Genomic DNA, 57671 nt, shown 5'->3' with positions numbered 1-57671 from the left:
AAGGGTTTTCATAATTTTATGATGGGTTTTATAGTTGAGTTTTGTTTTGAAATTGATTGTTACAGGGTTTTGACAGTCTCCCCGCATTTAAGCATTTCATCGCCGTAATACGGGTTTTCGATCTCTTTGCTGTCGCTAATCCAGTTGCTGCCGCCATCGTACATCGGGCAGTATTGCTTATATAATTCTCCGTCGTAGCCTTCTTCTTCCACGCGTGTAACCAACATTTCGGAGATCACTTTGAATTCTTCACGCAGCTCATCTATACTGCTGAAATCTTCCTCAGAAAACAGGTCCATATACTGCCGGGCCATCTCGAAATCATCATTTGCCAACGCTTCGCGGAGTTCTAAATAATTGGGAACGAGAGCTTCGAGATCTTCTTCCATGAGTACTTCACTATGAGATTCATGGCCTTCCTCTTCCTGCTCATGGCCGGAATGATCGTCCGTATCCTGCTCCATCTCCTGATCATCCATTTCCATACCTCCGTGATCATGGCCGGTTCTTGCCCCGCTTCCCGGCTCGCGGTTCATCATGCTGAATTTGTCGGCCAGCTGAAATTCGCTGTCGATCCGGAAGTTGCCGTGGAAAACCACCTGCTCACCCTCTTCCAGTCCGCTTTCAATCACATAATAATCTCCGGTTTTAGGACCAAGTTCGACTTCACGAACCTCAAACCGCGGCACATCTGCTGAAGTATCCTGCACATATACCAGCGAACGGGGACCGGTCCAAAGTACGGATGAAGCGGGAACCAGAAGTTTTTCATCCTGCATCCGGCTGTTTAACTGTGCCCGCACCAGCATATCCGGTTTGAGTTGGTCATCGCTGTTGTTCAAATCAGCACGCACCCGAACAGTTCGGCTGCGGCTGTCAACAACCGGATCAATGAAAGAGACGGTTGCTTCAAGATTCTGCCCCGGGTTGGCTCGTGTATGAAAATCGAATGTGTCTCCAACAGAAATCCATTCCAGGTCTTCTTCGTACGCTTCGAGGACGATCCATACCCGGTCAAGATTTGCGACTTCAAAAATGACCGTTCCCTCCGCCACATGCTGTTCTTCAGCTACATTCCGGCTCATCACAAATCCGTTTGCAGGTGAAAGAATTTCGAGTTCATTTTGGACGCTGCCTCTCTCTTCTATTTCATTGATCTGCTCTTCAGTAAACTCCCAAAGGCGGAATTTCTGCCGGGCCGATTCATAGAGACGCGGGTTGCGCTCTTTTTGCCGGGCCGCCTCCAGTAACTCTCGTTGCGCAGCGATCAGTTCGGGAGAGTAGATCGTTGCCATTACTTCATCTTTTCGGATAGGAGCACCTGTAAAATCAATTTTCAGGTCACGGATACGCCCCGAAAAGTGGGTGGTGACGTTGGTCAGCCGTCGTTCATCCACCTGAATACGCCCGGGCAGATCCAGGACTTTTTCAGGAGCTCTTCGCTCCACCGGTGCAGTCTGAATATCAGCCAAACTTGCGGCAGAAGCGGTCATAACCATGGAATAGTCGTCCTCGCTTGCTTCAGCATTCTGAGATCCGGCAGGGATGAGTTCCATTCCGCAGATCGGGCAGTTGCCCGGCTCGTTTTGACGAACGGACGGGTGCATGGAGCAGGTGTAGATGATCTCGCCATCTTCATCGGTATGCTCATCCGTGACATGCTGATCCATTTCGGCCTCAGTGAGCTGCTCGTGATCGACATGATCGTTTGATCCGCCAAAAATCAGCCAGCCCAGGATCAGCCCGGTAAAGAGGATGGCGGTGTATGTGAGTATTTGAGTTTTTGTGATGTTCATGAGTTTGTATGTTTGGACTCACCCCCTGCCCCCCTCTCTATTTTGATAGAGAGGGGGAACCTCGGAAAAAGTTCAGGAGGTATGTTTTTGAATTATCATTCTGTTAAAGTTTCGTACTTAAAAGTCCCCTCTCGAGAGGGGAAAAGCGAAACCGAAAGCGCAAAGCGCGATTCGGTAAGCGAGGGGTGTGTTTGATCAAGGCACAATTCCGGCTATCGAAACACACCCCTGATGAAATCGCTGAACGCTCTTCCATCTGTCCCCTCTCGAGAGGGGATGTCATATGCTTCTTGCTGATTTCAATTATTTCATTTTTCATCTCCACCTTGATAGGCTCCAACATCTCCCACAAGAGCTTCAATATTAATTATGGCTTTATACTGCTCAATAATGGCTTCAATCTGCTCCAGCTCCAGGTCGAGCAGTTGTCGCTGAACCTGCAGTACTTCATCAAACCGGGTGTTTCCGGCCGCATATTCCTCGCTGAGAATTGATAGTGCCTGTTCGGCCCTTGGAATCAATTCATCAGTCAGAAGTACAATATTTCGCTCTGATTCCCGGTACTGTTCAAGAGCCTGTTCCAGTTCTGTATTCAGCCGGTTGCCGGTTTGAATTCTGCTGTAATCAACAGACCGCAACTGCTCGGAAGCCTGACGGTATTGAGCACTGTATTTTGATCTCCATAAAGGCACACGGATTGTAGCCATTGCAGCGTACATCTCCTTTGAGTCGGGGAACATCGACATGGGACCGAAATTGCGGCCCATCACTTCAATACCCAGACCGAACGTTGGCCGGCCATTCAATCGGGCAAGATCCCGCTGTTCATTCAGCATCTGCTCCCGTGCGTCCAGTTCACTGAATTCGGGATTTTGTTCTCGAATGTTAGCCCTGAGCTGCTCTTCGTCAATGTAGAAATCCCGCTGTTCGATTTGACCGGATGTTTCCACGTCTGATTCAGGGTCTCTGTTCAGATAGGCGTTAAACCGGATTCGGATCGGATTAACCTTATCCTGCAGGTTTTCAATCAGAGTATGCAGCCGCTGTTCTTCCATCTGAATGCGCAACAGATCTGCCTGACCGGCACGTCCGGTTTCATATCGGACTTCAACCAGTGCTTCCAGATCTCTCAACAGTTCTACTGTTTCTTGCGCTATGGAAATCTTTTGGTTCAATTCTGACAGGTCAAACCACGTAGTTTGAATGTTGCGAAAAAGTTCAAGCTGTCGCGAATTCAAACGTTCATATCCGGCTTCGGCCGTTGCCCGCTGCATATCTCGCTTGGTTTGCAGTGTTCCGAACCATGGAAACATCTGCATGGCCGATGCTGAAAATTGTCCCAAAACCGATTCTGACATCATCGGGTTGAGCGTGTAGCCAATATTTATTTCCGGATCGGGAAGCGTCCCAACCTGCGGAACGACCTCGAGATCTGACCGGTATCTATGCCAGAGCGCTCTAAGTTCGGGATTCTCCTCTGCCGCAATTCGGAGGTACTCTTCGAGCTGCGGATGCTGAGCAGAGACAGGCTCGGTATTTTGAGCTTGTATAGACTGAGAGAAGATGGTCAGCATTCCTATCGTGAAAATAAAGGCTGAAATGAATCCCCTCCCCGAAAAAATCGGGACCAAGTGTGGCTTGAGAGGGGAAAAGCGCAGAGGCAACAGCGTAGCTGGTTGCCACAAGCGAGGGGTGTGTTCCGCGGTGGTAAGGGGCATTGAACGAGTTGGGATCCATTTCAACGCTCCGTCAACACACCCCTCGATTGCGATCCCGACCGCTGTCGGGATCCGCAATCTGTCCCCTCTCGAGAGGGGATTGATTCAGTTTCCAGCCCTCAACTGGGATTCACTTCTCCTACGGGTCATCGCTGCTTAATCCTGCTTGATAGGAGGGACTGTTCCGTGCGTGCTTTTCGCAGTCCCGAACCTTCGGGAACTTTTCACTTTCTTGTCCTCCGAAGCTTTAGAGAAGGCGGAGGCCTTCTCAAGACTCAAGACTAACTTCTCACGACTATTCATTTCAATCCTCCAAAACTTTATTCTTTGATAAACCAAATTCCTTCCACATTGCATACAGCAGCGGCACCAGTAGCAAACTCAATACCTGAACCAGCATCCCACCAAATATGGGTATGGACATCGGGATCATGATTTCTGATCCTTTGCCCGGCGCGGTCAGAATGGGCAGCAGGGCGAGCAGAGTGGTGGCCGTGGTCATCAGACAGGGACGAACACGCCGCATTCCGGCCTCGATGGCTGTTTTGTAGATCGACTCTTTGCCTTGCGGTTTGTTTTTCTCGAAGAGCTGCTCCAGGTAGGTGGCCATCACCACGCCGTTGTCCACGGCAATTCCGAACAGGGCCAGGAATCCGACCCAGACGGCCACACTCAGATTTACGGCTCCCATCTGAAAGAACTCCCTCAGATCGGTACCAAACAGGCTGAAGTTCATGAACCAATCCTGTCCGTACAGCCAGAGCAGCGTAAATCCGCCGCCCCAAACCAGCACCACGCCGGAAAACACGATCAGCGAAACCTGAGTGGAACGGAACTGGAAATAGATAATCAGGAAGATGATCAGCAGGGTAATGGGCAGAACCACGGATAACCGTTCGGCCGCCCGCTGCTGATTTTCAAATTCGCCTTCAAAGGTGTAGCTGACGCCATTTGGAACCTCAAGCATCCCGTTATTAATCTGTTCATCCAGGTATTCACGCACCCGGTTGATGACATCCACGGAAGCTTCACCGGGCGTGCGGTCGAATGTGACGTAAGAACTCAGGAAGCTGTTTTCACTTTTGATGCTCATCGGGCCCCGCTCAAAGCGAAGTTCGGCCAACTGTCCCAAGGGAATTTGGGCACCGGATTTGGCGGGAACCAGAATCCGTTCCATCATCTCGGGGGTATTGCGGTATTCCCGTGCGTATCGAACTCGAATGGGGTATCGCTCGCGTCCTTCCACGGTCATCCCCAGCATTTGCCCGCCAATGGCAGTGGTGATGACCGACTGCACATCTGCAATGGTTAGTCCGTGCCGGGCAATTTCCTGCCGGTTGATGTCGATCTCGAGATAGGGCTTGCCCACCACCCGATCGGCATATACCGAAGCGGGACGAACACCTTCCACCTGACGAATCAGCGGTTCCAGTTCGGCGCCAAATTCATTGATGCTTTCCAGGTCCGGTCCGCTGATGCGGATCCCAAGATTCGCCCGCATGCCCGTTTGCAGCATGATCAACCGCGTTTCGATGGGCTGAAGCCGGGGCGCAGAGGTAATGCCCGGAATATCGGCCGCATTCAGAATTTCACTCCATATGTCATCTTCACTTTGAATGTGATCGCGCCACTGACGGTAATAGCGGCCGCTTCGGTCGGGGATCAGGTCGCCGTTTTCATCCCGAACAAAATCACCATCCTCGTATTGATACCGGACCCTGCGTCCGCGCTCATCGGTTTTATATTCCGTTTTATAGCTGATGATATTTTCGAACATCGAAAGCGGGGCAGGATCGAGAGCTGTTTGGGCTCGACCCGCTTTTCCGACCACAGATTCCACTTCTGGAATGGATGCCACACGCATGTCAATTTCGCGCATCATTTGGATAGTCTCTTCGGAGCCGGCGTGAGGCATTGCGGTTGGCATCAGCAGGAAAGAGCCTTCATCGAGCGTAGGCATAAATTCCTGACCCAGGCCCGGGAAGCGTTCGTCGATAGATGTCCAGAGCGCGGTTTCCTCGATTTCGATTCCCACGGCATTAAATCCATCGGCCACATAGCGGAAGGTGGTATCGAATCCGCGCCAGCTTATGATGCCGATCAGGAAGATCAAAATCGGCAGGGAGATGAAGAGTCCTTTGTGGCGCAGTGCCCAGTCCAGAATCTGCCGGTAATAATGCATGAAGAGCCAGAACGAGCCGAAGATCAACCCCACCAATAAGATGATGAAGATAAGGCTGAGGAGTATGGAACTGTCCGGGCCGAGCGGAAGCCAGATTCCCGCCAGCAGCCACGCCACAGCAAACAAAATGATGACGTTATTGACCCAACCCGACCACCGGGCATAATCTTCCCGGTACAGCGCAGTGATGTTGCTGATACCCAAAGCCATCAACGTTAAACCGGCCCAGCCGAGATAGCCAATGGCAATGACAAGTCCGGTTGCGATCATCACTCCATTCCAGAATAGCTTCCACTTTTTGGATGCTATTTTTCGGGAAAAGAGCCAGTGGGAGAATACGGGGATCAGGGTGATCACAATGACCAGTGCGGCGATGAGAATAAAGGTTTTAGTCCAGGCAAGGGGTCCGAACAACCGGCCTTCCTGAGCTTCAAGCATAAACACGGGCAGAAAGCTGACGATGGTGGTCAGCAGCGCGGTAATAACGGCCGGCGCCACTTCCGCGGTGGCACGGTAAATAGTTTCCAACAGCGGCTCGTCCGGATTTTTTTCCTCGATATGCCTCAGCATGTTTTCGGTGAGAATAATCCCCATATCCACCACCACCCCGATGGAAATAGCGATTCCTGCCAAAGCTACGACGTTGGCATCCACGCCCGCGTATTTCATCATAATAAAACTCATCAGCACGGCCAGCGGCAGCAATGCTGAAATGACGATCGATGTACGCAAGTGCATCACCATGATGATAATGACGATGATGGTGATCAGGATCTGCAGGGTGAGAGCTTCCTCGAGCGTCCCGAGGGTTTCATAGATCAGTCCGGTTCGGTCGTAAAATGGCACGATCTTAACCTGTGATTCGGTCCCGTTCTCCAGAATTTTGGTGGGCAGGCCGGGTGAGATCCTTTCAATTTCATCTTTTACGTTTTGAATCACTTCCAGCGGATTTTCACCGTGCCTTGCAACGATCACCCCGCCTACCGCTTCAGCGCCGGCTTTATCGAGTGCGCCACGCCGTTGTGCCGGACCCATTTGAACATGGGCCACATCCTTGATCCGGATGGGAGTGTTATTCCGCACATCCACCACGCTTTCCTCCAGATCTTCCAGAGATTCAATGTAACCCAATCCGCGAACCACATATTCCGCCCGGTTCAGTTCAATGGTTCGGGCGCCGGTTTCCTGGTTGCTGTTGCGTACGGCGTTGGCGATATCCGTCACCGAAACATCTGCCTCGCGCATGGCAACCGGATCGATGTCCACCTGATACTCCTTCACATACCCGCCGATGCTGGCTACTTCCGAAACACCCTCAGCAGCCGAAAGAGCATATTTTACCTGGAAATCCTGAATGGACCGAAGCTCCTGCGGATCCCATCCACCGGCCGGATTTCCTTCTTTATCATATCCTTCCAAAGTGTACCAGAAAATTTGTCCCAAAGCGGTGGCGTCGGGACCCAGTGCGGGCTGAACACCTTCGGGAAGCGTTCCGGACGGCAGGGCATTTAGTTTTTCAAGGATGCGCGATCGGCTCCAGTAAAATTCAATGTCATCTTCAAAAATGATGTTGATGGAGGAAAATCCGAACATGGAATTACTGCGCACGGTTTTCACGCCCGGCAATGCCAGGAGCTGCGTGGTCAGCGGATAGGTGATCTGATCTTCGATGGTTTGGGGTGATCGGCCCGGCCACTCGGTGAATACGATCTGCTGGTTATCGCCGATATCAGGGATGGCGTCCACGGGAACGGGATCGCGGGGAATCAGGTCGATATCCCAGTCGAAAGGAGCTGTGGCAATTCCCCAGCCTGCCAGCGTCAGAAATAGCAGCAGGGCTATGAGTTTGTTTTCGAGAAAAAAGCGTATGAGTTTGTTAGTCATGCTGAGCGTTTTTCGAAGTCCCGATACTTCGGGAAGTTGTTAGTCTTGAGTCGTGAGGGACTCACCCTCTGTCTCCCTTCCGCCGGCTGGCGGATAGAGAGGGAGGACTTTGTAAAGGGTTTATTAGTTTGTTTTTTGGTATTGAGGAGTTGGGAAGAGAATTTTCCCCTCTTGAGAGGGGAAAAGTGAAATGAAAACAGCGCAGCTGATTTTCATGAGCGAGGGGTGTGTTCGCGGGAGCTGTGAGCTTGAAAAGAACTCTAAGTTATATCAGCGCACCGTCAACACACCCCTGATTTTCAAAAGCATCGCATTGCGATCTTTCTCAAATCGGTCCCCTCTCAAGAGGGGAAATTTCATCCTTCCCAATAAAAGAGATGTGTTTACAGCAATAGAGTATCGTACACAAGCCAGATGGGCGGGCTGTGTTCGTGCTGGTTTCTTTTTTGATCCTGATGAATGGATTCATCAGAGGATGTGAAAGGTGTTAAATCAATTTGTTTGGGCAGATAGGCGGTAAACTCGTTCGATACCAGAATCCAATCCGTGACTTCGAAATAGCTGTGGTCGAGTTCGCAGGCGCAGATCTGTATGTCATCACAGTTATCGTGGCCTTTGTTTTGGTGGCTGTCGTGTTGAGACGGTACCTCTTCGGTACAGCAACTGTGATCATCAACCATCTCCATACCGTCATGATGGTGCATTTCCATCTTACAGAAATCGACAAGCTGTTTGGCCTGAAGAGTTGACGGAATGAGAAAAGCGATCAGCAGAAGGAGTGCTGTTGCATTTGTGAAGCGCTGATATGTGGTTGTAGAAATTTTCACAAATTAAGAATAGCGTTTGTGGAGCAAAACTCCATATGAAACAAAAATATTACACATTTGTTCGGATATATTACAAAACAGCAGTAGTTAACCGGCAGACGTGATTTTACTGCGGTCGGAGAATCAGCTCATTTAAATAAAAACAGACCGAATTCCACGGTTCCAAGTGTCCCTTTAAGGACAGAATATGGGTAGAAAACAATGTATCGGACATATAATCATTGTGCCGTTAGGTACGGAAAATAACTCTTTTGATTCATCTACACCGAATGCTCACCCGATTATATGGCATACCTACGGCACGCTATGTGAGTGATTGCTCTTTTATTTCTACCAATATATTGTCCCTCACGGGACAAGGGTTAAATGTTATAGGATGATGATCTAAGTATTTACAATTATCTGCCTTCAACATTGCATCTACTCTATGGATCGAACTCAGGTTAAGAAAGTTGACGGGAGTCTTAAAGCCGATGTTAATATGAATTGGGAGACAATAGGATTCTAAGAAATCACCCCGCTATTCAGTTGAAAAACGGGATGATTAAAGCATCATTGAGTTTATTTCACATACTGCCCAAACCAGTCAATCATTCGTCCCATAAAATCGAGCTGATGGGCACGTTCCGTTAAACCATGCGGCTCGCGTGGATAGAGAACCAGTCCGGTTGGAATCTCCTTCATCTTCAGAAATTGGTGCAGTTGAATGGACTGCTCGGGATGAACTCGGTCATCGGCCAGTCCGTGAGCTACCATCATCGGAGTGTCGGCATGGTTGAGCCAGGCTACCGGCGAGCGCTCCCAGTTCTGACCGGGATTGTTGAACCAGTAGAGATCCCAGTGAACTACGCTCATCTCATGAGGAATATCGGTGGTTCCCATAAATGAGATCCAGTTAGACAGGCCGGCAAAGGTAATGGTTGCGGCAAATCGGTCGCTGTAACGGGTAGCAGCCCAAGCAGAGAAGTATCCGCCATAGGAGGTTCCGGACATCCCCACTTTTTCAGGATCGATCAGGCCCATTTCATCCAGGTGATCAATTCCAAGCAGTACATCGTCAAACTCTTTACCGCCCAGATCACGATGGTTGGCTGAAGCAAACGCAGTTCCGCGTCCGCCGCTACCCCGATAGTTGGGTTCAAAAACAACATAGCCTTCATTTGCCAACACTTGTGCAGGATAGAGCGCCCGTGTGTTCCATCCGTTCAGGCTGACTCCCTCGGGTCCGCCGTGCGGAAGAATGATCATAGGGTATCTAGTTCCTTCTTCATAATTGACCGGTTTCACTAAAATACCTTCAATTTCCATATCATCAGCTCCTGCCCATGTGATGGAAGTTTGTTCACCGAACTGCATTTCGTTCAGCCACTCATTGTGCCGGGTAATTCGCTCCAGGTTTGGTCGTCTCAAATTACTCACCACGTAAACTTCGTTGGGATGCAGTTTTGTATTAACTGAAGCCGCGAATGCGTTTTTGCGCTCATTCAGACTGATTCCCCTGAATATTTCATCTCCTCCGCCAAGAATACGGGTGATACCTTCCCGGTCAATTCGCATCGAGTTCAGTGTAGTAACGGAACGTTCAACAGCGGTAAAGAAGATTGTGCGATTGTCCTGCCATCCGGCCCAGTCAATGCTTCCTTCCCAATTGTCAGGAGTCAGATCGCGATTTCCGCTGCCGTCTGCATTCAGAACCCATAGCCGTTGAGGAAGCGGATCACTGTAGACTTTTCCTGCAAGTACGGCCAGTTTCGATCCGTCGGGCGACCAGCTCATGGCGCCTTTCTTCATCGGCTGATCCATCAGATCTCTCATGCCTGATCCGTCGCGGTTGATCACAGAATAGCGGGTATACATCTGATCAGCATCGGCCCCGGTTTTTTCACTGACCCGAACGGCCAGCTGCTCTCCATTTGGAGCCCATGAGAAATCGTAAACATATAATCCATCAGGAGTAATTCGGGTTGCATCACCATCTCTTGGCTGAACCCAAAGTCTCATGTACCGTGTGTTTTCACCGGACACAATCATGTCGAAACCTTTCTCTTCCATCTCCTTTCTTTCATCAGAAACGGGATCGAGAGATGTGTAGGCAATCGTTGAACCGTCCTGTGTCCATTGATAGGAGGAGACACCATTCTCTGCATCCGTATGTTTTTGCAGGTCATCACCTGATTGATTTACGGAATAAACCTGGGTTTGATCGTGGTGATCAGTAATCCGCGACGTAAAGTAGAGACGGCCATCAGGTCCCCAGTTCGGAGAACCTGCACCGTTTGGTTTTTCGATCACGTTGATTGCCTCTCCGCCATCAGCCGGAATGATGTAGAGTTCGGAAAAATTTCGGCCTATATCGTCATCCTCTGTTCGTGGAACGCTGAGTGTGTAAGCCACATGTTCACCGTTCGGGCTCATCGCTACCGAGCCGACGTTTTCCAGTTTTACAACATCCTCAGCCGTCAGACCCTGTGCATAAATTTGTACTGAGCTGAGCGCTGTAAAAAGAGCGGCAACCAGCAATAGATACGTTACTTTTCTCATTTTCATAAGCTTGATGATTTAGTTGTCAGATTCACTCAATATAAATGAAAATGCGAACTATTTAACGTGAGTCCGAGATAAGAATTCGTAAAAATGTTACAATGAATATCGAGGTACAAATGTTTTCCTTATTACTTTTGGGCCGCCAAAAGTAATCATCCCGAGGTGTCGGGACCCGGGCGGTGATTGCTTCCGGGCCTGGTTTGCCCGCGCGGTTACACAACATCAATTGCTCCCGGGCGAGCAGATGTTGTGATGTCTCCCGCGCTTTGATGCAAACCATGCTAATCCTCCACCAATCAAGGCCGGTGAGTTCATTCGTTTGTTAAACTAATGTATGTTTTAATATTGAGTTTCGGTTCTTATACATTACAAAAAACGAATACCTTAATTGATTGAATTCAATACAATTACATCACTAAAGCTGTGTTTACATGATTAATGTCAACCTAAATCTTCTCCTTGAAAGTGAGATGGCTTCTCACTTTGCCAAATTCAATAAATTTATACCGAATTCACGTTATTTAGCTAATTTCACTCCAATAGTAAGCGCAAGAATTCCAAGAAAAAGCTGACTGAAAATGTAGGCTGAAAAAATGATGGGAGATTGTCCGAACAGCGCCATCGCTTCCAGTCCAAATCCTGAATAGGTGGTAAAACTTCCCAATAGTCCGGTCAGCAAAAACAGCCGTTTTTCTTTGGATTGATTTTTAGTAGCAATGCGGGTGATGAAGTATCCCATCAAAAAGCTGCCCAGTATATTCACGAAGGATGTGGCGGTGAAAAGCTCAGTGTTGGGCAGCAGAGCATTAAAGCCGAGATCGGCAATATGTCGGAGTACGGCACCCGTGGCTCCTCCAAGCGCAACCCACACCAGTGATTTTAATTCCGGCCGGATCAAGCTGCACCTCCCATCCAGTGCAGGGTAAATGAGTAACCGGCAAAAACAAGCCCGATGGCTACAACCAGCTGCATAAACAGATAGGAAAGGATTTCCGGAAGAGGTTGATCCAGTCGCTGAAATACCTCAAGTGAAAAGGTCGAAAACGTGGTGTATGAGCTAAGAACTCCGATTGAGAGCATCGTTGTAATCTCATCACTGAACGGATTGGATACAGAAATCGCTGCTGTAAATGCACCGGCAATCAGGCAGCCAAATGAGTTGGCAAAAACGGTTCCGGTAAGAAATGGAATGCGTTTGTTAATGGGTATCGTAGCGATTGATGTCAGGTATCGAAGGGTTGCCCCAATGGCGCCGCCCACAGCTATTAAAAAAAAGTCTAACAAAGTGCTGAAGATTCTATTTGTACGTTTGGGATCAAACTACCGTTTTCTATTTTAAGATTGAATTAAAACCCGGTTACCGATATAGATGATGTTGTATAGAGTATTCGCAGTGATTTTCTGCTTTTTGTTTATTGGGACTTACGAGACGGATGCTCGTCAGTCTGATGACACATTTAAAATAGCCCGGGTTCAATATCAGGGCGGGGGTGACTGGTACAATTCTCCAACGGCCCTGACCAATCTGATCGATTTTGCCAATCAGAATCTACCAATCCGTATATCCAAGAAATACGATGATGTGCAGATCGGCAGCCGGGATATTTTTGACTACCCATTCCTGTTTGCAACCGGTCACGGAAATATTTCGCTGAATAACTCCGAAATGGAAAACCTCCGGCGCTACCTGGAAAATGGAGGCTTTTTGATGGTGGATGATGACTATGGAATGGACGAATATGTAAGGCCGCTGCTGAATAGAATTTTTCCCGATGAAGAGCTGGTAGAGCTGCCTGCAAACCATCCGGTCTACTCCATTGTCTATCCTTTTTCTGATGGGCGTCCGCCTAAGGTTCACGAGCACGACGGGAAACCGCCACAGGCTTTTGCTCTGTTTAAAAATGGACGAATGATTGTTCTCTACACGTACGAGTCGAATCCAAGCGATGGCTGGGCCTATGATGAACACGACAATCCCGAGGAAGTTAACCGAAAAGCACTTCAGTTCGGTGCGAACGTGCTGACGTATGTGTTTATGAATCCTTGATTTTCAGATGTGAGTCTTGAGATCTGAGTATTGAGTCGTGAGTAGTAGCTATCGAGTTTAGTAATAAAACGAGGCTCTATTGCTTTAAATGGGTGTGGATAATTCTCAATCAAGCTCCGAAGGAGCGACCGATAATAACCCCGGGCGGGAGCCCGGGGTAATAATGCGGAAAAGAAAATTCGCCGAATAGAGGGCTTGAATTGAAGCTCAAAACGTGCAGAGGCGATAATTCTCCGTGTTTGATTTCAAATAACTCTGCGTATCTCACCTAAATAATCTGCGAAAAACCCATTTATGGGTTTAAAATACGAGCGCGGGATTTATCCCCGCGCAAACACGAAATACCCGTCTGACCGCGGAGGGCGGTCTGACGGGGAATCTGTTTAAACCTTCGAAAAATAGGCCGGAACGGGAACGTCGAGCATGGTTTTGAGTCCCGGGGTGGATCCCATAACCGACCGAACGGCATTCACGGTTATGGCGCATGTAGCTACATCACCGTTCAGTCCGCCATCAATTTCGGTAGTGATGTTTGGCAAACCATTAATCGTGATTCGGTCGAATGACTTCTCTTCACCGACAGCCGCACGGAAAACCAGTTTGATCTTCTCTTCACCGTTTACAATCCCTGATCCAACCTGCTCAACTCCGGCCGGATTCCCTTTCTCAATCGGCTTGTAACCGTTTGTGATCTTCTCTTTTGCTATCACCGGTTCGAGAGTTTCCCGGTTATCATCCAGCTCCCAGCCCATCGCGTGAGCAATCAGGTCAACGGATTCAGGCAGTCCGACATGACGCAGGCTTCCATTCTCTTTTTTGGCTTGAAATTCATCGTGAGTCAGAGCCGCGCCAATCTTCTGCTGGAATGGAATTCTGCGAACGGATGCATCCTGAACCCGCTCAACAGTGACGGAATCCACACGCTGGCAGACAGAGGTGAAAGCCGACGGCAGGTAGTCCATCAAAAAGCCGGGGTTTACTCCGGTTCCAAGGCAGGTTACACCATTCTCTTTACACAAAGAGTCAATTTTTTCTGCAGCTTCGGGATGCTGCTTCCATGGGAAGATTAGTTCTTCGCATGTGGATACGATATGAAGACCGGCTTTGGCAGCATCTTCAACCTGAGAAACCAATTTATCGATAGAAGATACAGTGGTCAGAACCGCTACTTCCGGTTTTTCGGATGCATTCTTAATTGCATCGTCAAGAGATTTTTGTACGGTTACTCCGGAAGCATCAGTGTCTGCAATATCTCCAATACTTTTTCCAACCACATCAGGGTTGAGGTCAACCAGACCAACTACGTTGATTCCTTCTCTGTCGGCCAGATATTGAAGGACTTGTTTACCGAGCGCTCCGATTCCTATTTGAATTACATTAATCATGTTTTATGGTAGATTTTAAATTTCATAAATGTTTATGCAGAAACAAGATAGGGATGTGAAAAGGAAAAAGAACCCTGAAAAAGGAGTGGATTGAGTTTTTACGCATATTAACAAATCACCTTTATGGGAACGTAAATCGTTATTAATATTTGTCAATTTTTTATGAAGTATAATTGCAGATGTGTACGGATTGATTATTTTAGTTCAATTTTAATCATCTAACATTACTTTATGAGCGACTTAAAGCGTGAATTGGGTTTTTGGGATGCGTTAACGATCGGGGCCGGAACTATGATCGGTGCCGGTATTTTTTTGCTTGCCGGTGTGGCGCTTGAAATGTCGGGTCCGGCTGCCATTTTTGCCTACCTGGCTGCCGGTGTGGTTTGTATGATTACTGCATCCAGCGCTGCGGAGCTTGCCACGGGAATGCCAACATCAGGCGGGGACTATTTTTTCGTTTCACGATCTCTGGGGCCGGCAATGGGCGCTATTTCGGGTGTTGGGATTTGGCTCAGTCTGACGTTTGCCATCGCTTTTTACCTGTATGGTCTGGGTGAATATCTCTCACAATTTCTTCCACTAACGGCATTCTGGGGAGCAGCTATAGGTGGTGTTCTTTTAACCATATTGAATGTTATCGGGGCAAAGGAGTCAGGTCGTACACAAGTGGTTGTTGTTCTTACGCTTTTTGTGATATTGGGTTTATTTAGTGCATTTGGTGTTTTTTACATCGACACGGCGAATTACACTCCGTTTATGCCGTTTGGTTTCGAGTCCATTTCAGCTACAACCGCGCTGGTATTTGTCTCATTTCTCGGGTTTGTGAAGATTGCCGCGGTTGCCGAAGAGATTAAGAACCCATCAAAAAATTTACCCCGGGCCCTTATCGGCTCCGTTGCACTCGTTACTGTTTTATATGTAGTGATTGTGCTTGTTGTAGGCGGAATGTTTACGCAGGAAACCATCGGGGAAGTTCGCGATCCGCTGGCAACGGCCGCCCGTAAATTCCTGGGCAGTCCGGGTGGTATTGCCATTGTTATTGCGGGCCTGCTTGCTACGCTTTCATCAGCAAATGCGAGTATTTTAGCTTCATCCCGGATTAATCTTGCCATGGCGCGCGACCGAATGGTGCCAAACTGGCTGAGTGCCATCCACGAAACAAAGCTTACTCCCTATCGTGCTATTATTCTAACCGGGATACTTGCGCTTTCATTTTTACTGCTCGACAGCCTGGAAGATCTCGCCAAAATTGCCAGTGTGCTGCAGCTCTACAGCTATGCGGCTTTAAATATCGGCTGTGTGGTGCTGAAAGCTGCCGGGCCTGAATGGTACAAGCCTACATACAGAACCCCGGGCACTCCCTGGCTGCAGATTTTTGCTGCTCTGGGCTGTCTTTCTATCATTATTTATTCAGGGCCGTTTGCGCAAGTTGCCGTGGTTATTTTAATCATTGCTAGTTTAGGCTGGTATATGGTATGGGGACGCAGCAGGGTTGAAATTGAGCATGCACTACCCGAATTCAAAACGAAGTGGGAAGAGCATGGACTCGGTGTGTTCAGTATCCCGACTGAGCGATTTGAGGATGAAGGCATGAAGGAGTGGATTCCTGCGATCAGGGCATTAAACGCTTCGGAGCCACGGCATGTGCTTACCGCCTTAGCGAATCCGAAGCACGAAGGAGCTCTTTTAAAAATGGCGCACCTGATTGCATCCGGAAAAAAAGATGGCGGAAAAGTTACCGGGCTGAATATGGTTAAGGTGCCGTATCAAACACCGCTTTCAACTATTCGGCGTAAGCTTGAAGAGAAAGAGTCGAGACGGCAGAGTATTGATGACATCAGTAAAAAATTCAGGGCCGATGGCGACGGCACGGGCGATAACTTGAAAGCACTTCGGGAGACAACGTTTGAGTCGGCCTCTGAAGCAGCTTATGACGTATTTAAAGGATTAATGATGGAAGCCGAAGACCGAAAAGCCGATATGCTGGTGATGGGATGGCAGGGCGGTTTTAGCGTTGGGCGAATCTACAACACGCCGGTTCAGCGTATTATTAAAGGATTAAAGTCTGATTTAGCTGTTTTAAAAGACCGCGGTGTTGAAAAGCTCGACTCAATTGTACTGCCGTGGGGCGGAGGACTTCACGCGCGTTTGGGCCTTGAACTTGGAATCCGCATGGCCCGTGCTTCGGGAGCAAGGTTGAGAATTTTACGGCTTGTGAAAGAAGGGACTGTTCCGGATCAGGAAAAAGCGGAACTGATGGAAATAATCAAGCCGCTGGTGGGTGATTTTGACAGACTGGATATTGTGGTGAAAGAGTCGGAGGATGTTACCGGTGGAATTTTTAATGAGCTTGACAGAGAAAGTCACGACCTCGTAATTATCGGGGCATCCCGTGAGTGGGGTATTCGAAATGTGCTGTTTGGCACCATCCCCGATATTGTGGCCGACAAGGCAAACTGCTCCGTGCTTATGGTTCGGAGGTATGTTACAGAAGACTGGAAGCTGAAGGCGAGTGAAGGATTCAAGCAGATCAAAGAACAGCTTGGAATGACCTCTTCACCGGAATCCGGCAACCAAAACGATCAGTAGATATATTGCATCAGAGAAGGTTGTATAGCACCGATGGAACGATAAATCTGTTCGGATAGCTTATTCTTAAAATTCTCATTTAAATCCTGCTAAAATGATGAACTACAAAAAGAAATGGTGGCGACACTCAATCATCGGTGTAATGCTGGTCGGGCTGGCCGTGAACCTGATAGGCGAAGCTATAATCATTAAGGGGAACAGTCCTGCAGAGTTTGACCTGGCACATATGGCGCTCTGGTTTTGGATTGGCCTTTTTGGCATCGTTTCTCTGAACGCCGGGATTTCATTTGTTGCGGATGCCGTAAAGCAGCGAATTTATATGGAAATGGGTAAAGAAAATGTTCAGGATCGTTAGGGAAGATTTGCGCACTTTACGCATCGGGTTGTGTAGGGCATAAACTTCAATCGGCCGAACGGAATCTCCTCACCACATTTCAAGCATTTCCCAAGTTTTCCCTCCTCGTAACGTTCAACGGCGCGTTCCAGTTTTTGCAAGTTTCTTTTCTTATCCCGCAGTGCTTTTTCATTGATGGTTTTATTGTTGATGGCGTCCATTCTGGAAAGCCTGCCAATGGAATTGTCCAGCGAAATAGGTTTCGTCAGTTCAATCAGCTCTTCGATCTCCTCTTTTGTAGATTCAATCTGTTCGTGAATAATTTTGATGAGCTCTTCTTGTTCCTGGTCAGTCATTAATTTATTTAAACTGATTAAATTCTTTACGAGTGATAGAACAAATTCTCTATTTGTTCGTAATATTATAGAATGCAAAAGGTACCTAAAATATTACTCTTTTTCTGCCTTGCAGGATTCATGGCCGTACTTAGCAGTTCGGTTTTTGCATCTGAGATCCAGAAAGAATTTTCAGCTATCGACACAGAGCTAACCTCTGCTTCTGATAGCGATGCCTTACTATACTCAACTCAATTTCCGGTTCTTCACCTATCAGAAATTGAAATTGAAAGCGGTGCAGAAATTGAACCGAAAGAATCTGAAACTGCAACTTCTTTATCTGCGGCTGATCTTCGTTTTGATACCAGAGAGTATCTTAATAAATCAAAACGGCTCTTAATCAGTCTTGCGATTAGAGACCTGATCTTTCCATTTCATACCCACTTCTGAGTCCATCTTTTTCACGGGTATATTTCCCGTTCACACATCTAAAAAAACAGTCAATTGCCTCTCATTACATGCAGCATGAGCTTCTGAATGCGGGGATTGACTTTTTAATCAAGAAATTTCAAAAAAATATCAAAAAGATGGAAACAGATTTAACTTCAGTAATTATTGGATTGGCATCACTTGCAATATTCTTATTGCCAATCGGCTACTATCAGCTTCACGAAAAGAAGAGCTTAAAAGAGGCTAAAAAGAAATTCTTAAAGAAAGCGGACGATTTAGCTTTTCAAGCCGGAGACCTTGAGGTTCTCAGGAATCGTGCTTCAATAGGAATTGGCAAAAACCACGAAGAGCTTCTCTACGTGAATGGAAATCAATTTCAACTGATTGAGTTGTCGGATGTTGTTAAATGTTCAAACTATAAGAGTCACAAGAAGGATTTGGACAGCGATGATGGTGTTATTCAACAGATTGGAATTCGCATTAAGCTCCTGAAAGGATTGGATGTCAAACTACCCATTTATGAGGGTAAGGAAGGCACCATGGTTGGCGACGAGAATGTCATTACCCAGCGATGGATTAGCAGGATAAATTTGGCGCATAAAGAGCTCGAAGCTTCTGTGAACGCGTAAAAGGAATGCCGAATTTGACACCCGCTATCAAGAAATTGAGAGTGGGTGTCAATATTTCGAATTGAGTAATATTACTTAGCGTGGGTTCGATATAAATTTCAGAATTCAAAGTCCCCCTTAACAAAGCTACTATGTGTACACATCTTTAAAAATATTGATGAAGGTTTCAATATCTAAATGTAGTATTACAGCGCTTTAAGCCTATATCAATGAGATCTCTCCATGCGTTCGCTTCTCCTGCCTTTGCTAAAGCTTCGGCAGTCAGGCTCTCTTAGTCGGGACGACAAGACCATTGGGTAAGGCAGCAGCGGGCATAACTGGCTGTGTTAGGGAAAAGGTTGGAAGCCGCCCGCTGCTAATTCCCATGTGAACCCTGTCATTCCGACCGGAAATCCGTGTTTTTCGGATTGAAGTGGAGGAATCTCTGGAAAATAATCTAAGATTTACTTAGGTAATGATCTTAAATAAATTTCGTTTTACGTCTTGTTGGCGCTCGGAACCCCTTTTTAGGGGGGAATTAGTTAAATTCGTCATCAGTATTTTTGTCGAACTCACATTGCCTACACAAACAGAACAACCATTACAGCGTAGCTGATCGTCGCTAATACACCGGCCAGTATGGCAAGCGGCAACTGAGTGGTTACATGATCCATCAGATCGCATCCGGTTGAGAGCGAGCTCAGAATGGTGGTATCCGAAATCGGCGAACATTGATCGCCCATAACACTTCCACCCACAACGGCTGCAAAGCAGAGCTGCAGGAAGAAAACATCGGGCACGATGGCCCAGGCCAGCGGTACCGCAATTGGGAATACAACCGCATACGTTCCCCAGGATGTGCCGGTTGAAAATGCAATGAGCATGCAGAGAACCATCAAAACTCCGGGGAGGAATGCGGGAAGAATCAGGTCTCCAATCATCATTACAACATAGTCGGCGGTTCCAACAGCGTCTGCAACCTCTTTTAGGGTAACAGCCAGGGCCAGGATGATTGCGCCGATGGTAACCCCTTTACATCCGTCAATAAATCCGTTGATGGCCACCTGCAGACTCATACCTTTAGCTACGGCAATTCCAATACCGGCAAGAACGGCAAGCACAAATGCTTCTGCAATCAGAAGGGTCGGATCTTCAGAACCAAGTATAAAAAATGTGTAGACATACGGAATAATAGCTACTCCGAGCAGTGCTCCAATCGGTCCGAAAAAGTCAATCAGGCCGGGGTTATAACCTTTAGGAATTTTGCTCTGCGTAAGTTCATCGGCAGCCATGGGTGTTGCACCCATTCGGTCAAGCATCCCTTTGGTGCGTGAACGCTCCATTGCTTTTCGCATCTTTTTGCCGGGAACCCATGGCAGTATTTCCCAGGCAAACAGAAGCGTAATCAGAATGGCGAAAATAGCATAGAAATTGTAGGGCAGTGAGGAGAAAAAGAAGCTGATTCCATCCTGCGGTGTCTCAAATAGTGAAATAGTTCCGATAACGAGACCGCTAATATAAATGGGCCAGACATTGAACGGGATTAGTGTAGCGGCCGGCGATGCGGTACTGTCTACCATGAAAGAGAGCTCCTCGTGCGAAACATTATGTTTATCGGCAATGGGCCGCACGGTTGCACCGGTCAAAACCGTACTGATGGTTCCTCCCTGGTGAAAGACCAATCCCATAATCCAGGTGAAAAATTTAGCTGATCGAGGTCCTCGAACCATTTTGCTGGATGCCCAAACCGCAAACTTTTCAGCACCGCCTGTTCGGGTCCAGATACCAATAAGTCCGCCTAAAGCCCATAGATAAACTAGCAGAATCAGTGCAAAGCTTTCGGTTCCGATAGAGGGGATCAGAAAATCCTGAACAATATTGAGCTGTCCGGAGATAACACCGCCCAAAAATATTCCAATAAAAAGAGAGCTGACCACTTCACGGGTCCAAAATGCAAGTACGATGGCTACAAGCGGTGGCATTACAGACCAAAAGCCAAAATGGCCGTCCTGCTCGGGAAAACTTCCCATTTTGGTAACATAGTATACACCCGCAATAACGAGCGTTAGAAAGAGCCCGAATAAAATTTTACGCCGGGTTACCGGATCTTTCCACTTGGTTAATGTGTCTTCAAAAAAGTTGCTCATAGTTATGGTAGTTTATTGTGCGGCTATAAAATAAGAGATCAGAGCACAAATGCTCGACTCTTTTTGATAAGAGTTGTTAATGGAGCAAAAAAGATTTCATCAATTGATCAGATTGAATTATTGTTAAGGGTGCTGATTTCCAGGAGTTCTACTTAATTCAATACCAATCTTAAATTGCTCAATATGAAACTTTTATTTCCCTCCTTACTGATCGTATTCTCACTTTCTTTGGTGATGCCGGTTCAGGCCCAAACCAACGCCAATGCAGGTTTTACATCTCCTCCGCAATACCAGCCGTTTTTAAAACAGCTGGCTGATGATGTTTCTGCAGATCAGATTGAAGAGTACACGCGTACCCTTGCAGGTTTTGAAAACAGGCATACACTTTCCGATACGACTTCAGACACAAAAGGAATCGGGGCCGCGCGCAGATGGATCAAAGAGGAATTTGAGAAGATTTCCGAAGAGTGTGGAGGCTGTCTGGAAGTTTTTTACGTGAGCGATGTGATTGAGGGAGTGAATCGCATTCCGGAACCGGTCAATATTGTAAATGTTGTTGCCGTTCAGCGCGGAACAGCCGATCCAAATCGAGTTGTGATGATGACCGGTGATATTGATTCACGCGCATCTGATGTAATGGATGCCGAAACAGACTCACCCGGCGCAAACGACAACGCATCGGGCATGGCCGGTACGATTGAAGCAGCGCGGGTTTTATCAAAGCATGAGTTTCCGGGCACCATTGTTTATGCAGGGCTTTCCGGGGAGGAGCAAGGGTTGTTTGGTGGGCAGATCCTGGCCGATTACGCCATCGAAAATGAGTGGAGAATCCATGCTGTCTTGAACAACGATATGATTGGAAATATTGAGGGAATAAACGGAATCATAAATAATACAACTGCCCGTGTTTTTTCGGAGGCAACCCGTCCTACAGAAACCGAACGGGAAGCGCGAATCCGCCGATTTACAGGCGGAGAAGTGGACTCTCCCTCACGTAATCTGGCGCGTTATATCCATGTGATGGGCGAGCAGTATATCGACAATCTGGATGTGATGATGATCTATCGTCTGGATCGATTCGGACGCGGCGGCCACCATCGTCCGTTCAATGATGTGGGTTTCCCGGCAGTTCGTATCATGGAAACCAATGAAAATTATAACTGGCAGCACCAGGATATCCGAACCGAGGATGGAATTGAATATGGAGATGTTATTGAACACGTAAATTTCGAGTATGCCGCGAAATTGACCGCACTGAATATCGTCACCCTGGCGGGAATGGCAAAGGCTCCGGCACCACCTTCAAATGTAGAAATCAGTGGTGCTGTTCGGCCAAGTACAACCTTAAGCTGGGACGCACTGAACTCCGAACAAAATCCACAATTGGCGGGATATAAAGTGTACTGGAGGTTAACCACATCGCCGGTTTGGACGCACGGACGACCTACAGGAAATGTGGAAGAATTTACCCTCGAAAACATTGTAATTGACAACTACTTTTTCGGAGTGGCCAGTGTATCTGAAGATGGCTATGAAAGTCCGGTTGTATTTCCGGGTCCCATCGGTTCATTTGATCGGCAGTAATCGGGGATATTTTCACACTTATTGTGATAGGTGAATTTTGAAATATTATTTTAAGACTGTCCAAAAAGTGAATCAATACAGAAACAAGCTTAAATAATTTAGACATTAAATCCCTCTCTATTGGTTAGAGAGGGATATAGGGTGAGTCTGAAGGAGAAAGCTGAATTATTTAAGCGCTATTGAACTAATGTATCTTTTTGGAAAGCCTTCAAGGGGTGGTTGAAAAATCTTGCTGATAATTGAACTTTACTGTTTTAGCTGAAATAATTCTTTTCTCAGCGTATATCTGCGAAAGACTCTGCGGAAATCTGCGAGAAACATTTCGACTCCATTTCGAGAAAAAATCTCGAAATTGCGCTCAATGTGACACTCTATTAATGATTTGGTTTTGAAATCCTAGAAATTAGATATACTCATTTCTTTTTACCCCATAAGCAACACATTCATTTTATGAATTTAGACTTTTCACCGGATCAACTTTCAACTTTCATAAAAAAAGCGGGAGAGATTGTCCGGGATATTTACACAGATAAACTGGATCGGCACGTATTCCCCGGAAAAACCCCTGAGGAGATTCAATCGATTTTTAATGAATCCCTTCCTGAAAACGGAATGGATGTGGGAGATCTGCTCAAGAAGGTACAGAATGATGTAATCGGTTCAGCCACGATGAATGTGGGACCTCACTACTACGGGTACATCACAGGCGGTGGGAACCAGGTGGCGATTTTAGCGGAGATGATCAGCGCATCGCTCAATCAAAATAATTTGAAATGGCACTCTTCTCCGGTCAGTACAGAACTTGAAAAGCTTGTGATCAAATGGGTCTCGCAGTTTATCGGGTATACCGATCAGGCGGCGGGAGCCATTCTTGATGGAGGGTCTACAGCGAATTTAAACTGCCTTGCAGTGGCTCGAAAAAATATGGCTCCTGATACTCTTTCATCAGAGGGGATGTACGGCCTGAAACCGATGACCATTTATGTATCGGAAGAGGGTCACTCCAGCTTTGATAAGGCAGTAGATGCTCTGGGCATCGGGCTGAATAATCTTCGAAAAATTCCCGTGGATGATCATTTTAAAATCAGGACTGATTTGCTGAAAGAGCAGATTCAGAAAGATCGAAAAGCCGGACTCAATCCGATCTGTGTGATCGGGATTGCAGGAACCACAAACTCCGGGGCTGTGGATGATCTGCAAAAGTTAGCTGATATCGCAAAAGAGGAGAAGATGTGGTACCACGTGGATGCGGCTTATGGCGGTCCGGCAGCGAAACTAGAATCGGTAAAACATCTTTTTACCGGACTTGAGGAGGCCGATTCGGTAGTCGTAAATCCACACAAATGGCTCTATGTGCCGTTTGAAGCAGCCTGTATTCTGGTGAAGGATCCGGAAAAACTTCGCAGAACCTTTAGTCTGATTCCCGATTACCTTCAATCCAATGAGGATGAGGGCGGACGGACAGACCTGATGGAGTATCAGCTTCCGCTTACAAAAAGCTTTAAATCGCTGAAGGTTTGGATGACGCTCAAAGCGTTTGGCGCAAAACGGCTCAGGGAAACTATTCAGGCGGATATCGATCATGCACAGTACCTGCAATCTTTGATTGAAAAATTGGATGATTTTGAAATGCTCGCTCCTGTGCCACTTTCAATTGCCTGTTTTCGATACACTCATCCCGGGCTTGATGAAAAGCAGCTGGATGAACTCAATCAGAAACTGGCTCACGCCATTGAACAGGATGGAAGAATTTTTCTAACGGCGACAAAGGTCAAAGGCAAAACAGCTCTTCGAACCTGCTTTATCAACCCGAGAACCACGAAAAAAGATGTGGAGTGGATTCCGGAAGTGATTCGTGATGTGGCATCTGGCTTAATCTAAAATCTCGTGGTAGGACTTGAAGTCGTGCCACGAGTTGCCAAACGAACTTAACACATTCTGCGCTCCTCAGCGATTGATCTGTTCCGAAATTTCGGGACGAGAAACAGAACGTTGAGCGAATTTCCCAATAATTTACCGCATAAATCCGATAAGTTGAATGAAATCAGTTCTGTTTTTCGTCTTCATCCTTACTCTCATCAGTCCGTTTTTTCTCTTCTTTTGAACTGTTCTTAATTGGCAGATCTACAGAAGAACGCATATGCAAATCTCTCTGAGGGAATGGAATTTCAATACCATATTCTCTGAATTTGTGCACAATCGCTTGATTGATATCATTACGGACAAACGGGTAGCGTTTAACATCGGGAATCCAAACCCAAAGCTCCATATCCCAGGAAGAATCGCCAAATGAAATAAGATGAACTTGTGGCTCCGGGTTTTTTAAGGCTGTTTTGTTCTCTTCAGCCACTTCCTTGAGTGCTTTAACGACGGTCTCTAAATCCGATCCATAGGATACCCCAACACTTATATCTAGCCTGAATTCAGGGTCGCCATGAGAGTAGTTGATCACGTTACTGGATACAAATTCAGAATTGGGAACAATAATTGAAATTTTATTAAGTGTACGAATTTTTGTCGCCCTGATGTTAATCTCAAGAACATCCCCTTCAATACCTGCAACTTTAACACGATCCCCAACGCTGATCGGCCGTTCAAAAAGCACAATCAGGCCTGATATGAAGTTAGATGTAATGTTCTGCAGGCCAAAACCGATACCAACAGACAGAAAACCGAAAATAACGGCAAGGCTGCTCAAATTGATTCCAATAAATTGAAAGGAGATCAATACACCAATGGTTACGATGATATACTGAGACATCCTTGCAAGGGTGTATCGCAGTCCGGACTCGATTTCAAACCGGGTCAAAACCCGGCTGAGAAGTATTCCTTTGGCAACCCTGCTCGCGATGATAAATGCGATCAGAAAAAGAAAGAAGATAATTAATGTAAGCAGGCTAACCTGGGTATTCTGAAGATGGAAAAGTGTTGTTGTGAGAAGATCATGCGCGGAGCTGATGATCTCAGTGAAGGACTGCTCAAAGAAATTACCGTCTTCCATAAATATTAGTCTATAAAATAATTAGGGTGTCAGAATGATTGAAAATATAAAAATAGTCGGCTAATACGGAAGCTATATTTCGTTTAAATCACAAAATTGAGAATCGTATGAATTCTTTATATTGAAGAATGTTCATCAGGATTCATATGCCGTAAATGTGACAACTGTAACGGTTCAAAAGATTAAGTCTAAAATATCATTCCATTGCACTCCTTTTTTGATCGTGAAAAAACTGTAGCAAAACCCGGATTTAGCCGATGGCTCATTCCTCCCGCAGCTTTGGCGATTCACCTTTCCATAGGTCAAGTCTATGCGTTCAGCGTATTCAACTTGCCGTTATCTCAAATTGTCGGTGTTACGGAGTCTGCACCGGGCGACTGGAAGCTCACAACAATAGGATGGATTTTTTCCATTGCGATTGTATTTCTTGGCCTATCCGCTGCGGTATTTGGCAAGTGGCTTGAACGTGTAGGTCCTCGAAAAGCGATGTTTGTTGCGGCCCTCTGCTTCAGCGGCGGATTTTTTGTATCGTCTCTGGGTGTGCACCTTCACCAGGTATGGATTGTCTATCTCGGGTACGGTGTGCTGGGCGGAATCGGACTGGGTATCGGCTATATTTCTCCGGTCTCAACACTCATAAAATGGTTTCCGGATCGGCCCGGTATGGCCACGGGAATGGCGATTATGGGTTTTGGAGGCGGAGCCATGATTGGCTCACCTCTTGCCGTGGCTCTGCTCGACTATTATTCCACCCCGGTTTCGATGGGGGTTTCGGAGACATTTCTGGTGATGGGAGCGGTCTATTTTGCCCTTATGATGTTCGGAGTGATTACGGTTCGTATACCCCCGGAAGATTGGAAACCTGAGGGATATGTCCCTTCGGATAAACCCAGAAAGCTGATCACCGATAATCATGTAAATGCCGACACTGCTCTGAAAACTCCTCAGTTCTGGCTGCTTTGGGTGATTCTCTGCGTAAACGTAACGGCCGGTATCGGCGTGTTGGGACAGGCTTCCCCGATGATACAGGAGATGTTTGAGGGTGCGATAACCGCAGAAGCTGCCGCCGGATTTGTGGGTCTGTTGAGCCTGTTTAACCTGGTTGGACGATTTTTCTGGTCATCTCTATCCGATAAAATTGGTCGAAAAACAGTTTATGCAATCTATTTTGGCTTGGGACTGCTGATGTATGCTCTCATACCGTCGCTTGGAAGATTGGATACGGCAATCTGGTTTGTAATCGGATTTGGAATCATTATGAGTATGTATGGAGGTGGTTTCGCCACGATTCCGGCGTATTTAAGGGATCTGTTCGGAACCTATCAGGTAGGAGCTATTCACGGACGATTATTAACGGCATGGTCTACAGCCGGGATTTTGGGACCCGTTCTGGTGAACTACATTCGTGAAATTCAGATCAACGCAGGAGTGGATAAGGCGGAAGCGTACACTGTTACCATGTACATAATGGCAGGACTGCTTCTTATCGGTTTAGTCTGCAACTATCTGGTGAAAGAGGTGGATCCGAAATATCACTTGTTTAAAGAGAAAAAAGAGGAGTGAGCATGAAAGAGATATCAGAACAGGAGATCGAAAAAACACCCGTTATCAGGATCGTCTTGGCCTGGCTGTTTGTGAGTATTCCCCTGATGTGGGGAATATATGAAGTGGTATTGCGATCTCTTCCGCTTTTTACAGGTTCGTAGAAATTAAAATTCGACTAATCTCTCTATAAATAATCGTGAAACAGACGCCAAAAAGTCCCACTTTGAATGGGGACACTCTATAGCGAATGCTTATCTCGTGCTTATGTTATTTTTAACAAAAACCATTTTTTTGAAACCTTTGATCCGCATTATGCGGATCAAATATAATTAGCCCCGACTGCAAGTCGGGTGAAATAATATCAAGGTATACAAGAGAACCCCGAATCGGGGTTCAATTACTCGATTTGATTTTTAAAAACCGGATGAATAACAGAAGGTAAATTTTAAATGCTATTGGGGAGAGAAAAATCTTGAAAAATGAAATTGCATTATTAAACCCTTTCAGGGTTATGAATTGATCTATTCGTCGTTACCCCGACTTGGAGTCGGGTCTAATTACATTCGATCGCCATCGGCGATCATATATAAACTTTATTGTTATAAATTAACACGAGTTCGATTTTTAACAGTTAAAGATGGATTTGACCAATTTCCCTCTGCGAAATTCAGCGAAAATATCCGTCCCGAAATTTCGGGACGAGAGACTTTCATCAAATCATCTTTTGTAGCGCCAAAAAAAGCCCCTCTGAAATCAGAAGGGCTTTATAATCTGTTGGATTTCGAATGTTACAGAGTGATTACTTCTTCACTTCCACGTCCCAGATTTCATCCGCATAATCCTTGATCGTGCGGTCTGAGGAAAACTTTCCAACCCGTGCAGTGTTGAGCAGAGCTTTGCGGTTCCATTCATCCTGATCCTTATAGAGCTTATCAACTTCTGCCTGCTTGTTAACGAAAGCTTCGTAATCGGCCAGAACCAGAAAGTAATCTCCTTTGTGGAGCAGTGAATCGATGATTGGCTGATACAGCTCCTCATCGTCATTGAAGAATCCGTCTTTGATCTGATCCAGGGCTTTCTTCAGTTCATCGTTGGAGTTGTAGTAGTCCCACGGATTGTACCCTTCATGACGCAATTTCTCTACGTCATCCACGGTGTTTCCGAAGATAAAGATGTTTTCATCGCCAACTTCTTCTTTGATTTCCACATTGGCACCGTCAAGTGTTCCAATTGTGAGCGCACCGTTCAGGGCGAATTTCATATTACCCGTTCCGGATGCCTCAAAACCTGCTGTTGAGATCTGTTCTGAAAGATTAGCCGATGGTATCATCTTCTCGGCAAGTGTTACGCTGTAATTTTCAAGGAAGATAAACTTCAGCTTGTCGCCAACGTCCGAGTCATTGTTGATCTTCTTGCCGACATCATTCATCAGCTTGATAAAGAGCTTAGCCATGGTGTAACCCGGCGCGGCCTTACCGGCAACCAGAATAGTTCGTGGAACAAAGTCGCCGTCCGGATTCTCTTTTATGCGATTATACTGTGTAATCGCATAGAGAGTGAGCATAAACTGACGCTTGTACTCGTGAATTCGCTTAATCTGGATGTCAAACATCGATTGGGTATTCACTTCAATACCACGCTTCTCTTCGATGTAATCCGCCATGCGCTGCTTATTGTTCTGCTTCACTTCGGCAAACTTTTTCAGGAACTTCTTGTCGTCCACAAATTTCTCCAGCTTTTTCAGCTGATCGAGATCGGTTACCCAATCTTCTCCTATTTCGCCGGTTATCAGATTGGCCAGTTCGCGGTTAGCCTGCCTGAGCCAGCGGCGCGGTGTAATACCGTTTGTCTTGTTGGTGAACTTATCCGGGTAGATCTCATAGAAATCTTTAAACAGATATTTTTTAATCAGGTTACTGTGTAGTTCAGCTACGCCATTTACTTTATGTGAGCCAACAATTCCGAGCGAAGCCATGTGTACTACCGGATCTTCACCTTCTCCAATAATCGACAGCCGGCTGATTTTGCTCTTATCATCACCGATTTGATCACTGATCTCACTCAAAAATCTTCGGTTGATCTCGTAAATGATTTGCAAGTGACGAGGCAGCAGGCTTCTCAACAGAGATACAGGCCATTTTTCAAGTGCTTCCGGCAGAAGCGTGTGATTGGTGTAGGCCATGGTTTTCTTGGTGATATCCCAGGCCAGATCCCAGTTCAGCCCCTCTTCATCAACCAGGATTCTCATCAATTCCGGAATAGCCAGATTTGGATGAGTATCGTTACACTGAATGGCAACCTTATCGGGCAGTTTTCTCCAGTCGTCATTGGTTTTCTTGAATCGGCGAAGGATATCGCCAACAGAAGCCGATACCAGGAAGAACTCCTGTTTTAGTCTCAATTCCTGCCCTACAAATATTTTGTCATTCGGGTAGAGTACGCGCGAGATATTTTCATTCAGCTGTGTGTCGCGCACTGCATCAATGTACTGCCCCTGATTAAAGCTTTTCAGGTCTATAGATGAAGATGATGAAGCTTTCCAGAGTCTTAGATTGTTAACCACATCATTTTTGTAGCCCGGTATCGGCGTATCATATGCTACGGCCAGTACATCGTGAGTATTATCCCATCGAAATCTCAAATCGCCACTGTCATCATGGTAGGCGTGAGAATTTCCGTAAAATGGAACATTATACTGAATTTTTGGCCTCACAATGTCCCACGGATTTCCATATCGAAGCCAGAGATCCGGCTTTTCGACTTGATACCCATTCTCGATTTGCTGATAAAAAATCCCATAATCATAGCGGATCCCATAGCCAATCGCTGGAATTCCGAGTGTTGCCATGGAATCAAGAAAGCAGGCTGCAAGTCTTCCCAGGCCGCCATTACCCAGGCCGGCGTCCCATTCTGCACTTCGTACCTTATCGTAATCCAGTCCCACCTCTTTCATGGCTTCTGCAGCCACATCCTGCATTCCAAGGTTGACGAGCATATTATCGAGCAGCCGCCCGATCAGATACTCCATAGAGATGTAGTAAACTCTTTTTTTATCGTCGTCGTAATAGCGTTGCTGCGTATTCAGCCAGCGATCATGCAGACGGTCCATAACAGAAAGGACTACACTTCGGTAGTTATCCCACTCGGTTGAAGAGTACTTATCTTTAGAGAGAGTGTATCGCAGGTGTTGTTTAATATCTTCTTTAAATGAATCCACATCCATGCCGGCGCGTGGGTCTATATTCTTTGATTTGCCCATAGTGTCAAATTGTTAATTGTCAATCAGTTATTAGTGGAGCGCTTAAACGTACAGCGTTCTCTCCAAATGGTTTAGTCTTTTCTGTAAATTCCGTTGTCAGGTTCAAATTCAGGCCTGGTCAGATTTGCCGGAAATCCAAGCTTATGAAACGATTCGTAGGCATTAATTGCAACAAAATCCTGATCAAATATTCCGTAAACCGTGGAACCGCTTCCGCTCATCATGGCAACCTCAGCGCCAAATTCAAGCATCTGATCCTTAATATTGCCAACCAATTCATGCTTTGCAAAAACCGGAGCTTCCAAATCATTTTCCAGTAAAAACTGCCACTGGTCAATCTCTTCTTCCAATAATACACCTTTTATTGAAAAGTCATGGTCCGGGTTTGGAGTACAATTCTGATATACCTCAGGAGTGGAACTTTCAAAATTCGGATACATCACAACAATCCATGCATCGGGTTGTATGTCGGCCGGTTCAATATCGTGTCCAAGGCCGGTAGCAATTCCCGGTTTTCCCTTGATGAAGAAAGGGACGTCGGCTCCCAGCGTTCGCCCAAAATCGATCAGTTCATTGTCTGATAGTCCGGCATCTTCGAGTTTGTTCAGGATTCTCAAGGTTAATGCAGCGTTGCTGCTGCCCCCGCCCAGTCCTGCCCCGGCCGGGATATTTTTGATCACGTTAAAGCTGTAATGATTATTCAGTCCAACGTATTTTTCAAAAGTATCGTAGGCTTTTGTGATTAGGTTTGAAGAATCTGTTGGGATGGTTTCATCAGACATCGTGAGCTGATACGACTCAGACTCTTTTACTTCAAATCGATCTTTCCACTCAATAAAACAGAGCCCGGTTTCAATCCGGTGATAACCGGTCGGGAGTCTTTCCAGAACATGGAGCCCGAGGTTAATTTTACCGTAAGAGTTGGCGATCCACATAGACATAAAGTGTAAGTTGAAAGTTTGAAGCTTCGGTTAGTTTTTAAACGTGAGTTTGAAAAACAAGATACTGACGGCTAAAATTAAAGTAATGGCATTTGCCAGAATAATAGGCAGGTCAGAGATCATAATTCCATAGATCAGCCAAAGCAGAACGCCCGTGCAAAAAATGGAATACATCCCGAGCGACAGATCTTTTGCCGATTTAGATTTCCAGGTTTTAATAACCTGAGGAAGGAATGCAGCAGTAGTACAAAATCCGGCTGCCAATCCAATAAGAGTCATGAGTTCCATTGCTGTTTAGGTTGGTTTATTTTTCAACTGAATTGATGTATTCAGTTTTTATCTGCTGCAGGTAATCATAAGCAGCCTCGTAATTATTGGGGATCTCGCCGTCAAGAATGGCATCTTTAATACGATCTTTGACTTTACCGACAACCGGGCCGGGTTTTACGCCCAGCTCATTCATAATCTCCTCACCGTCGATCGGATTTTTCCAGTTTCTCATCCGATCCTTCTCTTCTACCTCAACAATTTTTTTCTCAACACGATCAAAATTATTCCGGTATTTTTTTCGTCGCCACTCATTTTTACTGGTGATATCTGCCCGGCAGAGAGCCATTAGGTCTTCGATGTCATCCCCTGCTTCGTAAATGAGTCTTCGAACGGCACTGTCGCTCACTTCCTCCGAAACGAGGGCGATTGGCCTAAGGTGAAGGCGCACTAATTTTTGAACATAACGCATGCGGTCATCCAGGGGCAGGCCCAGCCGCTTAAAAATTCGTGGAACCCACTTGGCGCCTAAAGCATCGTGGCCGTGGAAAGTCCACCCAACTTCTTTTGAGAATTTTTTGGTTGGCGGCTTTGCAATGTCGTGCATAATTGCGGCCCATCGCAGCCAGAGATCATCACTCTTTTCTGCGGTGTTGTCGAGCACTTTCAGTGTATGCCAGAAATTATCTTTATGGCGCTGACCATTGATTACGTCCACTCCCAGTAAGTTGACCATTTCCGGAAAAAATTCCTTCAAGAGGTTGGTTTTTAACAGGAGTTCAAACCCGATGGATGGCTTTGGACTGAGCACAATTTTATTAAGCTCATCCAGGATTCTCTCTTTCGAGATGATGGAGAGCCTGTGGGACATTTTGCTTATAGCGGAGAAAGTTTCTGGATCAATATCGAACTGCAGCTGAGTGGCAAAACGCACGGCTCGCATCATACGCAACGGATCGTCATCAAAAGTCTGTTCCGGATCAATTGGTGTGCGGATAATTTTGTTCTTCAAATCCTGAATGCCGTTGAACGGATCGTGTAAAACACCAAACTGATCCGGGTTAAGACACCACGATAGCGCGTTGATGGTAAGGTCGCGTCGCAATTGATCATCTTTTAAAGTACCGTCTTCCACAATTGGTTTGCGCGAATCCCGCCGGTAACTCTCTTTTCTGGCTCCGACAAATTCCAGATCTAAATCGTTATATTTGATTTGTGCTGTGCCAAATTTCTTAAATACAGTGAGTTTACTGGTATTCAGTTCTTTCGCAATTTTTCTGGCGAGCTGAATACCCGAACCTACGGTAACAAAATCGATGTCGGTGATTTCGTCAGGATCCAGCCGTTTGAGGTAGTAGTCGCGAACATATCCGCCTACAACAAAAACCTGTTGTCCGGCGGATTCTGCAATGTTCCCGATGGTTTCAAATATCTCTTTGTGTTGTTTTGGAATTTCCAGCAAAATGAATCTTATTTTTTAATTAGCTTTCTAAAATAAAAACTATCCGCATAGCATTCAGCAATAGTCCGGATTTCTTTTTAGTTAAATTTTTCAAGAATGACTGCATCTTCCAAAGTTAAAAATGCGCTTCGAATCAGCCTTATCGTTTCTTTTTTGTCACTTGTCGTTAAAGTGGCTGCATTTTTGATTACGGATTCCACAACGGCAATGTCTGATGCTGCCGAATCGATTGTTCATGTTTTGGCGGTTGGATTTGTTCTGTACGGGTATCATTTGAGCTTGAAGCCGGCAGATGACAACCACCTTTATGGACATGAACGAATAGAGTTTCTCTCTGTTGGGGTTGAAGGTGTTGTGATTATTCTGGCCGGTATTTCCATTCTGTTTCTGGCTATTCAGAACCTGATAACTGGACTGGAGCTTCAAAATCTTGGCACCGGAATATACCTGGTAGGTTTTGCGGCGGTTGTAAACCTGGCTCTTGGATTATACGTTCGAAAAGTTGGCCGGGAAGAGAACAGTATGATTGCCATCAGTAACGGCAAACATGTACTTACCGATGTCTGGACCAGTGGCGGTGTTATTGTAACACTGTTTCTGATTAACCTTACCGGATGGGTTTACCTCGATACCATAGTCAGTATTTCTATTGCATTTTATATCTCCTACGAAGGTTTTAAGCTGATCCGTTACTCGGTGGACGGCATTATGGACGCGCGTAATCCCGCGGTGCATGACGCGCTTGAAACGGTGCTGAATAGCGAACTTCCGAAAGATGCCACGGGCTGGCACCATTTACGCCACAGAACATCGGGGCATACCACCTGGGTTGAACTGCATGTAACGTTTAAGAAAGAGATCAGCCTTCAAAAAGCCCATGATGATGCAACCCTGCTTGAGCGAAAATTAATTGACGCCTTGAAAAGTGATGCAATCGTTACCATCCACCTGGAACCGGAAGCTCCGCACGATGAGCTGCACAAAGTGCTGAAGGGAGCCAATAAAAAACAACGCTTTGATGATTTTGTTTAACTTTGAGTGCGACTTTAGTAAGAAAAGAGGTTTCTCTTCTCCAAAACCTATTTTTTTAAAAGAGAAAAGAGCCCACCGGCCTTGATTGATGGAGGATTAGCATGGTTTGCATCAAAGCGCGGGAGACATCACAATATCGGCTCCCTTGGGAGCAATCGATGTTGTGTAACCGCGCGGGCAAACCAGGCCCGGAAGCGATCACAGCCGGGAGTTTTTGGTTACTTTTGGCGGTCCAAAAGTAATACAGAAAACAAGAACAGTTGGATGTTCAATGTAAGATTTGTAATGATTTCAAAATTATAAGGTAGTGTCATGAGTTGGGAGTGGTTATACTACTTTGATCAGAGCTTATTTTTAAAAATCAACTGATTAATCCATTCTCAAACACATTTAAACCACTGTGCGGATATCACTTCGTTTGGATTACTATTATTAAGTAGAGTGACTTTTGATTCACAAAAATGCCAAATTAGAATAAAAAAGGCGATACCTATTTGGCATCGCCTTTATGAATTTTAAACAAATCCGACAATTTTACTGCTGAGCTCTTTCCAATCTTGCGATGTACTCTTCACTTGCAAAGATTGCCACTTCAACACGCCGGTTTTCCTGCCGTCCTGCTTCAGTCTCATTATCAGCAATTGGCTCATACTCTCCGCGGCCTTCAACCTGAACTCTGTCAGCAGCTATTCCCTGTTCAATTAAGTAATTTGCTGCAGATTGTGAACGGCGCTCGCTCAGGCGAAGATTATAATTTTCATCACCTGTAGAGTCGGTATGCCCAACAATCATGAGATTCGTATCCTCATCATCGCCCATTATTCGGGCTAATTTTTGAAGATTCTCTTTTGATGCATCTCTGAGAGCAGAAGAATCGAATCCAAAAAGAAGTCCGCTGTCGAAACTCAGGGCAATTCCCTCTTCAACACGCTGAACAGTTACGCCTTCCAGTTCGCGTTCAAGCTCCTCCGCTTTTCGATCCATATTTCGGCCAATGATTGAGCCTACAGTGCCTCCGACTGCTGCTCCGGCAATGGCTCCGGCCGCTGTGTTACCTAATGTTTTACCGATAACGGCTCCAACGGCGGCACCTCCACCTCCACCGATTACGGCTCCTTTCGCTGTGTTGCTCCAGTTAGAACATCCGGAAATAATGAGAGTTGATGCAATAATCAGAAGAATAATCGTAGTATGTTTTGATGTACGTAGCATATTTTTTGAAATTAGTTGATGTGTGATCTCTTGTTAAAACTTAGGTTTAGATAATTTGTTTCAGTTCGAATTGATTGTTCAGGCTGAGTGAATATTATATTGCGTAAAGTACTCAATAAATGATCGGTTCGCTACATGAACGGATGACATTATCATGCGGTACAACAAATCGGTGTATATATTTACTATTACTGTACAACAGATAATAAAAACTAAATAGAGTGATGAGATATTTGATACTGTCTGTATTTGTGCCAATTCTGTTTATAACAGGGTGTGCACCGGAGCCCGTATTTAGATTGGAGTCACAACAAGATGATGTCCTCAACTATCGCGGGATGGAGTACCTTCATAGCGAGGGTGAAAACTCCTCGGTTACCATGGCTTACTACCGTCACATGGGGCAACAAATCGTGATGGATGTTGAAATCGTGAATTACTCAGATTCAATTGTTCAGATTGATACACCGAATTTCAAATACAGTGCAAAACATGAATATTCTGACGGCAGCTATGATCCGCTGGGTGGAGGAACCGCATACGATCCGGAGCAAATCATACTGAATCTGGATCTGGCTTCATCCCGTGCAGAAGCCAGTGAGCGCACCAGCCGCGTACTGGATGGATTGAGTACCACCGCATCCATTGCTTCAGATATTGCGAATGCCGGAAACCAAACCACTGAGGAGATTATCCAAAGAGAGAATGAGAGAACCCGGTCGGCTTTAGAGAGAATGGAGCGAAGGGATCAATTTTATGCAAGAGTCTCAAGTTTGAATGAACAAAGGGCGTATTGGGAAACGGAAGTGTTGAGAAAAACAGATCTCTATCCGGAAGAGGCAATTGCAGGTGAAGTGCGGTTCCCGGTAGTTGAGGATGCAAATGTGGTTGAGTTTTCAGTGATAGTGGGTGGCGAAGAGCATCACTTTGTATACCGGCAGAAAAAATTCAAGCCATAAAAAAAGAGCGCGATCTACAGATGTAAACCACGCTCTTTTAATAAATTTGAAGCCGGATCTATATTAACGTCAGTACGAGATAAAAACTTTGAATTTGGGTGTGAGAAATCCCCTCCTTTTGCAAGGAGGGGATTTAGGGGAGGTTCAAAAAAAGTCTGATCCCAAGTTTCTAAACATAAATCCTTCGCAATGAACGTAAACCACCCCTGTCCTCCGTACGAGACTTCGGAAGGCGGGCCCAACCCCTTCTTTTTCGAAGGAGGGGAGACTTTTTCCGAAATTATTATGTCGAACTGAGGTTATATTACTGCTTCAGAATCGAGTGGTCCCCGATATGAATCTCACCGGTGGCTTTATGCGCCTCAGCAAAATTACCGACGGTTGAACGGTTCAGCTTACAGCCGGTAAGTTGTGCATTTTTCTGAATAATGCTGTTTTCAATTTTGCTGTCTTTTATAACAGAATCGGCTTCAATACTGACGTTCGGGCCAATTTCACTGCCGGAAATTTCAACTCCATCCCCAATGTATACCGGCGGATGAATCGTTGTGTTTTCATATTCACCGAATGAATGTTTCTCCTTCTCCAGTATTTCTCCGGTAGTGTCGAGCCAGGCCGGCAGCGTTCCGCAATCCAGCCATTCGTCAACGGTCGCTTTTTTGAACGATTTGCCATCCTTAAGCAAGCGATCCAATGCATCCGTCAGCTGATACTCATCACCATGCCCGGTAACGTTATTATCCAGCAGGTACTGAATCTCTTTCTTCAGATCCTCACCCTGTTTGAAGTAGTACACGCCAATGATGGCCAGATTAGAGATAGGTTCACTTGGCTTTTCAACAAAGTCTGTAATGGTGTCTCCATCATGAACGGCTACGCCGAATCTGGATGGGTCTTCCACCTCTTTCAGCCAGATCACGCTATCGGCATCATCCACGGTTACTTTTTCGTAGGAATCAAAAATGGTATCGGCAAAAACAATAATAACTTCGCCCTTCAAGATCTTCGCCGGCACATAGTACAGCATGTGCGGTTCCGAGAGCAACATCCTGCACGCGGAATGTTGCTTTTGCGTTATGGCGCTTGCTCATATCGGTAAGCGTCTCTTTGATTTCGCGCCCAAAATCGGGACCTAGAATGTACACAATTTCGTCGATGGTGCGGTCGAGAGTTCTTGCAAATGTCTCTACAATTCTCTCAACAATCATGGTTCCGGCTACGGGAAGAAGTGGCTTTGGCGTTGTGTGGGAGTGTGGACGCACACGTGTACCGCGGCCGGCCATAGGTATAATCAGTTTCATAAAATCTGGTTGTTCTTTTTTAAATTTTGGGAAACATCCGGTTATTTAATCACTCTATGATTGTGAACTTTTAAGTTTAGGATGTTTACTATCTTGTTATCTGTTTTTCGATCAATTAGCGAACTGAATATAACGGTTCATCGGTTGATTTTCGAACTGTGAACGGATACTAATTTTTTTATACTCAGACGGATAATCTCAGGTTTATCGTTGAATTACTCACTTAATATATAGTTCAGATTTGGATATCTACACGCTTTTTATGAATGCGATCATTATTCTTCTGATCGCAATTTTTATAAGACACTCACTGCACCGGCTCCGATATTTTCTTCACATGTTTCAGCAGCTGGGGTATAAAACCAATGAGTTCCGCTATTGGGTGATGGATCATTTTTTCAGCCGGTTTTTTACGGCCGAGCATATATTGTTCAATCTGATCATTTTGGCGATGATCACTCTTCTTGTTGATCGAATCACGCTCACTGCCGGAGCCATTACGATGTTTGTGTTTACACTTTTTTGGTTTCTGGGCACCTCAAAATACAAGGCTGAAAAAGAGAAAAAGCCGCTTGTCTATACGGCCCGCCTAAAACGATTGATGGTGACGGCACTAATAATCATCGGGTTTCTTTGGTTTTATATGATCGATATTGCCTACAGGGGCGTTCAGCTTCGGGATTTTGTAGCGCCATTTATCAATGTTGATCCCTATTTCCTGAGTTTTGGGATGGTGGTTGTAGATATTTTCATTCCACTTTTTCTATTCTTATCAGCCTACTTAATGAAGCCTGTTGAGAAAAAGATCCAAAATGGATTTAAGAAGCAGGCACGAAAAAAGCTGGCTTCACTGCCTCATTTGAAAGTGATTGCCATTACCGGCAGCTACGGTAAAACGAGTACCAAGTTTTTGATGGATGCTTTTCTGAAAGAGCGTGTTCGTGTTTGTGTTACGCCCGGCAGCTACAATACCCCGATGGGAATTTGCAAGGTGATCAACAACGACCTCGACGCTCATCACCAAGTGTTGATTCTGGAAATGGGTGCGCGGTACAAGGGGAATATTAAAGAGCTTTGTGAGATTGCCCGGCCCGATATTTCAGTGGTAACGAATGTGGGGCTTGCGCATTTGGAAACTTTCGGATCTCAAAAAGCTATCGCCAGGGAGAAATCAACATTGGCGAGGGAGTTGAAACCCGGCGGTACTTTGGTATTAAACAGTGATGACCCGCTTGTAAAAGAGATGGCTGAACTGCGTGATGACGTAAAAACAGTATTTGCAGGCAGCGAAGGGAAAGTCCGCATTTCAGACAGCGAGACCGACGCCGACGGAACCCGTTTCGTAATGAGTGTTTTTGATGAGAAGGGAAACAGAATCGACAAAGAGGATTTTAAAACCAAACTGCTCGGAAATCACATCATTCAAAACATGTCTATTGCGGCAGCTGTAGCCCTGGAGTTTGACATAAGACTGAAAACCATGGCGGTTGCTGCTTCGAAAATGGAGCCGGTAGAGCATCGTTTAGAGCTAAAAAAACGAGACGGTTTGATTGTAATTGATGATGCATTCAACTCAAACCCCGTGGGAGCCAAAAACGCGGTGGATATACTGGCATCGTTTAAATCCGGTAAAAAGATCATCATCACTCCGGGGATGATAGAGCTGGGTGAACTGGAAGATGAGGAGAATCAAAAACTGGGCGAGCACATCGCCAAAGCCGGCCTCGACCTCATTATTCTGGTTGGCGATGAGCAGACGAAATCAATTCAGAAGGGCATTAAAGAAGCCAGGAACGGTGAAGCATCCGATGTGCGAATTGCCAAAGTCGCTGTTTGAGGCTAACGACATTTTAAAAGAATTTGCCTCCCCCGGCGATGTTGTTTTGTATGAGAATGACCTGCCTGACACCTACAATTCATAGTAGCCCTGCCGCATCGCATAAACATGTGAATTTGCCCAAATACTGAAACAACTCTTTTCTGATGCTGTTTAGGTGGATAATCACACGTTCACCTAATCGCGTTATTATGAAAAGATGGATACTTAAAGCAGGGTTGCTTCTTGCATTGATGGTTGCTGTATCCGGCTGTATGGTTTCTGGCGGATTGGTAATAGAAACAGAACCAATTATTATTGGCGACCCACCCCGAAAAGTTGAACACAGGGCAAGATCTGTTCAAGAAAGGGCAAACCATCGGTTTAAGGTGCCTCCGGGACACATGCCTCCGAGAGGAATGTGCAGGGTTTGGTATTACGATCGCCCGCCGGGACATCAGCCGCCTGCAGTATCCTGTCATCGAATTGGGCATCGCGTACCGTATGGAGCGGTAATTATTCGCGGGTAGCCCGGATTATTCACCAAGAAATTTAAATGTAAAGAATTCGGGATAATTCTTACTCCCCGCGAACGGCATCGGCCGGTTCAACAGCGGCGGCTCGGGTTGCCGGATACCAGCTTGCGGCGAGACAGAGGATCAAACTTCCACCAACGACTAAAACAATATCCAAAGGCTGAATCGAAACCGGATAGGCGTCGATAATAAATGAAGACGTCAGTTTTACCAGGCCATACTCCTGCTGCAGCCACGCTGTAAATACGCCCAGTACTCCACCGATTCCACAACCGATGATTCCGATTTGAATCCCCTGGCTAATGAAAATTTGCTTGATTTTTTTGGAAGTCATACCCATTGAAATTAAAACGCCAATATCTTTTTTCTTCTGAATGACAATCATGGTCAGGGAGCCGACGATATTTAATGCGGCTACCAGAACAATTATCATAAGAATTAAATAGGATCCCCACTTTTCAAGATACATTACATCGTATAGCGGTTTCTGGAGGTCGTACCAGGATTGCAATCGATAATCAGGCCCGAGCAACTGCTGTAGCTCTTCCTTTACCTGCCCGGCGCGATCTGTGTCGGTAAGCTGCAGGTCAAGTCCTGTAATTTCGTTTTGCATATTGAAGAGTCGCTGTGCGGCTTCGAGATTGATGTATGCGATATCATCATCAATGATTTGCTGAATGTTGTAGCTGCCTCGCACCTGAAACCGGCTAACCCTGGGGGCCGAAAATTGGGTAATCGCCCGCCTCATTCCTGCAGCACTGAGCAAAACTATTTCATCACCGGCTCCCAGCCCATACTGATTGGAAAAGGTGTTGCTGATTACTAGTCCGGGTCGGCCATTTTGCACGGACAGATCAAACACCCCGCTTTGAACGCTCTGCTCCAGATCTGAAATTCTAATGTGAGAACTCCTCTCAATTCCGCGCACAATAACTACATCATTTTGGTTGCCTTTAGAGATCAACATGGCTTTTCCTTCCACATAAGGAGCCACCTGAACAACCTCGGGATGGTCTTGAATCCGGTTGATTAAAGCGGGATCAAAAGTCATGGAATTGGCTTCATTCATTTCTATCCGTATATCCGGATCAAAAGAAAGAAGGAAACCGCGAATCACATCAAAGAAGCCGTTAAAAACAGAGAGAATAATAATTAGCAGAGCTGTACCTAATGTAATACCGGCAATACTGATGGATGTGAGAACAGAAATCAGCGATACGTGTTTTCGCGAAAAAAGGTAGCGTCTGGATATAAAACGAGTGATATTCATTGAGTCTGATTACAATCCTTTAACGCATTTGTGAAAAAGGGTTCATTAATTTGGCTATAAAATTTTTATTTTAATGTATTAGCTAATCAAAATTAGGGGATGTGAATAACTTGACGCTTAAAATCGAAGAAATTCAGGCAATATCCAACGGTAAGCACGGAGATCTGTTTTCAGTTTTAGGATTACAAACTGTGAACGTGGACGGTAAAGAGAAATTGGCTGTACGTGTTTTCCGGCCCGATGCAAAAAAAGTTGAGTTTATTCCTGAAAATGGAAAGTCTGTCGCGCTCAAAAGAGTTTCAGAAGACGGCCTGTTTGAGTATATCTTTCCACGCAGGAAAAATCGTGTCGCATACAAGCTGAAGGTTACTCCCTATGATGGCGATGTGTATACGATTGAGGATGCCTACCGATTTGGTCCTCAACTATCTGATTATGATCTGCAGCTTTGGGGTGAGGGCAACCACCACTATGCCTACAAATGGATGGGAGCCCATTTAAAAACGATTGATGGCGTAGAAGGAACTCATTTTGTGGTATGTGCTCCGTCAGCGGCCCGTGTCAGTGTGATCGGTTCGTTTAATAACTGGGACGGCAGAATTCATGGCATGCGCTTTTATCCGGATCAGGGTGTTTGGGAAACATTTATCCCGCATGTGGCAAAAGGGGATTTTTATAAGTTTGAGGTTAAAGCGCATCCTGACCAGGCTCCGATGAAAAAAGCTGATCCCTATGGCCGTTTTTCTGAATTGAGGCCGGGAACAGCATCAAAAATCTGGACCGATTCCTACAATTGGGGCGATGAATCCTGGATTGAAAATCGCCCGGATGTTCAGCATCATGATCGGCCAGTTTCTATTTATGAAATTCATGCGGGCTCGTGGAAACGGAAAGTGGGTGAGGATCCCGGGTTTCTGTCGTACCGTGAATTGGCTGATGAACTGGTTCCCTATCTGGACGAAATGGGTTTTACACACGTAGAGCTGATGCCAATTGCCGAGCATCCTTATGATCCATCCTGGGGTTATCAAATTACGGGGTATTTTGCACCAACCAGCCGTTTTGGGAATCCCGAAGATCTCAAGTATTTCATCGACAAATGCCATCAGGCCAATATCGGTGTGATTATTGATTGGGTTCCGGCGCACTTTACAAAAGATGATCATGGTCTTCGAAGATTTGACGGAACTGCACTTTATGAGCACGAAGATCCCCGTTTGGGTGAACATAAAGATTGGGGAACCAATATTTTTAATTTTGGCCGAACGGAAGTGAAAAATTTTCTAATCTCCAATGCGATTTTTTGGATAGAGGAGTTTCACATCGACGGCCTGAGAGTGGACGCAGTAGCTTCTATGCTCTATCTGGATTATTCCAGAGAAGATGGTGATTGGCTGCCAAATGAATATGGTGGCCGCGAAAATTTAGAAGCAATTTACTTTCTGCGTCGGTTTAATGATGTGGTTCATGAATATTTTCCCGGAGTGCTCACCTTTGCTGAAGAATCTACTTCGTGGCAGGGTGTTTCCCGTCCAACATCATCCGGTGGCCTGGGCTTCGATTTTAAGTGGAATATGGGCTGGATGAATGACACGCTGGACTATATGGAGAAAGATCCGATCTACAGAAAATATCATCAGGATCAGCTCTCCTTTTCATTGATCTACGCCTTTTCCGAACAGTTTATTCTGCCTTTATCTCATGATGAAGTGGTTCACATGAAAAAGTCACTGCTCTCAAAAATGCCCGGAGATGACTGGCAAAAGTTTGCAAATTTGAGGCTTCTGTACACGTACATGTTTGGTCATCCCGGTAAGAAATTGCTCTTTATGGGGAATGAATTTGCACAGTGGAGTGAGTGGACCGAACAGCACTCCATTGATTGGCATCTGCTCCAGTGGGAAAATCACAAAGGTGTGCAGAATTTGGTGAAGGATTTGAACCGGATCTACAAAGATGAGCATTCAATGCATGAGGTTGATTTTAAATGGGAAGGGTTTGAGTGGATCGACATCAGTGATGCAGACAACAGCATGCTATCCTTTATAAGAAAAGGGAAGAATCCGGACGATTACCTGGTTTTTTTGCTCAACTTCACACCCACTCTACACAAGGAATATAAATTTGGTGTACCGGAAGCCTGTGAGTATGAAGTGGTGCTGAACAGTGATTCTGAATTTTATGGAGGCAGCAATGCAGGACCGGGTGTAATTGAGGGCAGGGACGGCGCATGGCACAGTCAGCCGGCAAATATTACGGTAACCGTGCCACCCCTTGCAGGATTAATTTTAAGGCCTAAGAAATAACAGACTATTCAAGTAATTTTAATGATCTAAGTTTAGAGATTTATGAGATTTCCACGTTCTTGTGGCACATTAGTGCATCCAACTTCATTTCCTTCAAAATATGGGATGGGCGACCTGGGTTATGAAGCCGAAAAGTTTATTGATTTTTTGGTCAGAACCGATCAAACCATTTGGCAGGTTCTTCCATTGGGTCCAACCGGTTACGGGAACTCACCTTATGCAAGCTACTCTGCGTTTGCGGGTAATCACTACTTGATAAGCCCGGATCGATTAATTGACAAAGGGTTGCTAAGTAAGGAAGAGGCCGGAAAAGCTCAGCTGCCAGTAAAAAACAAGGCGGAGTATGAAAAATCATACGAGTTGAAAGAAGAGCTTTATAAAAAAGCTGCCGAACGGTTTTATGCTGATATGTCTGACCAGGACAAAAAAGAGTTGAGTTCGTTTAAAAAAAGTAATCAGGTATGGCTTCACGATTACTGCCTCTTTATGACCTGTTTAAAAGCGAATGATAAACAGCCATGGAATGAATGGGACCAGGATTTGGCTCAAAGAAAATCCAAGGCCATCGCTAAAGTGGAAAAGGAGAAGAAAGAGGAGATTGATTACCAGCTTTGGCTTCAGTTCGAATTTTTTAATCAATGGTATGAGCTGAAGAAATATGCCAATGATAAAGGAGTTCGGGTGGTTGGAGATATCCCGATTTTTGTTGATCACAACAGTTCTGATGTGTGGTCGAATCCTGAATATTTTGCAGTTGACAAGCAGGGTAACCGGCAATTGGTAGCCGGTGTTCCGCCTGACTATTTCAGCGAAACCGGACAGTTATGGGGTAATCCGCTTTACAAATGGGATGCTCTGGAAAAAGATAATTTCTCATGGTGGGTCAATCGTTTTCGTCAGATGTTTGAACTGTATGACTCCATTCGGGTCGATCACTTCAGGGGTTTTGATGCCTATTGGGAAGTAAAAGCAAGTGCGGAAACCGCTATTAAAGGGAGATGGGTTAAGGCGCCCGGGAAAAAACTGTTCAAAACCATTAAAAAGGAACTGGGTGAACTCCCGATCATAGCCGAAGATTTAGGAGTGATGACACCCGAGGTAGAAAATCTCAGGGATTCTTTCGATTTCCCCGGTATGAAAATCCTTCAATTTGCTTTCGATTCAGACTCTACGAATAGTTTTTTGCCGCATAATTATCCACAAAACTGTGTGGTCTACACCGGCACTCACGATAATGATACAACCAAAGGATGGTATACTCAGGCACCGGAAGTTGAAAAACACAGAATGCGTGAATACACGAAATCGGACGGAAGGGAACCGGAATGGGAGCTGATTCGCCTGGGAATGCTTTCGGTTGCCGATCAGGCGATCTTTCCACTGCAGGATTTTATGAGGCTTGATACAGACCACCGTATGAATCTGCCCGGAACAGTTGGAGATAACTGGCTCTGGCGATTCAGTAACGATATGCTCAGTTCTGTAGACGAAGGGCGAATAAAACTTTTGGCGGAAATGAGTAACAGAAAACCGAAGAAAGAAAATGAGGAATAATGATCAATATCTCCCTTTTCAATAAAAGGAGTGTTTTTGTATCTTACGCCGTCTCAATAATGAATAAATAGCATTTAATGCAATTTCAGCTTAATCATCTACCTAAAAGGACTGATAAACCCCGAAACAAAGGAATTACTCTCGCACTTGATAAAGGGTATAGCGTTCGTCAAGTTGAAGATTTCTGTGAAGCAGCCTCGAATTACACAGATATTGTAAAACTCGGTTGGGGAACATCGTATGTGACTCAAAATCTCTCAGATAAACTGGACGTTTATAAAAAATACGATATCCCGGTTTATTTTGGCGGTACTTTGTTTGAGGCTTACGTTCTTCGTGATCAACTGGATGCATACATAGAGCTGCTCAAGCGGTATGAGATTCAGTATCTGGAAGTTTCAAATGGTACTATTTGGCTGTCAGAGAAAAGGAAACTTGATATAATCAACGAATTAAGCCAAGACTTCACGGTACTTTCAGAAGTTGGCAGTAAAAATCCTGATTCTATTATTCCGCCCTACAAGTGGGTTAAAATGATAAAGAATGAGATGGAAGCCGGCAGCTGGAAAGTGATTTGTGAAGCCCGTGAAAGCGGAACGGTTGGTGTATTTCGTCCAAACGGAGAAATCAGGTCGGGATTGATTGATGAAATAACTGATCAAATTCCAATGGAAGATTTGATATTTGAAGCACCGCAAAAGGATCAGCAAGTTTGGTTTATTAAAAAATTTGGCAGCAATGTTAACCTTGGCAACATACAGCCGTCAGAGGTAATTTCTGTTGAGACAATCCGTTTAGGGTTGCGAGGTGACACTCTTTTTGATTTTTACTCCATCGACGATGAGGAAGGCCCTCAGAAAACCTATTCTGATAATTCTAACACAAATGGTACTCGAGAGAATACTTAAGTAAGATTTACAATTATGAAAATACTATACGCTGCAGCCGAAATAGCTCCTTTTGCAAGAATGACATACACGGCAGATTTACTTCGGTTTTTGCCGGCTTCATTGCAAGATCAGGGATTTGAAATAAGAATCTTACTTCCAAAATTTGGAACCATTAACGACCGTCGAAATAGATTACATGAGGTAATCCGTCTTTCAGGTATCGAAGTTGAGGTTGGTGATCAAATAGACACCATGAAGATCAAAGTAGCGAGCATTCCAAATGCGAAGCTTCAGGTTTACTTCCTCGATAATGATAAACATTTTAAGCGCAAAGGGATGTTTGATAATCCCAAGACTGAAAAGTTTTATGACGATAACGACGAGCGTCTTGCTTTTTACAATAAAGGCGTGTTGGAAACAGTTATAAATCTTGGATGGGAACCGGATATTATTCACTGCCATGACTGGCCGGCGGGTTTAATACCACTTCTTGTTCGTACCAAATACAAAAACGAAGATATTTTTAAGAATACACAGATTGTTTACAATCTGCACCATCCGGAAAATAAAGGACAGTTTAAAGGAACGAAGATCCTTGATTTGCTTGGCCTTCCTGAGGAAGTTGATGTAGAATCCTACCTGGAAGATGGCGAAATTGATTTACTTAAAACCGGCCTGAAACACAGTGACCATGTCGTAACCGGCAATCACCTGAAAGATCAGTTTGATGATCTTTTCGATGAATTGAATATTAACCCAACAAAAATTCAGGGTTCGCCCGAAGATGTATCTAAAAAATTTGCAGACTACTACCGGAAGATCACCGGAAAAGATGAGTAATTCATCTGATAACAAGTTTCTCAACTCAAAAGGCAGCAGATTATCTATCGCTGCCTTTCTTCTTCTCATTATACCTTTAATTGTAGGTTGCGAATCACCCGGTTCAGTAGGCGAAGGTCTGGGGCCGGATGGCAGCTCCGTAACAACAGATGAATATTCCGTGACGGATATCACGCCTGTTGAAGAGAATTTCTTCTCAGGAAGGCTATCAAATTCTGCCATGGGATATATTGAAGATCCGGTATACGGCACACTCAATGCCGTTGCAGTATTAAAACCTGTCATTTCAACCTCGGCGGTTGACACCCTGGTTGAAGGAGATACTATGACACTGCGAATGGTGTTTAACTCTTCCATCTACGGAGATGAGCAGTCTGTTTCTGATTACGAAATATTTGAACTTTCGGAGCAGTGGCGGGGAAATGAGCTGAAGTACAATGAAGCGGCACCTATCGACTTTTCAAGTAAAGTGGCTGAATTTCAAGTTGCTGATGAAGACACGGTAGAAGTGGAGCTATCTGCCGAATGGATGGAGAAATACAGTACGTATTTCAACTCAAATGATGCTAACAGAGATTCACTTTACACCCGGGAATTTACCGGATTGGCAGTTGTACCGGCTGAAACGAACTCTAGGGTCAGATTTCTTCGGCATACACCCGCAGATCCGGAAGAAGATCCTGCCATAACGGAATTCAGGGTATATACTACAGAATTTGATGAAGAAGAGGAGCAGGATGTTGAAGTCGTCAACTCACTTGGACTTCGTGACTGGGGAGCTTACGTTGTACGCAGCGATGAGCCCGCTTACGACTCCGGCTATGTTTTGCACAATGTAGATCGACTGATGGAAGTGAATCTAAATCTTCCTAACGAAGATCTTCAATCAAAAAATATTGTAAACGCGAGTCTTGTTTTTAGCATAGATCGATCGGATGAACAGGCATTCAGTTCAATATTGAGACCGGAAGTTGAAACCATTCGGGCACACACATTTTCGACACCACCGGCCGACTTGATCTCAGAGATCTTTGTAACGCCTCCCAGATTTGGAGCTGACATCAATGAAGATGAAGAACTTTTCAAAGTTGATGTTACCCAATATGTACTTGATACTGTATACGGCGACGTAAATGCAGCTCCTCTCTATTTTTCAGCTCAGGCAATAAATGGAATTCTCTACTCGATAAAACTGCATGACAATGCAGCGCCTCAAGACAGGCAACCAAGGCTCATAATTACTTCAGTTGAATAAGGTCTTAAACATGCACATGAAATATTTTCTTTCTGCAATTATCATTGTTTTTTCTGTATCGATAGGAGAAATTGCGAATGCTCAAGATCAGAACTTAGCAAATTCAGGATCTTTTTATTCCGGATTTGGCTATGGTTCACCCTTTGAGACATACTCTCCCAACACAATTGGAATGGGATTGAGCGGTGTGAGTACTTTTTCTAATCAATCTGCAAATGTCTCAAACCCGGCATTGTGGGGCCTTTCCGGCTTTACTCATGGCTCGGTAGCTGTAAGCATGATGAATTACAATGCCAGCGATCAGTTCGATTCATCGAGAAAAGCACTGTTTGCCTTTGATCAATTTCAGCTCATATTGCCTGTACTTAGAAACCGATTGGGTGTATCGTTATCTTTTAATCCTGTTACGCGTTCTGATTTTCAACGAATTACCGAAGACACGTTTGTACCGGTGGATGGGATTCAACTCGATGACGTTGATTATATAACAAATACGCAAGGATCGGGCGGTGTGAATAAATTTGAGTTTGGCGCAGGTTATCGATTGATGGATAACATCACGGTTGGTTACTCGATGGGCGCTTATTTGCTATCTCAGAAACAGGAGGTGACGGCTGCTTTTTCTGATTTATCCTACAGGGGATTAAATTACAACCGAGATATTGAAGGATACGCGTTTGGGCATAAATTCGGCCTTTTTGCAAATAAGAATTCAATTTTTGGGTCAGAGGATCAGTTTGCCATTGGTGCAACCGTTACTTTACCGGTTACCATCGATGCCGAACGTTCCGTTTCAGCTTTCAGAACAATAAACGGACGTCGTACATTGGTTGAATTAGATCAGAATGGCAGTGCCGTTGATGGAACTGTTAAATTGCCTATGGAAATTAATACAGGCCTTACGTATAATTTAAATAGGTTCGTGGTATTTTCGGCAGAAACCATGATTCAGCAATGGAGTGATGCCGAATATAGTTTTAATTCTGCTCAGGAAGCCTATTTTAAAGATAGGCTCAAGGCCGGATTCGGGGTGCAATATCACCCATACAGAACTGAACAACGCGGAGGCTTTTTCTCTGACTTTAAATATAGTTTGGGATCATCATACGATACCGGACACTTAAATATTAATGGAGAGGATATTGACACCCTCTATCTGAACGCCGGAATTGGATTTATTTCAAGACAGACGGCGTCATCGATCGATTTAAGTTTTGAGTATGGCATTCGGGGAACAGAATCTGCCAGCTTAGTTAAAGAAAATATATGGGGCTTTAAGCTCTCATTAAATTTGGCTGAATTTATGTTTGTTCGTCCTAAATTTCAGTAATCAGGTTAGGACTGAAAGAATTTAAAAAAGTAACCAACCGAAGAATTATGAAAAAGTACATAGCTGTATTTGCAATCATGTTTGCAGTCACATCCAACGCCTATTCACAAGCTGAACCTCCATATGGAATGAGTGAGCTGCAGGCGTATTCCATTTTTTATGAAAACTATCGTACGGGCAGTTATGATATGGCTCTTCAGTTTGGTAAATGGATGCTTGAGGCTCAACCCCGCTCGATTGAAGGTGCAAACAGATTTAGCTTGCCGCGACAATACGAACGTATGATTAATGTTTATACTGAATTGTCAAAACAAGAAACGGATCCATCCATAAGTTCTGCATACCTCGACACGGTTCAGACCATATATACTGAGGCTTTTGAAATATTCAGTGAAGATGAAATTGACTATTACGACTGGCATTTCAATAAAGGCAGATTTTATCAGGAAAATCAGAGCAACATTTCCAACGGAATGGATAAAGCTTATGAAGAGTACGAAAAAGCCTATGAGCTGGATCCGGAACGTTTGGCACAGGCCGGGGACGGTTATTATATCAATATTTTGTTATCGAATTACGTATCTAAGGATGAGCGTGATAAAGCCCTGGCTATGATTGATGAGGTTGAACAGTTTGCCGGAGATTCCTTGATGAATCAAATTAACGAAATTAGGGACGGACTTTTTTCAGATCCTGAAGAGAGAATTAAATTCCTGGAAGGCCGCTTGGCAGATAATCCCGGTGACATAGCACTTTTAAAAGAGATAGCTAATCTGTATGAAGATCAGGATAATCAAGAAAAAGCCATTGATTATGCCAGACAAATCTTTGAAGCGGAGCAAAATTTTGAAAATGCGAAAAGGCTTGCGGAATATGCTCAGTCGGCCGGTGAGAGAAGTCAAGCACTTAACTTTTGGCAGCAAGCGCTGGATCTCGCAGAAACAAACTCTCAGCAAAAAACAGCTATAATACAGCTGGCGGAAATAAATCAGAACTTGGGTAATTTACAGGAAGCCAGAAGGCTTGTCCGACGAGGATTACAACTGGACAGAAACTGGGGTGAAGCCTACATTAAAATTGCAGATATTTACGCAGCGGCTATCCGGCAGTGTACATCCGGCAGGCCAATGGAGCGCGATGACAGGGCCGTTTACTGGTTGGTGCTGGACTATCTGGATAGAGCGCGAAACGCTGACCCTTCGGTTGCAAATGCGGTTCAAAGACAATACAGAACTTATGAGCCGGTAACACCGACGGCGGAAGATAAATTTTTTAGAGGTTGGGAAACGGGAGATGAAATTCAGATTGACAGTAGTATTTCTGACTGCTATGCCTGGATTAATGAGACAACAACAGTCCGATAATTTTTGATAACCCGATTCCTTCCTTATCTTATTGAGTAGCGCGATAAAAGTAAGTTACCGCGCTATTCATCTCTTTAGTTCTGCTACTCTGTAGAATTTTCAGCTCGTCTAACGACCATACAATTTTAGAGACATAACTTTCAAACGACTATTACTTAATTAAAACTATTGTGCATGGCACGTTCGCGTAAAAATAAAGGCCGCAATAAGCCTAAGGGAAAAGGCAAGGGAAATAAACAAGATAAAAACGTATTTGTCCCTCGATTTCATCATAACCAGCAGACCCGGATTGGAGGGCGCTACAACGGAGTGCTTGAAATCAATCAAAAGAATTATGGATTTATCCGTAAGCTCGATTTTGAATTCAGTCTTGATCCAAAAGATCCGTTTCTCAAACCCGATGAAGTGAAGCACTATGATCTTCGATCCGGTTTAATTTTAGAAGGCGAGTTCGAGCAGGATCAAAGTGGAAATCGTCATGTGCACTCTATTGAGCGTATTAACGGCAAGCCGGCTGAAGAGTGGCAGAAAATAAATCGGTTTGAGCTTCAAACCCCGATTATGCCAAATGAATATATCAAGCTAGGGTACAATGCGGAGGATCTTGAGCTGCGAGTAATAGATTTGGTTGCTCCAATTGGCCGGGGACAGCGGGCTTTAATTGTTGCCCCACCGAGAACAGGTAAAACCGTTCTTCTCAAGAAAATTGCACGCGCGCTCACCGAGCACCATCCTGATATTTATACAGGGATACTGTTGGTCGATGAACGTCCCGAAGAAGTAACCGACTTCCTTCGCTCAACCAACGCGGATGTTTTTGCATCATCGAATGACAAGCCCACTGAAAGCCACGTTCGGATTTCTGAAATGGCACTTGGTCATGTAAAACGGAAAGCAGAAGCGGGCCAGCATGCAGTGCTGCTGATTGATTCGCTAACAAGATTGGGACGTGCCTACAACGCTGTGCAAAGCAATAGCGGACGTACACTATCCGGTGGACTTGATATACGGGCACTGGAAATTCCTAAAAAGATTTTTGGGTCTGCGCGCAAAATTGAAGGCGGAGGTTCGCTCACCATTATTGCCACCTGTCTTGTAGAAACAAACTCCAGAATGGACGATTTGATTTTTGAGGAGTTTAAGGGAACAGGAAATATGGAGCTGGTACTGGATCGGGAAATTGCAAATGATCGAATTTACCCGGCAATCAACATTGCAGCTTCCGGAACCCGAAATGAGGATAAATTTATTTCCGATTCACTGGAAGAGAGAAACATGGTTCGAAGATTTTTGCTGAAAAAATCTCCAAAAGAATCGATGAGCATGTTGCTTCAGGTGATGAGGAGAACAGAAAGCAACGAAGAGCTATTTCAGCAAATCGCTGCAACTACGTAAAAAGGATTAATATTGGGGCAAGGAGGTGTCAATCTTTTTGGCCCACTCATTTATTCCTCCCTTCAGTACAGATACATTTTCAAATCCTTTCGACTCGAGAAATTCGGCAGCATCAGAAGCGGAGTTTCCTGTCCGGCAGATTGTAACTATCTCATCATCGGGATTTAACTCTTCATATCGGCTCTTCAAGTCATCATAGGGTATTCGGGTTGTACCGTCGATGTCTGAAATGTAATACTCATGCGCATCCCTCACATCCAGCAGTACAAAGGATTCACTGTTTTCGCGTTTTGTCTTTAACTCTTCTACCGTTGTCTCTTTCATGGGTATTCAGGATTGATATCTGTCTAATTTAAACTGTGAGCCCAGGTATAACTTTTTGGCTTCTTCATCTTCTGCGAGCTGTTCAGCCGTGCCCTCGCGTAATATTTTACCTTCAAACATCAGGTAGGCTCTGTCTGTAATAGCCAGCGTTTCATGCACGTTATGGTCAGTGATAAATATCCCGATGTTTCTTCCTTTCAGGCCGGCTACAATCTCCTGGATGTCTTCAACAGCAATAGGGTCAACACCTGCAAAAGGCTCATCCAAGAGGATAAATTTCGGATCTGTAACCAATGCTCGCGCAATCTCAGTACGCCGCCTCTCACCGCCCGATAAGCTGTAGCCTTTATTGTTCACTACTTTTTGAAGTCCAAACTCTTCAATTAACTCATCAACCCGTTCTTTGATCTCTTTTTTGGGCATGGAGTGAAATTCGAGTATGGATTTTAAATTATCCCGTACGGTGAGATTTCGAAATACACTGGCTTCCTGCGCAAGATATCCCACACCCATCCGGGCACGCTGATACATCGGTTTTCGGGTGATGTTTTTTTCGTTCAGAAACACTTTTCCCGAATTGGGTTTTACGATTCCGGTAAACATGTTGAATGTGGTCGTTTTCCCGGCTCCGTTTGGACCTAAGAGTCCGACAATTTCTCCCTGATTTACATCAATGGAGACCTGATCAACCACAACTCGTTTTTTATAGCTTTTAACGAGATCCTTGCTATAGAGTCTCATGGGTTGATATGTATTGTCAGAATGGGTCATTTAAAAGAGTATGATCCTATATTTTCTATACAAAGTGAAGTTAATTCAATTCCGGCTTTTACATCCAAAACGGAACAGGTTTCTGCAGTGCTGTGTATGTATCGAACCGGACACGAGATGGAGGTGACATGGCTGCCTATTCCAACTAAATACTGCATGGCAGATGTATCCGTACCGCCGGCTGTTAAAACCTCGCGCTGGGTTTTAACGGAATTATTGTCAGCAAGTTGTTCTAAGATACCGAACGAGTGTTGGAGTGCAGATCACACTTTTGTCCATCACTTTAATCCCTATTCCTTCACCCAGTTGCGTGCATACTTCATGATCGCCAACACCGGGCAGATCGTTGGCAAGTGTAACATCAAGGTTTAAACCTATTTCGGGCTGAATGGCCTGCGCAGCAACGCGCGCTCCGCGTATTCCCACCTCTTCCTGAACCGTAAAGGCAGCGTAAAAATCACAATTTGCCTTTTTGGCTCTTTGAAGTGCTTCAATCAGCATGTAAACTGAAATTCTGTTATCGAGCGATTTTGATGATATGGAGTTCCCCAATTGAAGTAGATCCTTATCACGGGTAATGTGCGTACCGTTTGGAACAATTTTCTTAACCTCATCGGCCGGGAGTCCCGTATCGATGAAAAGATTTTTCAGCTTTGATTTTGTCTTTTTTTCAGAATCCGTTTGAATATGGATTGGTTTTGCGCCAATCACACCGGGTATTGTCTTTTTACCGTGAATAATTACCCGCTGAGTAATAAGTGTTTCCGGATCAAAACCGCCCAGGGTAGAAAATCTGATAAATCCTTTACTGTCAACATGCGTAGTGATAAGTGAGATCTCATCCATGTGCGCCGCTGCCATCACTTTCGGCCCGTCACCCTTGATGCGCGCAATAAGGTTGCCCATTCGATCTACGGAATATTCATCAACGTGATCTTTGATATGGCTGATGATCACCTCGCGAATAGGATCTTCAAAGCCGGGAGCGCCGGGCGTGGATACAATCTCTTTGAGAAGTTCGAAGTTTAACTTCATAGATTATGCGATTTGAAGTCTGCCCAGAACGGATTCAAAAAATAGTTTACCGTCATCAGAACCAAGAACTTTTTCCATGGCGCGTTCGGGGTGAGGCATCATGCCGAGTACATTCCCGCCTTTGTTGGTAATTCCCGCAATAGCTGAGACGGACCCGTTAAAATTGGATTCTTTGGTCAAATTTCCGTTCTCATCGCAATAGCGAAAGGCAATTTGATCATTCTTTTCCAGATCTTGCAATCCTTTATCATCAATAAAGTAGTTTCCTTCTCCATGCGATACCGGAATATTGATCACTTGTCCTTTTTCCATAGCAGATGTGAAAAGCGACCGGGTGCTTTCTACCCGGATATTGACGTTTTTGCAGACAAATCGAAGTTTTTCGTTATGAAGCATAGCTCCTGGAAGTAATCCCGATTCGAGCAAAATCTGAAACCCGTTACAAATTCCTAAAACCGGATTTCCTTTTTCTGCGTAGTCGATCACAGAGTTCATGATGGGCGAAAACCGGGCAATGGCTCCGGAGCGGAGGTAATCGCCATAAGAGAATCCGCCGGGTACTATTAGCAGGTCTATATCGGAGAGGTCCGAGTCTTTATGCCACAGAAATTTAGTTTCTGCGTTCATTACATGTTTCATTGCGTGATAGGCATCGTGATCACAATTGGATCCCGGAAATACGATAACTCCTATTTTTTTCGACACGGTTGTTTACCCTTTAATTTCTGTGATTAATTGAATTTCCTGCAGAACGGAATTGATTTTGAGACACTCTTCAAAACTGCCTTCAAAAACGTTGGCTTTGCCTTCTTCGTGAACTTTAATGGTATACTCTTCAGCCTGTTGTACGGTACAACCCAATGCTTTAATCAATTGATTGATCACCTCATCAAACGTGTGGATATCGTCATCATATAAAATGACTCGCCAGGGTGTATCAACAGACTCCTCTTCTAAAGTTTGTTCGAGTACATCCGCACCGGGGCTCTCTTCAGTTTTTTCACCTGAATTGAGATACGGCTGTTGGTGCGCAAGTCGATTCATGAAGAGATTAATTCTTTTGAATGTTGATGGTGTAATCTTCCATTACTTCGTTGGCCAGTAACTGAGTACAGGCTGTGTCAGCGATTTTTTTTGCTTCATCCTCTGAACCGGCGTCAATATCGAGTTCTATCAATTTACCGATTCGAACTTCTTTTACTTCATTAAGTCCGAGGTTTTGCAGAGCGTGATGGGAAGCTTTGCCTTTTGGATCGAGGATGGACTTTCGAAGAGTAACGTTAACTATTGCTTTGTACATAAGTGCATTTTGGCGGTTTTTGGAAAAAGTACAAGTTAACCTTTCTGAGACTCAGCTGCTACCCGATGTTCTATATACTCAACGCACTCAGCTTCGCTTTTTGTATGCCTGTCTATGACGTCTGCGAAGCTCCATTTTCGCAGCCAGGTGATCTGTCTTTTAGCATATCTGCGGGTGGCTGTTTTGATGTCGGCAACCATCTGATCGTGTGATACTTCATCGTTTAAAAATTGAATGGCCTGCTTGTATCCCACAGTTTGCAGTGCCTGAAGATCAGGGCTGTAGCCCGCCTCTAAAATTGATTTTGTCTCTTCAACAATTCCTTGCTCAATCATCTGATCCGTTCGCTCCTCAATTCGCTGATGAAGTACTTTCCTGGGATGATGAAGGGCAAAAAAGAGATAGTTCTCGGGCAGAGTCAATTTATCATTTGTGTGAAAACTGCTGAACGGTTTGCCTGTCTGCATCCACACATCCAGTGCCCGTATGATTCTCTGGCGATTCATTCCGTCCATCTTTTTGATGTACTCCGGATCAACTTCTTTAAGTTTTTGATAGAGCGCTTCAAGGCCATCATTTTCAGCTTGGTGATTGAGCTGTTGAATGTTTTCTTCATCGGATGACGGGACATCATCCAGGGGCTGAATCAGAGATTTAAGATGCAGTGAACTTCCTCCGCAAAAGATCACGGTTTTTCCACGGGCTTCGATCTCATCGGCAGTTTTAAGTGCGCGTTTCCTGAAGTCAGCAACTGAGTCCGGTTCATCTAATTCAAGGATAGATACATTATGATGCGGAACAAGTTTGAGCTGTGCCGGTGTTGGCTTTGCGGTGCCGACATCAATCTTCTTATAGCACTGACGTGAATCGACAGAGATGATTTCTCCATCCATCTTTAAAGCAAGTGCAACCGCCAGGGAGCTTTTCCCGGAAGCAGTGGGTCCGGCAATAGTAATTCGTTTTTGCATGATGCCATAAGATACCGGATATCAAGCAACTCTACAGATAGAAATCATCTAGCGGAGGCCGCCTAAATAAATGAAATTGTCTGCTAAAGGCGTTACTTTACAGTTGCAGGACGAGGCAGGATTTATTAGTATAGATGCTTTGAACTGACCTGCAATTTTTGCGAAAAAAGAGACTTATCAGTCATTTAAAATAGATTGACATCTGATTATGAAATTTAATGTATCCAGCAGTGATTTAAATCAGGGACTTGCAGCTGTATTTGGTGCGGTTCCCAGCAAAGCGACTCTCCCAATTTTAGAAACCGTCCTGTTTGAATCGGAAGAGGGACGGTTGAAGCTAACGGCAACCGATCTTGAAATTTCCATCATCGAATATATTGATGCGGAAATTGAGGTTGAAGGAGCCGTTGCCATTCCCGCAAAACGTTTGCTCGAAACTCTGCGCCAGCTGCCAGATGTATCTGTCTTTTTTGATGTGGATGACTCCCACAATGTGAAGTTTAAAACGGACAAAGGGAACTACAAGCTGATGGGTGAAGAGGCGGATGAATTTCCCGAGATTCCGAACATGAATGAGGGGATGACGCTCACCACAGAAACGGAATTGATTCAGGACGCCATAGGAAAAACCATGTTTGCTGTATCGACTGACGATCTGCGTCCGGCAATGATGGGTGTCTATTTTGATATCGGTGAGGCAGAAAGCAAATTCGTTGCTACTGACGGTCATCGTCTGGTTCGTTTTGTAAACAGAAATCTGAAGTCAGAACAGCCGGTTTCCTTTATTGTTCCTGATAAGGCGCTGAATTTAATTTCAAAAGCGCTCGATGGTGCGGATTGTGATTTGACCGTATCTGATGATCACGCTCAGTTCAAGAGTGGAAATACTATCATCATTACGCGATTGATTAACGAACAGTATCCAAATTATGAGTCTGTTATTCCGCGTGATAACGACAAAGAACTTATCGTTGATAAAAATCAGATGCTCTCTACTGTTAAACGAGTGTCTGTATTTTCCAGCTCAACCACCCGGCAGATCAGGCTGCAGCTCAGTCCTGATAAACTGACCATCCGTGCCGAGGATATTGATATGAGCAGTGAAGCTAAAGAGATCATAGCCTGTGATTACAGCTTTGATGAAATGGAGATTGGTTTTAATGCAAAGTATCTGGCCGATGTACTCTCCAATGTAGATGGAGATGAAGCCAAGTTTGAATTTTCTACACCTAACAGGGCCGGAATTGTAAAACCGGTTGAGGAAAGCGAGGGTGAGGAGATGCTGATGCTCGTTATGCCTGTGATGCT

The 57671-nt window shown here is 45.0% G+C and carries 50 protein-coding genes (2 of these 50 cut by a window edge); 22 read left to right on the top strand and 28 right to left on the bottom strand.

Annotation, left to right across the window (positions count from 1 at the left end; genetic code table 11):
* The 8 genes from U5K35_RS05085 to U5K35_RS05050 form a co-directional block, all read right to left on the bottom strand.
* A protein-coding gene (locus U5K35_RS05085; protein WP_322570385.1) for a DUF3347 domain-containing protein crosses the window boundary here: on the bottom strand, positions 1-12 show its 5' portion. Its footprint begins 495 nt before the window's first position; 12 of the gene's 507 nt are visible here — the first part of the coding sequence; it begins with the start codon at positions 10-12; the stop codon falls past the left edge of the window.
* A 47-nt stretch (positions 13-59) separates the two neighbouring features.
* The gene (locus U5K35_RS05080; RefSeq protein WP_322570384.1) at positions 60-1796 is read right to left on the bottom strand and encodes an efflux RND transporter periplasmic adaptor subunit; all 1737 of its coding nucleotides are present in this window, start codon (positions 1794-1796) and stop codon (positions 60-62) included.
* A 308-nt stretch (positions 1797-2104) separates the two neighbouring features.
* Positions 2105-3370, bottom strand: coding sequence for a TolC family protein (locus U5K35_RS05075; protein WP_322570383.1), 1266 nt, complete (start codon positions 3368-3370; stop codon positions 2105-2107).
* Between the two features lie 448 nt (positions 3371-3818).
* Positions 3819-7580 carry an efflux RND transporter permease subunit gene (locus U5K35_RS05070; RefSeq protein ID WP_322570382.1) on the bottom strand — a complete coding sequence of 1254 codons (3762 nt, stop codon included), beginning with the start codon at positions 7578-7580 and terminating at the stop codon, positions 3819-3821.
* 383 nt (positions 7581-7963) lie between these two features.
* On the bottom strand, positions 7964-8407 hold the full coding sequence (locus U5K35_RS05065) for a hypothetical protein (RefSeq protein WP_322570381.1): 444 nt from the start codon (positions 8405-8407) through the stop codon (positions 7964-7966).
* A 561-nt stretch (positions 8408-8968) separates the two neighbouring features.
* Positions 8969-10948, bottom strand: a complete 1980-nt coding sequence (locus tag U5K35_RS05060; protein ID WP_322570380.1) for a S9 family peptidase — start codon at positions 10946-10948, stop codon at positions 8969-8971.
* 520 nt (positions 10949-11468) lie between these two features.
* On the bottom strand, positions 11469-11849 hold the full coding sequence (locus tag U5K35_RS05055) for a CrcB family protein (RefSeq protein WP_322570379.1): 381 nt from the start codon (positions 11847-11849) through the stop codon (positions 11469-11471).
* Positions 11846-12235, bottom strand: coding sequence for a CrcB family protein (locus tag U5K35_RS05050; RefSeq protein WP_322570378.1), 390 nt, complete (start codon positions 12233-12235; stop codon positions 11846-11848). Before U5K35_RS05050 ends, U5K35_RS05055 begins: the two co-directional genes overlap by 4 nt.
* 85 nt (positions 12236-12320) lie before the next feature.
* On the opposite strand from U5K35_RS05050, the gene U5K35_RS05045 reads away from it, so the two are divergent.
* Positions 12321-12998: a DUF4159 domain-containing protein gene (locus tag U5K35_RS05045; protein ID WP_322570377.1), complete on the top strand. Its 678-nt coding sequence runs from the start codon at positions 12321-12323 to the stop codon at positions 12996-12998.
* 383 nt (positions 12999-13381) lie between these two features.
* Here the strand turns inward: U5K35_RS05045 and U5K35_RS05040 are convergent, their stop codons facing one another.
* Entirely contained in the window at positions 13382-14383 is a 1002-nt protein-coding gene (locus U5K35_RS05040) for a hypothetical protein (protein WP_322570376.1), read from the bottom strand.
* 231 nt (positions 14384-14614) lie between these two features.
* Between U5K35_RS05040 and U5K35_RS05035 the strand changes: the two genes are divergently transcribed.
* Complete coding sequence (locus tag U5K35_RS05035; RefSeq protein WP_322570375.1) at positions 14615-16972, top strand: amino acid permease; 2358 nt, start codon at positions 14615-14617, stop codon at positions 16970-16972.
* A gap of 94 nt (positions 16973-17066) precedes the next feature.
* Positions 17067-17327: a hypothetical protein gene (locus U5K35_RS05030; RefSeq protein ID WP_322570374.1), complete on the top strand. Its 261-nt coding sequence runs from the start codon at positions 17067-17069 to the stop codon at positions 17325-17327.
* Here U5K35_RS05030 and U5K35_RS05025 read toward each other — a convergent pair.
* Positions 17324-17662: a TraR/DksA family transcriptional regulator gene (locus U5K35_RS05025; RefSeq protein WP_322570373.1), complete on the bottom strand. Its 339-nt coding sequence runs from the start codon at positions 17660-17662 to the stop codon at positions 17324-17326. The genes U5K35_RS05030 and U5K35_RS05025 overlap by 4 nt on opposite strands.
* A 72-nt stretch (positions 17663-17734) precedes the next feature.
* Here U5K35_RS05025 and U5K35_RS05020 point away from each other — a divergent pair, with 72 nt between their 5' ends.
* On the top strand, positions 17735-18091 hold the full coding sequence (locus U5K35_RS05020) for a hypothetical protein (protein ID WP_322570372.1): 357 nt from the start codon (positions 17735-17737) through the stop codon (positions 18089-18091).
* Between the two features lie 137 nt (positions 18092-18228).
* Positions 18229-18720 (top strand): hypothetical protein, encoded by a 492-nt coding sequence (locus U5K35_RS05015; RefSeq protein WP_322570371.1) that lies wholly within the window; start codon positions 18229-18231, stop codon positions 18718-18720.
* Between the two features lie 560 nt (positions 18721-19280).
* Here the strand turns inward: U5K35_RS05015 and U5K35_RS05010 are convergent.
* Positions 19281-20846 carry a Na+/H+ antiporter NhaC family protein gene (locus tag U5K35_RS05010; protein WP_322570370.1) on the bottom strand — a complete coding sequence of 522 codons (1566 nt, stop codon included), beginning with the start codon at positions 20844-20846 and terminating at the stop codon, positions 19281-19283.
* A gap of 183 nt (positions 20847-21029) precedes the next feature.
* Here U5K35_RS05010 and U5K35_RS05005 point away from each other — a divergent pair, with 183 nt between their 5' ends.
* Positions 21030-22430, top strand: a complete 1401-nt coding sequence (locus U5K35_RS05005) for a M28 family metallopeptidase (RefSeq protein ID WP_322570369.1) — start codon at positions 21030-21032, stop codon at positions 22428-22430.
* A gap of 450 nt (positions 22431-22880) precedes the next feature.
* Positions 22881-24311 carry a pyridoxal phosphate-dependent decarboxylase family protein gene (locus tag U5K35_RS05000; protein ID WP_322570368.1) on the top strand — a complete coding sequence of 477 codons (1431 nt, stop codon included), beginning with the start codon at positions 22881-22883 and terminating at the stop codon, positions 24309-24311.
* Between the two features lie 163 nt (positions 24312-24474).
* On the opposite strand, the gene U5K35_RS04995 is transcribed toward U5K35_RS05000, so the two are convergent.
* Positions 24475-25431: a mechanosensitive ion channel family protein gene (locus tag U5K35_RS04995; protein ID WP_322570367.1), complete on the bottom strand. Its 957-nt coding sequence runs from the start codon at positions 25429-25431 to the stop codon at positions 24475-24477.
* A 204-nt stretch (positions 25432-25635) separates the two neighbouring features.
* Between U5K35_RS04995 and U5K35_RS04990 the strand changes: the two genes are divergently transcribed.
* Both U5K35_RS04990 and U5K35_RS04985 read left to right on the top strand, forming a co-directional pair.
* Positions 25636-26994, top strand: coding sequence for an OFA family MFS transporter (locus U5K35_RS04990; RefSeq protein WP_322570366.1), 1359 nt, complete (start codon positions 25636-25638; stop codon positions 26992-26994).
* Between the two features lie 2 nt (positions 26995-26996).
* The gene (locus U5K35_RS04985) at positions 26997-27137 is read left to right on the top strand and encodes an MFS transporter small subunit (protein WP_322570365.1); all 141 of its coding nucleotides are present in this window, start codon (positions 26997-26999) and stop codon (positions 27135-27137) included.
* A gap of 638 nt (positions 27138-27775) precedes the next feature.
* Here the strand turns inward: U5K35_RS04985 and U5K35_RS04980 are convergent.
* From U5K35_RS04980 to U5K35_RS04965, 4 genes are all read right to left on the bottom strand, one after another.
* Positions 27776-30235 (bottom strand): glycogen/starch/alpha-glucan phosphorylase, encoded by a 2460-nt coding sequence (locus tag U5K35_RS04980; protein ID WP_322570364.1) that lies wholly within the window; start codon positions 30233-30235, stop codon positions 27776-27778.
* Positions 30236-30306: 71 nt separating this feature from the next.
* Positions 30307-31176 (bottom strand): 4-(cytidine 5'-diphospho)-2-C-methyl-D-erythritol kinase, encoded by an 870-nt coding sequence (gene ispE / locus U5K35_RS04975; RefSeq protein WP_322570363.1) that lies wholly within the window; start codon positions 31174-31176, stop codon positions 30307-30309.
* A gap of 30 nt (positions 31177-31206) precedes the next feature.
* Positions 31207-31464 (bottom strand): SemiSWEET transporter, encoded by a 258-nt coding sequence (locus U5K35_RS04970; RefSeq protein ID WP_416221581.1) that lies wholly within the window; start codon positions 31462-31464, stop codon positions 31207-31209.
* Positions 31465-31480: 16 nt separating this feature from the next.
* Positions 31481-32905, bottom strand: a complete 1425-nt coding sequence (locus tag U5K35_RS04965) for a CCA tRNA nucleotidyltransferase (RefSeq protein ID WP_322570361.1) — start codon at positions 32903-32905, stop codon at positions 31481-31483.
* A 96-nt stretch (positions 32906-33001) separates the two neighbouring features.
* Here U5K35_RS04965 and U5K35_RS04960 point away from each other — a divergent pair, with 96 nt between their 5' ends.
* Positions 33002-33937 carry a cation diffusion facilitator family transporter gene (locus tag U5K35_RS04960; protein WP_322570360.1) on the top strand — a complete coding sequence of 312 codons (936 nt, stop codon included), beginning with the start codon at positions 33002-33004 and terminating at the stop codon, positions 33935-33937.
* Between the two features lie 534 nt (positions 33938-34471).
* On the opposite strand, the gene U5K35_RS04955 is transcribed toward U5K35_RS04960, so the two are convergent.
* Positions 34472-35149: an OmpA family protein gene (locus tag U5K35_RS04955; protein ID WP_322570359.1), complete on the bottom strand. Its 678-nt coding sequence runs from the start codon at positions 35147-35149 to the stop codon at positions 34472-34474.
* Between the two features lie 224 nt (positions 35150-35373).
* Here U5K35_RS04955 and U5K35_RS04950 point away from each other — a divergent pair, with 224 nt between their 5' ends.
* Positions 35374-36108, top strand: coding sequence for a hypothetical protein (locus tag U5K35_RS04950; protein WP_322570358.1), 735 nt, complete (start codon positions 35374-35376; stop codon positions 36106-36108).
* A 304-nt stretch (positions 36109-36412) separates the two neighbouring features.
* Here U5K35_RS04950 and U5K35_RS04945 read toward each other — a convergent pair whose 3' ends face one another.
* Together U5K35_RS04945 and U5K35_RS04940 are read right to left on the bottom strand one after the other, a co-directional pair.
* Positions 36413-37123, bottom strand: coding sequence for a sugar phosphate nucleotidyltransferase (locus U5K35_RS04945; RefSeq protein WP_322570357.1), 711 nt, complete (start codon positions 37121-37123; stop codon positions 36413-36415).
* A complete protein-coding gene (locus U5K35_RS04940) occupies positions 37065-37409 on the bottom strand; it encodes a sugar phosphate nucleotidyltransferase (protein ID WP_322570356.1) in 345 nt (114 codons plus the stop codon). Before U5K35_RS04940 ends, U5K35_RS04945 begins: the two co-directional genes overlap by 59 nt.
* 241 nt (positions 37410-37650) lie before the next feature.
* Between U5K35_RS04940 and U5K35_RS04935 the strand changes: the two genes are divergently transcribed.
* Positions 37651-39246: a UDP-N-acetylmuramoyl-tripeptide--D-alanyl-D-alanine ligase gene (locus U5K35_RS04935; protein WP_322570355.1), complete on the top strand. Its 1596-nt coding sequence runs from the start codon at positions 37651-37653 to the stop codon at positions 39244-39246.
* Between the two features lie 191 nt (positions 39247-39437).
* Positions 39438-39755: a hypothetical protein gene (locus U5K35_RS04930; protein WP_322570354.1), complete on the top strand. Its 318-nt coding sequence runs from the start codon at positions 39438-39440 to the stop codon at positions 39753-39755.
* Positions 39756-39804: 49 nt separating this feature from the next.
* Here U5K35_RS04930 and U5K35_RS04925 read toward each other — a convergent pair whose 3' ends face one another.
* Positions 39805-41031, bottom strand: a complete 1227-nt coding sequence (locus U5K35_RS04925; RefSeq protein WP_322570353.1) for an FtsX-like permease family protein — start codon at positions 41029-41031, stop codon at positions 39805-39807.
* A gap of 101 nt (positions 41032-41132) precedes the next feature.
* Here U5K35_RS04925 and glgB point away from each other — a divergent pair, with 101 nt between their 5' ends.
* The 8 genes from glgB to rho all read left to right on the top strand — a co-directional run bounded on the left by glgB (position 41133) and on the right by rho (position 51965).
* Entirely contained in the window at positions 41133-43337 is a 2205-nt protein-coding gene (glgB, locus tag U5K35_RS04920; protein WP_322570352.1) for a 1,4-alpha-glucan branching protein GlgB, read from the top strand.
* A gap of 42 nt (positions 43338-43379) precedes the next feature.
* The gene (gene malQ, locus U5K35_RS04915; RefSeq protein WP_322570351.1) at positions 43380-44891 is read left to right on the top strand and encodes a 4-alpha-glucanotransferase; all 1512 of its coding nucleotides are present in this window, start codon (positions 43380-43382) and stop codon (positions 44889-44891) included.
* A gap of 77 nt (positions 44892-44968) precedes the next feature.
* Entirely contained in the window at positions 44969-45799 is an 831-nt protein-coding gene (locus U5K35_RS04910) for a phosphosulfolactate synthase (RefSeq protein WP_322570350.1), read from the top strand.
* Positions 45800-45814: 15 nt separating this feature from the next.
* A complete protein-coding gene (locus tag U5K35_RS04905; protein ID WP_322570349.1) occupies positions 45815-46621 on the top strand; it encodes a glycogen/starch synthase in 807 nt (268 codons plus the stop codon).
* A complete protein-coding gene (locus U5K35_RS04900) occupies positions 46614-47876 on the top strand; it encodes a hypothetical protein (RefSeq protein ID WP_322570348.1) in 1263 nt (420 codons plus the stop codon). The genes U5K35_RS04905 and U5K35_RS04900 overlap by 8 nt, the downstream gene beginning before the upstream one ends.
* 16 nt (positions 47877-47892) lie before the next feature.
* Complete coding sequence (locus U5K35_RS04895; protein WP_322570347.1) at positions 47893-49206, top strand: hypothetical protein; 1314 nt, start codon at positions 47893-47895, stop codon at positions 49204-49206.
* A 47-nt stretch (positions 49207-49253) separates the two neighbouring features.
* Positions 49254-50570, top strand: a complete 1317-nt coding sequence (locus U5K35_RS04890) for a tetratricopeptide repeat protein (RefSeq protein ID WP_322570346.1) — start codon at positions 49254-49256, stop codon at positions 50568-50570.
* A 174-nt stretch (positions 50571-50744) separates the two neighbouring features.
* Complete coding sequence (gene rho / locus U5K35_RS04885) at positions 50745-51965, top strand: transcription termination factor Rho (RefSeq protein ID WP_322570345.1); 1221 nt, start codon at positions 50745-50747, stop codon at positions 51963-51965.
* Between the two features lie 6 nt (positions 51966-51971).
* Here the strand turns inward: rho and U5K35_RS04880 are convergent, their stop codons facing one another.
* From U5K35_RS04880 to miaA, 8 genes are read right to left on the bottom strand one after another with little or no spacing between them, the layout of a single operon-like run.
* Positions 51972-52289: a rhodanese-like domain-containing protein gene (locus tag U5K35_RS04880; RefSeq protein ID WP_322570344.1), complete on the bottom strand. Its 318-nt coding sequence runs from the start codon at positions 52287-52289 to the stop codon at positions 51972-51974.
* A gap of 6 nt (positions 52290-52295) precedes the next feature.
* Positions 52296-53030 carry an LPS export ABC transporter ATP-binding protein gene (gene lptB, locus U5K35_RS04875; RefSeq protein ID WP_322570343.1) on the bottom strand — a complete coding sequence of 245 codons (735 nt, stop codon included), beginning with the start codon at positions 53028-53030 and terminating at the stop codon, positions 52296-52298.
* A gap of 26 nt (positions 53031-53056) precedes the next feature.
* On the bottom strand, positions 53057-53299 hold the full coding sequence (locus U5K35_RS19530; protein WP_416221590.1) for a hypothetical protein: 243 nt from the start codon (positions 53297-53299) through the stop codon (positions 53057-53059).
* Entirely contained in the window at positions 53280-54095 is an 816-nt protein-coding gene (locus tag U5K35_RS04870; RefSeq protein ID WP_322570342.1) for a hypothetical protein, read from the bottom strand. Before U5K35_RS04870 ends, U5K35_RS19530 begins: the two co-directional genes overlap by 20 nt.
* 3 nt (positions 54096-54098) lie before the next feature.
* Complete coding sequence (gene purQ / locus U5K35_RS04865) at positions 54099-54800, bottom strand: phosphoribosylformylglycinamidine synthase subunit PurQ (protein WP_322570341.1); 702 nt, start codon at positions 54798-54800, stop codon at positions 54099-54101.
* A gap of 6 nt (positions 54801-54806) precedes the next feature.
* Complete coding sequence (locus tag U5K35_RS04860; RefSeq protein ID WP_322570340.1) at positions 54807-55139, bottom strand: ATP-dependent Clp protease adaptor ClpS; 333 nt, start codon at positions 55137-55139, stop codon at positions 54807-54809.
* A gap of 7 nt (positions 55140-55146) precedes the next feature.
* Complete coding sequence (purS, locus tag U5K35_RS04855) at positions 55147-55395, bottom strand: phosphoribosylformylglycinamidine synthase subunit PurS (RefSeq protein WP_322570339.1); 249 nt, start codon at positions 55393-55395, stop codon at positions 55147-55149.
* A gap of 35 nt (positions 55396-55430) precedes the next feature.
* Positions 55431-56363, bottom strand: coding sequence for a tRNA (adenosine(37)-N6)-dimethylallyltransferase MiaA (miaA, locus tag U5K35_RS04850; protein ID WP_322570338.1), 933 nt, complete (start codon positions 56361-56363; stop codon positions 55431-55433).
* A gap of 208 nt (positions 56364-56571) precedes the next feature.
* Here miaA and dnaN point away from each other — a divergent pair, with 208 nt between their 5' ends.
* Positions 56572-57671, top strand: partial view of a DNA polymerase III subunit beta gene (gene dnaN, locus U5K35_RS04845; RefSeq protein ID WP_322570337.1) — the 5' portion only. It continues 16 nt past the right edge of the window; the window shows 1100 of its 1116 coding nt (coding positions 1-1100); its start codon is at positions 56572-56574; its stop codon lies beyond the right edge, outside the window.

Origin of the sequence: Rhodohalobacter sp. (genome assembly GCF_034521535.1) — a bacterium.
In the GTDB taxonomy this organism is placed as follows: Bacteria; Bacteroidota; Rhodothermia; order Balneolales; family Balneolaceae; genus Rhodohalobacter.
This window is presented reverse-complemented; position numbering and strand designations above follow the sequence as displayed.

Bases quoted from the DNA above. Each gene is read 5' to 3' on its own strand.
- U5K35_RS05080 (WP_322570384.1), bottom strand. From the start codon at position 1,796: ATGAACATCACAAAAACTCAAATACTCACATACACCGCCATCCTCTTT.
- U5K35_RS05075 (WP_322570383.1), bottom strand. From the start codon at position 3,370: ATGCTGACCATCTTCTCTCAGTCTATACAAGCTCAAAATACCGAGCCT.
- U5K35_RS05070 (WP_322570382.1), bottom strand. From the start codon at position 7,580: ATGACTAACAAACTCATACGCTTTTTTCTCGAAAACAAACTCATAGCC.
- U5K35_RS05060 (WP_322570380.1), bottom strand. From the start codon at position 10,948: ATGAGAAAAGTAACGTATCTATTGCTGGTTGCCGCTCTTTTTACAGCG.
- U5K35_RS05045 (WP_322570377.1), top strand. From the start codon at position 12,321: ATGATGTTGTATAGAGTATTCGCAGTGATTTTCTGCTTTTTGTTTATT.
- U5K35_RS05040 (WP_322570376.1), bottom strand. From the start codon at position 14,383: ATGATTAATGTAATTCAAATAGGAATCGGAGCGCTCGGTAAACAAGTC.
- U5K35_RS05035 (WP_322570375.1), top strand. From the start codon at position 14,615: ATGAGCGACTTAAAGCGTGAATTGGGTTTTTGGGATGCGTTAACGATC.
- U5K35_RS05030 (WP_322570374.1), top strand. From the start codon at position 17,067: ATGATGAACTACAAAAAGAAATGGTGGCGACACTCAATCATCGGTGTA.
- U5K35_RS05025 (WP_322570373.1), bottom strand. From the start codon at position 17,662: ATGACTGACCAGGAACAAGAAGAGCTCATCAAAATTATTCACGAACAG.
- U5K35_RS05020 (WP_322570372.1), top strand. From the start codon at position 17,735: ATGCAAAAGGTACCTAAAATATTACTCTTTTTCTGCCTTGCAGGATTC.
- U5K35_RS05015 (WP_322570371.1), top strand. From the start codon at position 18,229: ATGGAAACAGATTTAACTTCAGTAATTATTGGATTGGCATCACTTGCA.
- U5K35_RS05010 (WP_322570370.1), bottom strand. From the start codon at position 20,846: ATGAGCAACTTTTTTGAAGACACATTAACCAAGTGGAAAGATCCGGTA.
- U5K35_RS05005 (WP_322570369.1), top strand. From the start codon at position 21,030: ATGAAACTTTTATTTCCCTCCTTACTGATCGTATTCTCACTTTCTTTG.
- U5K35_RS05000 (WP_322570368.1), top strand. From the start codon at position 22,881: ATGAATTTAGACTTTTCACCGGATCAACTTTCAACTTTCATAAAAAAA.
- U5K35_RS04995 (WP_322570367.1), bottom strand. From the start codon at position 25,431: ATGGAAGACGGTAATTTCTTTGAGCAGTCCTTCACTGAGATCATCAGC.
- U5K35_RS04985 (WP_322570365.1), top strand. From the start codon at position 26,997: ATGAAAGAGATATCAGAACAGGAGATCGAAAAAACACCCGTTATCAGG.
- U5K35_RS04980 (WP_322570364.1), bottom strand. From the start codon at position 30,235: ATGGGCAAATCAAAGAATATAGACCCACGCGCCGGCATGGATGTGGAT.
- ispE (WP_322570363.1), bottom strand. From the start codon at position 31,176: ATGTCTATGTGGATCGCCAACTCTTACGGTAAAATTAACCTCGGGCTC.
- U5K35_RS04970 (WP_416221581.1), bottom strand. From the start codon at position 31,464: ATGGAACTCATGACTCTTATTGGATTGGCAGCCGGATTTTGTACTACT.
- U5K35_RS04960 (WP_322570360.1), top strand. From the start codon at position 33,002: ATGACTGCATCTTCCAAAGTTAAAAATGCGCTTCGAATCAGCCTTATC.
- U5K35_RS04955 (WP_322570359.1), bottom strand. From the start codon at position 35,149: ATGCTACGTACATCAAAACATACTACGATTATTCTTCTGATTATTGCA.
- U5K35_RS04950 (WP_322570358.1), top strand. From the start codon at position 35,374: ATGAGATATTTGATACTGTCTGTATTTGTGCCAATTCTGTTTATAACA.
- U5K35_RS04940 (WP_322570356.1), bottom strand. From the start codon at position 37,409: ATGAAACTGATTATACCTATGGCCGGCCGCGGTACACGTGTGCGTCCA.
- U5K35_RS04930 (WP_322570354.1), top strand. From the start codon at position 39,438: ATGAAAAGATGGATACTTAAAGCAGGGTTGCTTCTTGCATTGATGGTT.
- U5K35_RS04925 (WP_322570353.1), bottom strand. From the start codon at position 41,031: ATGAATATCACTCGTTTTATATCCAGACGCTACCTTTTTTCGCGAAAA.
- malQ (WP_322570351.1), top strand. From the start codon at position 43,380: ATGAGATTTCCACGTTCTTGTGGCACATTAGTGCATCCAACTTCATTT.
- U5K35_RS04910 (WP_322570350.1), top strand. From the start codon at position 44,969: ATGCAATTTCAGCTTAATCATCTACCTAAAAGGACTGATAAACCCCGA.
- U5K35_RS04905 (WP_322570349.1), top strand. From the start codon at position 45,815: ATGAAAATACTATACGCTGCAGCCGAAATAGCTCCTTTTGCAAGAATG.
- U5K35_RS04900 (WP_322570348.1), top strand. From the start codon at position 46,614: ATGAGTAATTCATCTGATAACAAGTTTCTCAACTCAAAAGGCAGCAGA.
- U5K35_RS04895 (WP_322570347.1), top strand. From the start codon at position 47,893: ATGAAATATTTTCTTTCTGCAATTATCATTGTTTTTTCTGTATCGATA.
- U5K35_RS04890 (WP_322570346.1), top strand. From the start codon at position 49,254: ATGAAAAAGTACATAGCTGTATTTGCAATCATGTTTGCAGTCACATCC.
- rho (WP_322570345.1), top strand. From the start codon at position 50,745: ATGGCACGTTCGCGTAAAAATAAAGGCCGCAATAAGCCTAAGGGAAAA.
- U5K35_RS04880 (WP_322570344.1), bottom strand. From the start codon at position 52,289: ATGAAAGAGACAACGGTAGAAGAGTTAAAGACAAAACGCGAAAACAGT.
- lptB (WP_322570343.1), bottom strand. From the start codon at position 53,030: ATGAGACTCTATAGCAAGGATCTCGTTAAAAGCTATAAAAAACGAGTT.
- U5K35_RS04870 (WP_322570342.1), bottom strand. From the start codon at position 54,095: ATGAAGTTAAACTTCGAACTTCTCAAAGAGATTGTATCCACGCCCGGC.
- U5K35_RS04860 (WP_322570340.1), bottom strand. From the start codon at position 55,139: ATGAATCGACTTGCGCACCAACAGCCGTATCTCAATTCAGGTGAAAAA.
- purS (WP_322570339.1), bottom strand. From the start codon at position 55,395: ATGTACAAAGCAATAGTTAACGTTACTCTTCGAAAGTCCATCCTCGAT.
- miaA (WP_322570338.1), bottom strand. From the start codon at position 56,363: ATGCAAAAACGAATTACTATTGCCGGACCCACTGCTTCCGGGAAAAGC.